We start from the raw sequence: 57671 nt of genomic DNA on the forward strand, positions 1-57671 counted from the left end.
GTAACGATTACGGCATGCCGCCAAAAAGGATATCTGAATCAGCATTAGAAGCTTTAAAAGCATTACCGTGGACAGGTAACATCCGTGAGTTAAGGAACATGGTTGAACGTTTGATTATTCTGAGTGATAAAACCATCACGGATAATGATGTAAGAGCTTTTGCCAACCCATCTGCTCCGGTGCATGAAACAGGAGATTCGGCAAGTTCGTCGCAAACCGATTTTAACCAGTTCAAGAATTTCCAGGAGTATAAGGATTATGCAGAACGCGAGTATATCAAATTTAAGCTGGAAAAGAACAATTGGAATGTGTCAAAAACTGCCGATGACATTGATATCCAACGTAGTCACTTGTACAGTAAGATTGAAAAATACGGATTGAAACGAGGAGAGTAAACCTCCATACATAAAAAAGGCTCCCGATAATATCGTGAGCCTTTTTTATGATCTACATTTTTTGGTATTCCGGCTTTAACTGGCTTTTCTCCATAGCTCTCATCTTCTCAACCTTGGGCTTTGAAACCGCCTCAATGTAAGATTGATCAGGATGAAGTTTATAATAGTTCTGATGATACTCTTCAGCAGGATAAAAGACGGTAAAAGGAACTACCTGGGTTACTATAGGAGCATTATAATGCCTGGATGCATTTATAGTTTTGATCTCATTCATTATAATCGCTTTTTCTTCGGGTGTGCGGTAAAAAGCTATTGAACGGTAACTTGTGCCCTGATCAGGTCCCTGGTAATTTAACTCGGTTGGATTATGCGCATAAAAGAATGCCTCAACCAATTTTGCATAGCTAATCACCTTCGGATCATAATAAACCTGCGCTGTTTCTGCATGGCCGGTATTGTCGCTGCAAACTTCCTCGTATGTTGGATGGGCCGTTGTACCACCGGCATAACCGGCAATAACTTTATCAACACCCCTAAGCTCAGAAAAAGCTTCTGTTGATGCCCAAAAACATCCGCTGGCAAAATCTGCTACCTGTTCTCCCGGCTTTGGTTGGGGTAATTTCGCAAAACTGCTTGATTGCCCGTTAGCGCAACCAGCAAATAATAATATACATGCTGTATATAAGATGACTTTTTTCATTTTGTTTTTAATTATATTAACCATATTAAAATACGTTTTAGTACAAATTGTGGTTTGTCATTTCAGCGTATAATCAATAAACAGCTTAGTCGCGGAATGTTTCAATTCCTTACAAATCATATTATTTTATTTTACCTTCTTTAAGCGCATTTTTAACCATCGTGATAATGCTTTGCAATCCATTTGTTTTTATCTCGTAAACGCTTGATAACAACATCCCCATTTTGCCTGGCGGAAAGCCTTTACTGCTCATCCACTCTAAGTAATAAGACGGCAGGTCGCAAATTGGTGTGCCTTTATATTTGCCATAAGGCATTTTTGTTTGAATGATCTCTATCAGGATTTTTGAATCGGGACGAACAGGTTCCATGCAGTAAAGATAACTTATCACGGCTTATTTACATTCCTTTGGCAAACACTAAAATTTTAATGCTGTTATAAATACGTATTCATATAACATAATATCATGGAAAAAAGAGAATTGGGGAAATCAGGTATAAAAGTTAATCCGTTTGCTTTAGGCGGAAATGTGTTTGGCTGGACAATAGACGAGAAAACATCATTTGAAGTATTAGACGCTTACGTTGCCAGCGGTTTAGATTTTATTGATACAGCTGATGTGTATTCGGCCTGGGCACCGGGAAACAAAGGCGGCGAATCAGAAACAATCATAGGTAACTGGCTTCAAAAAAGCGGTAAACGTGATCAGGTAATTATAGCAACTAAAGTTGGGATGGAAATGGGCCCTGATAAAAAAGGCTTATCAAAAACTTATATTATTAAAGCTGTTGAAGATTCATTAAAACGATTAAAAACTGATTATATCGACCTCTACCAATCACACCGCGACGATAAAGATACGCCATTGGAGGAAACGCTTTCAACTTATACTGATTTAATTAAACAAGGTAAGGTTAGAGCAATCGGTGCGTCTAATTACGAAGCGTCACGACTTAAAAAAGCCTTTGAAGTAAGTGAAAAGAACGGTTTCGCAAAGTATCAGACGCTTCAACCAGAATATAATTTATATGACCGTGAAGGTTATGAAAAAGAACTTGAACCATTATGTGTTGAAAATAACATCGGCGTAATTACTTATTATTCTTTGGCAAGTGGATTTTTAACCGGTAAATACCGATCAGAAGATGACCTTGATAAGAGCAAACGTGGACAAGGTGTAAAGAAATATTTAAACGACCGTGGCTTTAGTATATTAAAAGCTTTAGATGAAGTAGCAGCAAGCTACAATAGCACGCCAGCCAGTGTTGCGATAGCCTGGGCAACTGCCCGCCCCGGAATAACTGCACCTATTGCCAGCGCTACCAGTACAAGGCAATTAAAAGATATCGTTGCGGCTACTCAACTTAACCTCGATCAAAGTGCAATTGAACTTTTAAATAATGCGAGTAAATATTGAAATTTAATTGCCAATAAAAGGAAAAGCCGCTTATAAGCGGCTTTTCCTTTATAACAAGATGTTATTTTTAACTTAAAACCTTTTCCAGGAACCGCCACCGTGACCTCCACGTTGCTGATTGTTTTGGGCAACACGTTGTTCGCCTCCATGGCTACCTTGGTTTTGGGCGAATTGTTGTTGATTTCCTCCATGGCTTTGATTGCCTTGGTTTTGTTGTTGTTGATTGCCATTATTATGATTATTTTTACCATTATTTAACATTCCCCTGCCTTGATCCTGGTTGCCTTGTTGCTGTTGATTACCGCGGTTATTATTCCAATTATTATTATTACCCCTATTACGGCCTTGATCCTGATAATTTTGATTTTGAACAGGTTGACGATTAGGATCCCAACCATTTTGAAAATGCGGGTTATTGTTTTGACCGTTATTCCTGTTATCATTAAAGTGCTGTCCATAACCATCATTGTCAAAGTGCTGAGGTTCACGGTAACCGTAATGATCAGCATGGTTATCAAAATTTCCATGGTAACTATCCTTCTTAAAGGCGTATTCGTTACCCTTGTAACGATTTACATAAAAATCGTTACGCAAATATGGATGAGGTTCGCGAACCTCATACCTTCGGGCGTTTCTCCAATCAAAATCGTGGTATTCCCCGGGTAAAAACGCTGCAGAGGTCCAATTATCGCCATCAAAATAATAATAACATTGCTGACTGATATTATAATAAGCATCTACATCAGGTAAATAATAATAGTCATCATTGTTATAAACTGCATCAGCGTAAACTGGCGCTTCAGCCCCCGGCGCTACAACAACCCTGTTTGGAACTAAATTTACACCTAAATGAACCCTAAATTGTGCATCAGCAGTATTGTAAAACAAACCGCTCATTGCAATTGCTGATAATAAAACTAACTTTTTCATTTTTTTAAATTTTATACAATTAGGACGGTATTAAATTCCAAAAGTTTAACCCTATTATCATTTTTATATAGACATATCACCATTTTAAAAAATAATATTTTACATAATAACTTATATACGGAATTTAATTTTTTTATATGATGTCCTAATCCCATTATCAATTTAATATCTATTGTAAAATTCCTGTCGCTTATTAAACATATATAGTCATTAAATTGTATTTAGTTAACTTTACTATACATCAACTCTCAAGTATGAAAAAGAATAGAATATTTATGGCCTTATTACCATTAATTGCTATACCTGCACTGGTAATATCACTGGCATCAAAAAATGCAACACCAGAAAGCGCCGGATTAACGTTGCCTGCAGGTTTTGAATCGAGCATAGTAGCTGATAATTTAGGTAGTGCAAGGCATATTGCAATTACTCATGAGGGAGATATTTATGTGAAGCTTAACCGTGCTAAGAATGGCAGAGGCATATTATACCTTCACCAGGCCGATGGCAAAGCGACAGTGGTTAGCGGCTTTGGCGATTATGCCGGTACAGGAATGTATATTAAAGATGGTTACCTGTACGCTTCATCAAACGAAGATGTTTACCGTTATAAATTAAACGTTAAAGGAGAAGTTATTAATCCTAATGCACCTGAACATATTGTTACGGGTTTGTTAAACCGTCGTGAACATGAATCAAAATCTATTGTATTAGATAATAACGGTAATCTTTACGTTAATATTGGCGCATACTCGAACTCATGCCAGGAGAAAGATCGTCAAAAAGGATCACCGGGCAGGCCGGGTTGCCCTATTTTGGACTCCGCAGGAGGAATATGGGAATTTAAGGCTGATAAATTAGACCAACATTATGGTGATGGAATTCATTATGCTAAAGGATTGAGAAATGTAGTTGGTTTAGATTGGAACCAACAGGACAATCAACTTTTTGTAATGCAACATGGCCGTGATCAGTTACATGATCTTTTCCCGGACCTGTATACTACCCAGCAATCTGCAATTGAACCTGCCGAATGTCTATATGCCTTAAAACAAGGCGATAACGCAGGCTGGCCTTATATTTATTACGACCAGGAAAAACACGAGAAAATATTAGCTCCGGAATATGGCGGTGACGGCAAAAAAACAGCCGGCGAAGGAACTATTGATCCCGCAGTTGCGTTTCCAGGCCATTTGGCACCGGATGGGTTATTATTTTATACAGGTAACCAATTCCCTGAAAGATATAAGAATGGCGCTTTCATTGCGTTCCATGGTTCATGGAACCGCGCACCGGAGCCGCAAGCAGGATATTTTGTAGTTTTCCAACCATTTAAAGATGGCAAGCCTGACGGGAAATGGGAAGTTTTCGCTGATGGCTTTGCAGGTACGCAGGCTCAAAAAGAAAGCGGTAATGCTGTTCACCGTCCATGCGGATTAGCGCAAGGACCTGATGGTTCGCTATACGTAACCGATGACAATAAAGGAACCATCTTTAAAATTACTTATAAAAAATAGTATGAGGTTTATAAAATCCGCAGTAGTTTTATTGGTTATCCTATTATCTTGCAATTATTTAAATGCGCAGGTAAAGCATTCTTCTAAATCCGCCAAAGCCAGATTGGCTATGTCGATCGCAAATGGCAAGGTTGTTTATACACAAAATTGTGCAACCTGCCACCAGGTTGATGGCCATGGCGTGCAAAACATGAACCCGCCATTAATACAAACCAGTTATGTTTTGGGTGATAAAACCAAACTGATAAAAATAATATTGAATGGGTTTAATGAGGATGTTGAAATAAACGGCAACACTTACTCAAACACCATGGCATCGCATGATTTTTTGAAAGACCAGGAAATTGCTGACGTGCTTACGTATATACGTAATAGCTTCACAAACAAAGCAAGTGCGGTTTCAGTAGCTATGGTTAAAAGCGTAAGAGCCGCTAACAAAAAGTAGAATCACAATGCGAGAGTCAAGAGTTAAGATGAAAAAGTATTTTGTCTTAATCCTTGACTCTTATTTCTTGACTCTTTACCTATACAGGCAATTCACAATTAAGCCAGTCCAGCCGGTTTGGTGCGATGCCCCTACTCCGCGACCATTGTCGCCATCAAAATATTCATAGAATAAAAGATGATCTTTGAACTCAGGATCAGATTGTATTTTATCATAGTTGCCAAATACCGCCCGTTTACCGGTATCATCACGTAAGAAGATAATTGATACACGACGATATAGCTCATTTGCAACTTCGCTCAACGTCATAAATACACCGGAATTGGTTGGGCATTCTATTTTGAAATCATCGCCATAATATTCATAAAAACGTTGCAAACTTTCAATTAACAAATAATTAATGGGCATCCAGATTGGCCCGCGCCAGTTGCTGTTACCTCCAAACAACCCGCTATCACTTTCGGCGGGAGTATATTTTACAGTAAACCCCATTCCGTTAACATTTACACTATAAGGATGATTTAAATGATATTTTGACACTGAGCGAATGCCGTATTCACTTAAAAATTCGTTTTCATCCAACATATACTTTAATAATGATTTCATGCGGTAACCACGCAGTAAGCTGATCATGTGCTTTCCATTATTCCGGCTTTCGTTCCATCTCGACACTAAAGAAGCGAGATCCGGGCGGTTATCAGCAAACCATTTCATCCTGTTGCTGAATATTGGGTTATTAACGATATCGTTATTGTCAAGCACTTCAGCTGCGAATAATGGTATTAAGCCCACTATGCTACGTACGCGCATCCTTTCCGTGGTATTATCAGGTAAACGCAATTGGTCATAAAAGAAACCGTCCTGATCATCCCACAAACCGGCATTATTTTCTCCCAGGTTAGCCATGGCGCCGGCTATGTAAATAAAGTGTTCAAAAAACTTCGAGGCAATATCTGAATAAGCCTTATTATAACTCGCCAGCTCAGTGGCAATTCTCAAAAGGTTTAACGAATACATGGCCATCCAGCTTGTACCATCAGCCTGCTCAAGATGTTCACCCATAGGTAAACGGGCATTCCTGTCAAATACACCGATATTATCCAATCCCAGGAATCCACCTTCAAATATGTTATTACCTACAGCGTCCTTTCGGTTTACCCACCACGTAAAATCAAGCATTAGCTTATGAAAAATGCGCTCTAAAAACATGGTATCACCTTTGCCATTATTGGCGGCCTTATCCTTTTGGTATATCTCCCAGGTTACGCGTGCATGTACGGGAGGGTTGGCATCGCCAAAATCCCATTCATATGCAGGTAATTCACCATTAGGATGCTGGTACCAAACCCTAACTAAAAGTGATAATTGATTCTTTGCCAGATCCATATCGATATTAGCCAAGGCCAGGCAATGAAAAGCCAGATCCCAGGATGCAAACCAGGGATATTCCCATTTATCAGGCATTGATATAATATCCCGTGCATTGAAGCTTGTCCATTTACTATTTCGCCCATTGATTCTTTCTGCAGGAGGCTTTGGTTCAGCGGGGTCGCCGCTTAGCCAGTGATTGATATCAAAATAATAGAATTGCTTCGTCCACAGCATACCTGCAAAAGCCTGGCGCTGCACCATTATACTATCCGGGTTAGGATTATTTTGCTGTATATCTTTATAAAATTCATCGGCTTCAGCGATACGGGCGTTGAAAATATTATCAAAATCATCAAACCCGTTTTTTGCATCACCAGATAAGCGCATGCGAATTGTTACACTATCCTTTGCCTTAACCGTAACATCGTAATTAATAGCTGCCTTGGTACCTGTTTTTTTAGGGTTGACGGTATCTTCACCGTTTACAATGTTATTATTAATTCCGTCTTTATAATAAGATTTACCATCCGCATAATTGTAAAGTTTAGGATTGTTAGTTTCGTTATCACAAAATAAGGTATCCGGTGAGCCTTCGCCATTTAACCAAAGCTGGCCAAATTTGGTATGATAAACCTCAATAACTCCATGTGAATCCGCTGTAAGTTCAGGTAAGTAATTATCATATCCCCAAGCCCAGGTATTCCGAAACCAAATAGTTGGCAGTACATTTAACTCACAATCATTCATACTACGATTGTGAACAGTGATCTTTATCAGGATATCGTCTTGTGAGTTTTTTGCATACTCAGTATACACATCAAAATAATCGTTGTTATTTAAAAGGCCGGTATCTATTAGTTCAAACTCAGGATCAAGACGGGTACGGCGTTTATTTTCATCAACTAGCCATTGATATGGATAAGCTTGCTGCGGATATTTATAAAGCGTTTTCATATAGGAGTGGGTTGGTGTATTATCCAGGTAATAATACAGTTCCTTCACATCCTCGCCGTGGTTACCTTCGGGGTTGCTTAACCCGAAATATCGTTCCTTTAAAATAGGATCTTTCTTATTCCACAATGCAACAGAAAAACAAAGCAACTGATCATCATCACAGATGCCTGCAATACCTTCCTCACCCCAGCGGTAAGCCTTGCTACGTGCCATGTCATGAGTGATATAGTTCCAGGCATCGCCATTGGCACTGTAATCCTCGCGAACTGTACCCCATTGGCGGTCGCTTACGTATGGCCCCCATTTTTTCCATTTAGGGTCTTTTAACCGTTGTTGCTCTGCTTTCATAATATCGTTGATAAGTTTGATTTAAGCCCAAGCTTTCCTTAAAAAGCGTAGCCAGTTACCGTGCATTATATTTTTGATATCGCCGTCAGTATATCCACGTCTTTTTAATAGACCGGGGATTTTTTTTTCATCTGCAATAGTGACCAAATCATAAGGACATTGTTCTGTACCAAATGCGCCATCCATATCTGAACCAATACCGATATGTAAAGAGTTTCCAGCTATTTGGCAGATATGATCCAAGTGATCTATCAGCACTTCCAAATTACAATTCATTTCTTTAGGGTTAGATTTGCCTCTTACCCACCCTGGCACCATCATCCAGGCATCCATCGCACAACCCATCACTGCGCCACGATTGATAAGCTCCTTAATTTGCTCATCACTAAATTGACGGTTATGGTTTACCAGTGCCCGGCAGTTATTGTGGCTTGCCCAAACATGGCCGTTAAAATTATCCAGTGCTTCCCAAAAACTGTCATCACATAAATGGGTAGCATCCAGTATAATATTAAGACGCTCCATTTCTTTTAACAACTCGTGCCCTTTTGACCCCATATAACCCGTCGCGTCAGTGCCCTGAGCATATCTACCAGGACCGTAATGCGCAGGGCCAACAGCACGCAAACCATAATTATAAGCACGTTGCAGATGATCAATAGTTACAATCGAATCTGCACCCTCTAAACTTAAAATATAACCGATGGGGTTATTAGCTGATGGCGTATTGTTTTCCCATAAAGCAATATGTTTTTCCAGGCTTGGCAAATCATTAACCTGCACCATTTGCCCATCCTCTTCCATGGTTTTGTACCAGCTAATTTGTGCCTGTGTTTGCGCCCATGCCTGTTCGGGTGAGTGCCAGCCGGGTAAAAGATTGTCGGGCGCAACATAACGTGCTATTTGTGTGGCAACGACTAAGCCAATATTTCCTTTTCTTAATTCCGGCAATGAAACGGTTGCGTTGCCCCGATCAGGTTTATCAGTTAGACCTTGCTCACGAGCGTTTATCGTTGCAACAGAATCCCGCAGATCGCGGTTCCATTCCATCGCATTCATACTCAGGTCTAAATGGGCATCAATAGTGAACATATTTAGATGGTTATTATACGGTCGCGAGCTATATTCAGCCATTCGCCGGTTATGATATTATTTTCAATAGTGATGGCGCGCTCATACAAAGCAACCGTAGGGCACACGTGCCAAGGCAAACCATATAACACATCGCCGATGTTGTATTGATGATCTTCACCAGCATCTGCCACCAAATGTTCTTCGCTATGGCCTTTCATTTTTAATTCTGGCGCGTTTAAAAAGAAAATGCGTTTGCTTAATTCACTTTCTGATGCGATGGATTTATGCCCGCAATCAATACAAATAGTAGTATCTGTTGGCAGCGAGATCACTCTCGCAACAATTAATGCCGCTGTAAGAAATGGCTCTTCAATAAAAGCAGATTGATAGCCTCTATCCCAATAAACAAACGTACCAGGACTGCATTCAATATCTGGCCTTGCAGCATTTATACTGTATGTTGGCGTACTACCTGAAACAACGATAGGTGTAAAAGCTTTTTGTTTTAGTTCAGCTTGCAGTTTAAGAACCGGTGCAAAGCTGCTATTACTTTTTTGTGTACGCTCGATCAGATCGGCATCATGGATGTGTCCATCGTATGCATGTAAACCAATTGGTGTAATTCCGGGTAATTCCGCACAATACTTATAGAGTTTTACGGCCTCATCATCAGGAATAATCCCGGTACGATGCATACCAACATCCAGATCAATAAAAACATTTAGGTTAATGTCGTTTTCAATAGCGGCATCCGAGATTGCTTTGGCTGATTGCTGATTATCAATCAAACAAGAATATTTTGTTGCAGGATAGGTTAATATTAACAGTATTAACCGTTTAATTTTAGGTCCGCCAGGTTGATAAGCCAACAGCACATCCGGCGCGTTGGCCATACCCAGCATTTCAGCCTCGGCAATGGTAGCGCATTTAAATTTAGTGATACCAGCATCGAGCATCAGTTGCGTTACATGGCTGTTTTTATGTGTTTTTACATGTGGACGTAACCGGTAAACATCATCGATCAGATTTTTAACTATATCGATATTTTGCTTTACGCGATGCGGGTAGATAACCAAGGCCGGTGTATCCAGTTGATCAACATCCTTAATGGTATACCAGCGCTGCTCGGTCATGCTAATTTATTATATAAGTTCAAACAACGCTTCTATTTCAACGGGGATATTATCCGGTAATGATCCCATACCTACCGCGCTTCGTACGCCAATTCCATTTTCTTCGCCCCAAACTTTAGCGAAAAGTTCGCTGCAGCCGTTGATGATGAAAGGATGCTTCTCAAAATTAGAAGTACAGTTAACCATACCAAGCACTTTTATTACACGCTTAACCTTATCCAAACTACCGATATTCGCTTTTATGGTTGCCAGCATTGCCAAGCCAACCTGGCGTGCTGCTAATTTTCCGTTTTCCTGCGAAATGGTATCACCTACACGCCCGATTATCAAACTACCATCATCCTGTACTGTACCATGCCCAGACAGGTATAAATATTTACCATCAATTAAACAGGGTTTGTAAACGCCCAGTGGCTTTGGTGCAGGTGGCAAATTGAGACCTAAAGCGGCGAAGTTTTGTTCGGGAGTATTCATTTCATAAGGTGTTGTGTAAGCAAACATAAAAATAAATCATAGTCTATCCTATGGGGATCAACAACACTTTTTAAATTTACTTTATTGAGACGAGATCTAAGTCACTTCAATATCGAAAACAATTGTAAATACAAGAAAATCTGCATTTTAGAATTATTCTATTTAATTCAATTGGGTTGATTATTCCAAATCTTACTAAACCTATAGGGTATATTTGTTGCAGTACTTATCATACATAACATATGAATGATTTTATAGCCGCACGTTCGCAAATGGCCCTTTCGCTGGGCTTTCACATCATCTACTCCTGCATCGGTATGGTTATGCCGGTTTTTATGGCAATATCAAACTATAAATATATTAAGACTAATAACCCGCTTTATATGCACATTACCAAGGCATGGAGCAAAGGTGTAGCTATATTTTTCGCAACAGGTGCGGTTTCCGGCACTATGCTTTCATTCGAATTAGGCTTATTGTGGCCTAAATTTATGGAACATGCAGGCCCTATCTTCGGCATGCCGTTTTCTTTAGAGGGTATCGCATTTTTTATTGAAGCGATCGCACTTGGCTTTTTTCTGTATGGCTGGGACAAGTTTAATAAATGGTTTCATTGGTTTACCGGAATTATTGTTGGTGTGAGCGGAGTTATATCGGGCGTACTAGTAGTATCGGCAAACTCATGGATGAATAGCCCTGCCGGGTTTGATTATGTTAATGGTCAATACACTAATATCGACCCGATAAAAGCCATGTTTAATGCTGCCTGGTTTTCCGAAGCATTGCACATGACCATAGCTGCATTTGCGGCCACGGGCTTTGCGGTTGCAGGTATACATGCGTTAATGATCTTCAGGAAAAAGAACATAATTTTTCATACTAAGTCATTTAAAATTGCAGTTGCATTTGGTGCGGTGGCGGCAATATTACAACCGTTAAGTGGCGATCTATCGGCCAAAGGAGCTGCACAACGCCAGCCAGCAAAACTTGCTGCTATGGAAGCACATTTTCATACAGAACCGTACTCTGATTTGTTAATCGGCGGTTTCCCGGACACTGTCAGCAAAAAAGTTAATGACGGAATAGAAATACCCGGATTATTAAGTTTCCTGGTTTATGACAATTTAAAAACGCCCGTAAAAGGTTTAGACCAGATACCTAAAAAAGACCAACCTAATGTGCCTGTTACTCATTATGCTTTTCAGCTTATGGTAGCTATCGGCATGTTTTTGCTGTTGATAGGCCTGCTGTACTTTTTTGCTTTATGGAAGAAAAGAAGTTGGCTTATTAAAGGCTGGTTCCTTAAATTATTTATTGCAGCAACGCCACTCGGTTTTATAGCAGTTGAGGCTGGCTGGACTGTTACAGAGGTTGGGCGGCAGCCATGGATAATACAAGGTGTTATGCGTACAAGCGAGGCTGTAACTCCTATGCCTGGAATACATTATTCTTTTTACCTTTTTACAATTGTTTATTTTACGCTAAGCCTTGCTGTGGTATTTTTGCTTATCAGGCAGATAAAAATGGTTCCTAAGTTGTATGATGTTAATTGATATGATATGCTTACTGTAGTTATTCTTTACTTATTTTTTGCTATACTACTATATTTTTTGTTGGGTGGAGCTGATTTTGGCGCGGGTATAATTGAGCTTTTTACATCAAATAATAACAAAACACGAACACGCAGAACAATGTATGAAGCCATCGGCCCAATATGGGAGGCAAACCATATGTGGTTGATTATTGCCGTGGTGATATTATTTGTAGGGTTTCCTACAATTTACAGCAATATGTGCACCTATTTGCATATCCCTTTATTAATTATGCTACTTGGTATTATAGCTCGCGGCACAGCGTTTTCCTTTAGAAATTATGACGCTATAAAGGATGATAAATGGCAGGATTTATACAACCACATTTTCGTTTACTCTAGTTTTATTACACCACTTTTCCTTGGAATTATTGCCGGCAGCGTTATTTCAAGGCAAATAGACCCCAACGCGACCGATTATTTAAACACCTATATTTTTAGCTGGTTAAATTGGTTTTCCATTGCTGTAGGCTTTTTTACGGTAGCGCTATGTGGCTTTTTAGCAGCAATCTATCTTATCGGCGAAGCTAAAGAACAATTTGACGTTACACGCTTTATCAAAAAGGCGGTAATTATGAATGCAGCAGCAGTTGCCTTTGGTGGCCTTGTATTTTTAGCTGCTGAAGTTGAGAACGTGCACTTGGCTCATTGGATATTCGGTAACCCGGTGAGCTTGATAGCTGTTATAGCCGCATCGGTTTCATTGGTGTTATTATGGTATTTATTGAATAAGGGCAAAACAAAGGTCATCCGGATACTGGCCGCGTTCCAGGTGAGTATGATATTATTATCTGTTGGATACAGGCATTATCCGAACATAATCATGGTAAAAGGTGGAAATAATTTATCTGTACTTAAAGATCATGCACCAATGACAACCATAACAGATCTTGGTTGGGGATTGTTATTAGGCAGCTTAATGATATTGCCAGCATTAGGTTACCTATTTTATAGCTTTCAGCGAAAAAATAACATTGTGTAAATATTTGGATTGATATATTTACCGCACAACATTTATAACATGAAAAAAACTATTGCTATTGATATGGACGGCGTAATTGCTGATATAGATACCCATTTTATTAACTGGTACGAACGTGACTACGGTATTAAAGTGTTACCTGAAAATATACTTGGCCTTACTGCTGCCGAAGCATTCCCGGATGGTGCTGTAAGAAAATTTGTTTATACCCCTGGTTTCTTTTTAACAGCCCCGGTTATGCCCGGTGCCGTTGAAGCACTAAAAACATTATCCGAAAGCTTTGAAATATACATTGTATCAGCGGCAGTTGAGTTTCCGCAAAGCTTATCGGAAAAGTTAGAATGGTTAAATATCAACTTCCCATTCATTAGCTGGAGAAATATTGTTTTTTGCGGGAATAAAAGCATCATCAATACTGATTTTATGATTGATGATATGATCATGAATCTGGATACCTTTAAAGGAGAAACATTAATGTTTAACTCTATTTTTAATTACAATCACAATCATCACAGAAGAGTTCATACGTGGCGAGAGGTAGTTGAGCTAATGAAAGATAAAGCTTAAAAACAAAGGATGCAGACTGATCAGTCTGCATCCTTTGTTTATTACATTTTACGCTAATTATTCTTCAACCCAATTTGATGACCAGTGTAATTAGTTAAATACTCATTATTAATAAAAAACTCAAGACTGAATATTGTACGGATATCACCGGTAATACTTGGATTTTCTACTTCAGTAATATCGGTTGTTGAAGTTGTCGTGTAGCTATAAGTAAACCCTTCTGTGGTTTTTAATGTTATTGTAGTACTAGCAGGCAATATTCCGGTGCTTGCCGCTTTATTTTCAATAATTGATATTTCAGGAGTACCGGTATCAAATAAAAAATTAGCTGAGATCGTATTACCGTTGTAAGTTATTGTCCCCGGTACATCTGGTGAATATCCGTCTACGGAAGTATAAGTTTCATTATGCATAACAAAACCAGATGTTGATGCCAAGTCGGCCTTTGTTAAACCCAATGTAAGTATATTTTGCTCATAGACACCATTACTCGTAAAATCTGTACTTACCATCTTTGCTAATTTAAATCCATTGGTTAATCCGGTGCCTGGTTTATAATAACTTAATGGACTAAGTATTAAATTGCTTGCGTAGCTATATTCAGGGCTTACGCCAAATATATCCGCCGAGTGCGAAGGTAATTGTGTTTCATTAGCAGTATTACCATTTTTAACATCAAATATGGCATAGTATAAAAATATTGGCACCCGTTTAATAAGGAGGCCATTTGAATTATTACCGATAGTTATATTGGCATAAGCCACATTACCCTTAACTTGAGTTTCGTCGGTATTATCACCATAATCCATTTCGCTTTTGGTTGAAGTAATGGTTATTCCATCAACAACCAGTGAATCTCCGCTAAAAACAAATCCGTTTTTTGTAATTAATGAATCAGGGAGAATTCCTTGCGCATCAATTGCCAAACCTGCTGAACCTGTATCAAAAACCTCATCGTAATTAACAGTCTGGGTTCCGATTTGAGTTAACGGAATAAATATGCGATAATTTGTTCCGTCGCTATATTCAAATAATCCCAAGCTTACTGGTGCGGCGTCAACAACAGGCTTTGTCGTCGATGTTTTATCCTTTTTACACGAGTATATCACACTAATAAATAAAACTAAAGCTAAAACCTGAAGGTATTTTTGCATGTATTTGTTTTTCATATTATAATTGACATGATGATTGGCTTTGTTTAATTGGTATTGTTAGCAAATATCAACTACCAATTAAGTAATTATATTACATTATCGATTAACATTACTTTTCTCTCGATAAAATTAAGTTTCTTTTTATTCTTTTGACTGATTTTACGTTGAATATTTTAAGATGTTACTGTTAAAACAGCATCCACTAATAAATCTGTCTATAATTTACGGTCTATCAAAAAATTAACGATATTAGTCTTAGATATTTTAATGCTGTAATTTAATTATGACAATTAAATGTACATCCTTTATAATTTATCACTGTACATTTGCTTAACACTGTTAAATGATTTAATGGAGTAAACAAATGGGAAGCAAGGATAGAATATTACGATTAAAAGAAGAAACCAGGTGTAATATACTGGATGCTTCTTTACAAATTGTAAAAGAAGATGGATGGCAAGCTTTAAGTATGCGCAAAATTGCAGACAAAATTGAATATACTGCTCCCATTATCTATGAATATTTCTCAAATAAAGAAGCTATTCTACTTGAACTAACACGCAAGGGTTATTTGATTTTAGCAAAAGATTTGCAGGAAGCAAAGGATAAACACCGGTTGCCGGCCAAACAGCTGGAAGCTATGTGGGTTGCTTACTGGAATTTTGCTTTTGAAAATAAAGAACTTTATCAAAGTATGTTCGGCATAACTACAAATTGCTGCGAAATGGTAAATAATTTACCTGAAGCAGATATGCCATGGGATATCTTTACCGAAGTTATAGGTGAACTTATCGGGGAAACAGATATGGAATCTGAGATCATCTGTAAAAAATATTACACCTTTTGGTCTGTTGTACATGGCCTTATATCAATCAATCTGTTAAGCAGAGGATTCTCTGACGAAATGAACCGAGATGTTTTAAGAGATGCGATAACCGGTATTATCACAAGAATAAAAGAATAATTTTCTCAATGGCAGATATCGCCATCTGTTAAGAATATCAAAATTAAAAACACAATTACTATATATTAATTAATAAAATGAAAAATATAATACACAGTTTTTGCCATTTGGTTAACACTGTTAAAAAATCTAATGGCATTAAATCGTATTTATGGTATATCACTATGAGTGCCAGCTATTTTATAGGGAAATTAATGAGAATACTAAACTACTAACATCAATCCAATCTATCATATATTAACAGATCTACTAACTTAAAATTTAAACAACACATCATGAAACGAATTATTTTAGGGCTTATAGCTATCACAGCATTATATAGTTGCTCGCCGAAGCAGCAACAGGCAGGTGCCCCACCTGCTCCAACACTTCCTGTAGCTACTGTTGCAACCGGAACTGACACTACTTACCAGCAATATCCCGCATCAATAGAAGGAACGGTAAACATAGAAATCCGCCCGCAGGTAAGCGGCTCGTTAGATAAAGTATTTGTTGATGAAGGTGCTTATGTAAGTGCAGGTCAGCCAATATTTAAAATAAACGATTTACCTTATCGCGCCGCTTTAAACAATGCGCTTGCAAGCATGCACGCTGCCGAAGCATCGGTTGCCAATGCGCAATTAGAAATTGATAAATTAACGCCTTTAGTACAAAACAAAGTTGTATCTGATTATCAGCTTAAAACTGCTAAAGCAACTTACGATGTTGCAAAAGCTAACGTTGAACAGGCAAAAGCAAATGTAAACACAGCTCAAATTAACCTGGGTTATACCACTATAAAAGCGCCGGTAAGCGGTTATATCGGTCGCCTTGTAAAAAAACAAGGGAGCCTTGTTGCGCCAAGTGATGTTGACGCTTTAACATTGTTATCTGATGTGCATAACGTACACGTGTATTTTTCTTTGGGAGAAAAGGATTTCATTGATTTTAAAGAGCAATATCCGGGTGAAACCCTTAAAGAAAAATTAAAAAACCTGCCGCCGGTAACGCTCCTATTGGCTGATGCAAGTTCATACGGCCAACAAGGCAAGATCGACATGATTGACGGACAATTTGATAAAACTACCGGAGCAATCACACTGCGCGCAAACTTCCCGAATGCACAGGGTTTATTACGCTCCGGCAATACCGGTAAAGTTCAACTGAGCCTGGTGCATAAGGATGCTTTATTAGTGCCGGAATCGGCAACGGTTGATATGCAAGATAAAGTATTTGTATTTACCGTAGGTGATAGCAGCAAAGTAAAAAAACAAGCTATTACTATTGTTGGCAAGAGCGGCGATAATTACCTGGTTAAAGACGGTATAAAAGTTGGCGACCAGATTGTATTGAGCGGTGTTGACAAGTTACAAGAAGGAATGGTTATCCAACCCCAAAAAGTTACAGACAAAACTGTAGCGACTGTAACTAAATAATTATTCATACACATAATTTAAGAAATCATGTTTAACAGATTTATAGAAAGGCCTGTACTCGCAACTGTTATCTCCATTTTGTTGGTGATAGTTGGTGTGATCAGCTTAACGAAGCTACCCCTTGAGCGCTTCCCGAATATCGCTCCCCCGTCGGTATTGGTTTCCGCGGTATATCCGGGCGCTAATGCCGAAACCATCCTGCGTTCCGTTACCCCTTCATTAGAAGAAGCGATTAACGGTGTGGAAGATATGACCTATATGACCTCTACTGCCAGTAATGACGGTACACTTAGTATTACGGTTTACTTTAAACAGGGCACCAATCCCGATCAGGCAGCGGTTAATGTTCAAAACCGTGTTTCACAGGCAACAAGCCAGTTACCGGCTGAAGTTATACAATATGGTATAACCACTACCAAACAACAAAATAGCTTTATTGGCGCTATGGGTATTTACTCCGAAGACTCTAAAAAATACGATGCGACCTTTGTAAATAACTATGCACAAATCAATATTATCCCTGAACTTAAACGTATCCAGGGTGTAGGGTCTGCACAGGTATTTGGTGGCATAAAGGATTATTCCATGCGTGTTTGGTTAAATCCTGCTGAATTGGCAGCTTACAAAGTTACACCCGCCGAAGTTACGGCAGCTATACAGGACAAAAACCTTGAAGCAGCTCCCGGCAGATTTGGCGAGCAAAGTAATGAAGCATTTGAATATGTAATTAAATATAAAGGTAAGCTTACCACACCTGAGGAGTATCAGAATATTGTTATCCGTGCAAATGCTGATGGTTCAATATTACGTTTAAAAGATGTTGCGCGTGTTGAACTTGGGGCTTACAGTTATAGCAGTATAAACCGCTTAAACGGGCACGAAGGAATTACAATCGGTATTATACAATTATCCGGCTCAAATGCTAACCAAATACAAATTGATATTGATAAGCTGATGGCGAAATTATCAAAGGATTTCCCGGCAGGCATCAAATATAATCAGTTCTACCGTACCAAAACCGATCTTGACGAATCTATCGACCAGGTTGAACATACTTTAGTAGAAGCGTTTGTACTGGTATTTATTGTGGTATTTTTATTCCTACAGGATTTCAGATCTACATTGATACCGGCGATAGCTGTTCCCGTGGCTATTATTGGTACCTTCTTCTTCATGAACCTCCTTGGGTTCTCTGTTAACCTACTAACCTTGTTCGCGCTTGTGTTGGCCATCGGTATTGTGGTGGATGACGCGATTGTTGTAGTTGAGGCTGTGCATGCCAAAATGGAGCATGATCCAAAACTAACGCCTAAAGCGGCAACTACCAGCGCCATGAGCGAAATAAGTGGTGCCATTATATCCATTACACTGGTTATGGCGGCGGTATTTTTACCCGTTAGTTTTATGACAGGCTCAACAGGTATATTTTACAGGCAATTTGCATTAACAATGGCGATAGCTATTGTTATCTCAGCTGTTAACGCTTTAACTTTAAGTCCGGCACTTGCGGCATTATTTTTAAAGAATAAGCATGCTGTTGATGGTCATGATGCACCTAAAACAGGCTTTGTTGATAAATTTTATGCAGGCTTTAATGGTAGCTTTAATTATATAACCAACAGGTATATTAGTGGTATAAAAATCTTGATCGGTAATAAATGGATCAGTATGGCCGGGCTTGCCTTGGTGATTGCAATAACGGTTTTCCTGGTAGGCAGAACAAAAACAGGTTTTATTCCTACAGAAGACCAGGGTTTTGTGGCTATCGCAGTTTCAACTCCATCCGGAACTTCATTAGCCAATACCAATAAAATAATGAAACAAGCCGAGGCTCAATTAAACACCTTACCATCTGCAAGGTTTGTGATGTCATTGGCGGGCTTTAACTTTTTAACACTTTCAAACAGTCCGTCTGCAGGTCAGATCTTCCTGTTGTTAAAACCTAATAAAGATAGAGGTGCAGTTAAGAATATAGATGACATTCAAAATATTGTAAGGGGTAAAATGGCCGGAATACCTGGTGGTACATTTTTCGTATTTAGCTTTCCAACCGTCCCCGGCTTTAGTAACGTGGAAGCTCTTGATGTAATGTTGCAGGATAAAACAAATGGCAGGCTGGATAAATTTAGCGGAGTAGCTAATAACTTCATCGGGAAATTAATGGCGAAACCGGCAATCGCTTATGCTTTTACATCCTATAAAGCCGATTATCCGCAGTTAGAATTAGAAGTTGATGACCAGAAGGCTGCTCAACTTGGTGTAAGTGTTAAGGACATCCTGGCGACCATGGAATCTTACTTTGGTACATCCCAAGCATCAGATTTCAACCGCTTTGGTAAATACTACCGTGTAATAGTTCAGGCTGATGTTGCTGACAGGACCGATCCAACAGCTATTGACAAAGTTTTTGTTAAAAACGCTACGGGCGAAAGCGTACCTATCAATACTTTGGTTAAGTTAACCCGTGTTTATGGCTCAGAAACCGCGTCGCGTTATAACCTGTTTAACTCTATTGAGGTAAACGCTATTCCTAAACCAGGATATAGCTCTGGTGATGCAATTAAAGCCATACAGGAAACAGCGCAAGAACAACTGCCAAACGGTTATGCTTATGAATTCTCAGGCCAAACACGTGAAGAGATCTCATCAGGTGGTCAGTCAACTATAATATTTGTGCTTTGTTTAATATTTGTATATTTCTTATTAGCAGCACAATACGAAAGTTATATCCTGCCATTAGCTGTAATACTTTCAATACCTACTGGTATTCTTGGGGTGTTTGTGGTATTGGGCTTAACCGGAATCGAAAACAATATCTATGTACAGGTAGCACTTATCATGCTGATTGGATTACTAGCCAAAAACGCCATCCTGATTGTTGAGTTTGCTGTTCAACGCCGTAAAGCGGGGCACTCTTTAGTAACAGCTGCTGTTGAAGCAGCAAGATTACGCCTTCGCCCAATTATCATGACATCATTAGCCTTCGTATTCGGCCTATTCCCGATGAGTATTGCTACCGGTCCATCTGCACAAGGTAATCACTCTATCAGTATTGGCGCTGCGGGCGGTATGGTATCAGGAGTATTGCTTGGTCTATTCATTATACCTGTGCTGTTTGTCATCTTCCAGGGATTACAGGAAAAAGTAACTGGCGTACCACAAGCTATATTGCCACATGATATTAATGGACATTCGGTAGCCGAATTGCAAAATGAGTTTACTGCATAATTTAATCACGACAAGAAAATGAAAAAATATATAAACGGGTTGCTACTGCTGCTTTCCTTAAGCGCCTGTAAGGTGTCAAAAGATATTGCAACGCCCAAACCGGCATTGCCTGATAATTTCAGGAATGCTGCATTAACAGCTGATACCTTAAGTATCGGCGATATGCAATGGAAAAACTTTTTTAGTGATGCCACATTGCAAAATTTGATTGACAGCGCAATTAACCGTAATTACGATATGCAGCTGGCTGTTAAGAATATCGAAGCTTCCCGCTTGTTGTTCCGTCAAACCAAGTGGAACAACGTTCCACAGGTTGATGCTACTGTACAGGCAACTATTAACCGTCCATCAAACAACAGTTTAAATGGTCTTAGCTTAAGTTCATTTGGCGTAGGAAGTAGTGCTGCTGATGATTATACCTCTTACATATCACTCTCGTGGGAGGCAGACATTTGGGGTAAGATACGCAGCAAAAGCAAAGCTGCCTTAGCCGAATACTTATCAACCATCGAGGCTAAAAAAGCGGTACAAACTACTTTGGTAAATAATGTGGCGCAAGGTTATTACAACCTGCTGATGCTCGACGAGCAATTAAAGATTGCTCAAAGCAACGAAAGATTGAACGATAGTACACTGCGCATTATTAAACTGCAATACGATGCCGGTCAGGTTACTTTACTAGCTGTTCAGCAAGCCGAAGCGCAACTGCTAACTGCACAAAGCTTAGTGCCGCAATTCGAGCAAAATATCAAAATTCAGGAAGATGCGTTAAGTATACTGGCAGGCCGTTTACCGGGAGATATTAGCCGCAGCGCCACGCTGGATCAGTTCGAAGTGCCAGCAACCATTTCATCAGGGATACCATCATCTCTATTGGCTAATCGCCCTGATGTAAAAAGTGCTGAATATGCTATTCAGGAAGCCAACGCGAATGTTAACGTAAATAAAGCAGCAATGTACCCTGCCCTGCGCATCACAGCCAGCGGCGGTACAGATGCCTTCCGCGCGAGTGATTGGTTCAATATCCCATCGTCATTATTTGGGATAGTTGCCGGTAGCGTGATACAACCTTTGTTAGAGCATAAAGAACTACAAACCCAATACCGTGTAGCCGAGGTGAATCGTGATAAAAGCGTTATCCAATTTAAACAATCAGTTTTAAATGCCATAGGCGAGGTTAGCGATGCTTTAGTGAAAATAGATAAGCTAAAACAACAGCAAGTTATTGTGCAAAACCAGGTTAATACTTTAAACCGGGCTACTCAAAATGCAAATTTACTATTCCAAAACGGCTTGGCGACTTATTTAGAAGTAATAACTGCACAAAGCAATGTATTGCAAAGTCAATTACAATTAGCCAGTATTAAAAGAGATGAGTTAAGCGCTGTATCTGAACTTTACCAATCTTTAGGTGGTGGCTGGAGATAATTAGAAAGTTCATTTAAAACACAAAGGTCCTGCAGTAATTACTGCAGGACTTTTGTGTTTTAATCAGGATTTAAGATCATACAGCCTGAGTGATAAAATCTTTAAGTAAATACGAAGCCACTTTTTTTGCCTGGGTTCTCAGTTCAGGAACGGCGGTGCTTTCCCAAAGTATACCTTTTAACTGATTACCTATTACTGTTATATTAACTTTAATATCCCCGTTAATGGTTATTATATTTCCATTATCCGGGCAGGCATTAATTCCTAAATTGCAAGGACCCGGGCATATCCAGCCTTTTTTACTCAAGTTATTCAAAAGCAAATCATCAATTTTTCTAATGTCGGTTTCCGGGCCGGTGCAATTAACTACCCTGCTAAAAATAAATTCCTTTAGTTCCCCATCTATATTTAATGTTGTTAGCGCTTTATTACCTGACTCATTAATGGAAACGATTCTTCCTTTATGAGTAACCAATTTTCCGCTTTTAAGCAGATCTTCCATCCTGTTATATTGTTCAGTTGGGAGCCTGTGTCGCACTTTTTCCCAAAATGGCTTTATATGCCTGATAAATTGTTGCTTCTCAGTTAAATTAAATCCATGCCATAGCTTCTGTACACAGGGCCTCAAAGAATCAATAAGCGGATAAAAAGATTGATCAAGTTTTACAGCAATTTTTCGATGTTTATTAAACATTATCAACAATTGTAATAATGAATATTTATCATTATAGATATTATCTATAAATGGGTGTGAATATGCAATTTTGTTTTCTTTCCATGGTTTTAACCTATAACCATTAGGTGATATCGTATGAATTTTACCATTAAAACCATTATCTTCCAACCCGATTATTGTATCCACCGTTGTAAGCCCTGCGCCAATTATCAGTATATCTATTAAGTGATCCACGTTTGCCAAACATTTCTTGCTCCAGGGGTTGGCGTGGTATAAATTACTCTTTTCAAATAATTTACTTACTCCTTTGGGTAAACGCGGTTTGCCGTTTCCTGTTGCTAGAACAATTTTGTTAGCTATTACCTGAGTTCCGCCTTCCAATATTATTTTTAACAAGCCATTTACATCACAAATATCTTCAGCATAGTTATCGTGAAAACTGATGGATTTATTTATGTGCTTATTTTGAATAGCACTATCTAAAAGCGATGCCAAATATTCACCATACAATTTACGTGGTGAAAATTCATTGTGGATATTTTCGCTGAAGTTGAAATCAGGGTATTGCTTTTGCAACCATAATACATAATGATCCGGCATATCAGGAAATGCACTCATCCTGCCATTAGGAACGTTTAAAAGTAAGCTATCGGTATGTGGCTCATAAGCAACACCTTTCGCCAGTATATACCCCTTGTTTATAACATGAATATGTAAATTAGCAGATTTGCATTGTAATAAATGTATGGCAGTTAATACCCCGCAAAAACCACCGCCAATTACGGCAATAGATAAAGGCTGTTCATTTTTTTTAAAAGCCAATGATAGTTTTATTAGTTAAATATTATTTATAAAAGTATAATATAATAAGTTAGCCGCTCTAAGTTGAATATTATTGTTACAGTATATTAGTCAAAGGTCACAGCAGAAATAAATTCGAGTAGATTATTTTAATTATTAATAAAACTACCGTCCCCTCTGCGTTGCATTAGCTGTCCATGATGTTTGGGGGCTCCGCTCCATTTTTGCAGGTTGATACGGAAGCTGACCATGATGTACCTGCTCAATGCATTCGATTTGGTATCAGTATAACCGGTTGGAGTTGTTACCCGGGTAACAAAGTTGTTTTGATCAAGCAAATCGAATAATTGTACGCTTAAAATCCCATTTCTTTTTTTGAAAAGCTCCTTTTCAAAATAGGCATTAACTACAAAAGGATTTTTAGTTAAGTTAGAGCTAATACCGGTTACATAATTCTTACTTGCACTATAACCCACCAGCCAGGTTTCAAATAAATAAACCTTTCCATCAACGCTTAGTGCAGTAGTTTTTACATTATTATCTGGCGCATCAGGCAAGGTATTGGTCGATTTGGTTACATTATAAGATACATAAGGATTTATCTCGAACCAATCGTTAGGATTTATACGCGGGCCTAAACGTTCATTAAAAGTCCATGACGTAGAAAAATTCTCAACATTATTGGTCATGGCAACATTATATCCATAATTAACCGTCCCATTTAATTCCAGGTTATATTTACGGTCGTCGTATTGCTTGGCAATGTTATAATTACCGCTACAGCATATGCCCCGCTGAGGTTTAGGTAATGGGTATCAGTTATAAAACCCTGACTTGTTTTACCATTGTTAGTAATTTCAATAGGCACAAGTATATTATTAGTTACAACCTGATTATTTATAGTAGATGCGTTCACATTAGCCGACAAATTAAGCTGCGAATTAGCTATGTAATTATTGTATTGTGCTGTTAAAGCGTTTGTAAATGATGGCTTAAGATTAGGATTACCTATTACCGGATTTTGCGGGTTGGTTAAGTCAGTATAAGGTTGCAACTCATTAAAAGTAGGTTCGATTGGAGTACCTGTGTAGTAAATGGAAAACTTCTCCTGTCGAGACCAGGAATATTGGTAACGGAAAATAGGGATCAGGCTAAAATCAGAATGATCGACCTTACCAGCGTATCCATCACGCGCACCCTGTAATAGTGTAGGTATAGCGGCAATACCTAATGATAAATTATAATTTGGCTTATTCAACCGGTAATTCAGTGATACCTTTTCCTCGGTAAATGAATAATGATAGATGTTTGTTAAACTGTCAATAGGTGAGCTACGCCCTAAACTATCTACATTGTTGGTAAAAGCATTATTATCATATCCCCGGTAGATCAATTGCGAATTAATTTCAAATTGTGAAACCAAGCTAAGCGGTTCAACATAAGTTAAACTTGCACGAAAGCTATTTGATATATTTCCGCGTTGAACAACTCGATGCACTAATGAATCTAAAAATGGTGTATTAAGGCTGGTGCTGTCTGCATAATAAAGGATATGATTGTTCTGCTGATTGACCTGCTCCTGATTGGTGTGGGTATAACTTAATTGTAGTGAAATATTTCGTCGTTTTTTTTTAAACAAATGCTGATAAAACAGTACCGCGCCATAACTAGGCGCTGAGCTTTCCGCATCGGTATTGCCTAAGGAAGTTTGATTAATAACCCCGGTTTGATAGTATTGAGAAATGTTATCGCTATTAGAACCCGCGAAACTGTAGGTAGGCGTAAACCGCATATAGTTGGAACTATCAATGTTATACTCCATATCAAAATCAGCGGTATGCGACTTAGTAATGTTATTGGCTACGCTATTATTAATAAAATTGGTTTTTGCACTGGCTGAATAAGGCAATGCTGTTTGCTGATTAATAGTGCCGGGAGCATAAAGTTGTACCCCATCGCTTTGATTAATGGAGTTAACATTGGTATAGGTGTAACCATAATTCATGTTCACCTCTATCTTTTTACTCCAATCATCCCGATAGCTAAAAGTGGGCGTAATAGTCTTAGTAGTTCCTCCAGTACCTCCACTGCTGCTGGAACTACCATAATTGCCGCCTGCACCGCTGTTGATTCCTGTACTGGCGACGCCGTTTATAGTATTTTTAAAAACTCCAATAATACTAATTTGTTGATTAGCATTTATACGTTGTAAAAACAAGCGTTCGTCAAAACGGTCATCGCTTCCTGCGCCTGCGGTGGCACGGGCAATATTACCTACGGAGCGATCTGCACGGGTGGTTATGTTAAGTACTTTTTGTGGTGTACCATCTTTAACGCCCGTGCGGGCGGCTTCATCACCATAATCATCTACTATTTGTATTTTATCAACTATATCTGCAGGTAAATTTTGGATCGCTTGGGCTACATTGCCACCTGTATAATCTTTACCGTTTAATCTGGCCTTGGTTACTTGCTGCCCCTGGTGTGTTAAGGTACCATCTGATCCTACTTCCATCCCTTCCATTTTACGTAGCAAGTCATCAACTGTAGCATTTTCGCGAACTTTGTAATCGCTTGCCTTATATTCAACTGTATCTGTTTTATAAGTAATGCTTGGAGTTCCATTCACCTTTACTTCTTTAAGCATATAAGAAGATGATTTCAATATGATTGGATCCAACACAATTTTTTTAGATGCATCATTATTAAGGTATTTTCGGGTAGACGGGTCGTAGCCAATCTCGGTTATGGAAAGAAAAAAGGTTGCTGCTTTTACATTTTTAAACACAAATATACCATCAACATTTGTTGCCGTTCTTAGCGTGTCTGTTTTAGAAGTTAAGGTGATTACCGAACCAACTATTGGGCTATCTGTCGAGTCTTTTACAATACCGCTCACCTCCCTGAATGGTATAGGTGGCGGAAGCGGAGCGGAACTCATCCGTCTTGAACCACCGCCACGGCCCCCCTGCGCAAATAGCTGCAAAGTAATTAAGATCACTAATAATAAAAGGTATAGTTTTTTCATGTATACCGGTTATTGACTTGCAGCTTTAGAAGCTAAAATATACATACCCCAAAAATCTGTTGGGCTCATCAAATCAGATATTGATGAACTTCTGCCAAAGCCACCACTAAAACCGCCTCCGTTACCAAAACTACCACCATTATTGCCGCTAATTTTAACACCGCTACCAATATTAACGCTGGGTAATTGTAAGCCATTCAATTTTATATTATAAGCCAACTCATTTTTATTATCGGCTGCAATCTTCAATAATTCTATAGGAATAGCTATTTCTAAAGTAAATACATCTTTTGCATCAATACTTGCCGCTGCCTTAATTCCGTACTCGTTGTAAATAGAAACAAGGGTATCTGTGATCTCAGTAAAACCTATCGCACTTATCATTTTACTCGTAGCTAATAATTGCTTTTGCTGGGCCACAATAGCTGTTGTGTCGGGTGTATCATCCTGCCCAAACCCTCCTCTTTTACCACTGCGGCCGGATTTTATGCCGGTGCGACTGATGACAGGAAAGGTTATTGTGTAGGCATTTTTAGTTTTCTTTTTCCCTTCAGTATTTATAGTAAAGCTTACTCCACCTGCCAAAATTTTATTGTTGTTGTCCAGATCGGTAGATTTTATTGCCAAATAGATATTTTTATCATCATTAGCTATGTTATACCAAAGCAGTACATTTTTATTATATGCTTTTAAGCTTTCGCCCCATTCGTTTATTTTCCCATCAATTTTCACACCTTGCGGAGCCCATAAATTTCCATTTTGGACACCGGGGAGTTTTTGCGCCATAAGTGTACAACATACACTTATTAACATTAACGTAATCGTATTAATTTTAAACCAGTAAAATGCACTTTTCATACCTGCAAAATTGAAAATTCAATAAACGATAATTGGTACCGAGGTAATAGTATCCTTTTTCAGAATTGATATGAAATTACCACCAAAGTTTAAAGGAAAATAATTTGTCATGAAATTGTTGCATATCAAATTCATGACAATAAATAAAGTATTTCAAAATTAAACTATTGGAAAGACTTGAATCGCAGTCTATAAATAAAAGCTATTGGCCGGCCCGTGATTCTTATATTAAAAATTCAAGCTTGATATATTAACCTGTACTGCAATTGCAGCAAGCTTATCCCTGTAGATAGGTTTAGAAATAAACTCCCTCACGAAGTGATATTCCATTGATCTATTTCTATCGATTGGGTTTACTGATGTTGAAATTATGTATACAGAAATTGGCTTTATCAACCTGTAATATACATTATCTAAATAATCTAAAACATGCCAGCCGTCCATCACAGGCATTTCTAAATCAAGGAATATAACATCCGGCAAGTTTACCAGATCTGTTATGTTAGATTTAATAAAGTTAACCAATCGTTCGCCGTCTTTAAAAAACAGCACGTGCCCAAATCCATTTATTCTTGATAAATTTAATTTTATAATACGTTGATCAAGTTCATCATCTTCAACAACACAAAGAGTTTTCATAGGTTGAAACTTTTTTAACTACACTTTTACTCTTTAGACGTAAATATTTAAACAGGGTTGTATAAAGTTATTAAGATGTTAACATTTCGCTTGGCAACTATATTTTTTTGATTAAAAGAAGTATCATTCTAATTGATCCCCCAATAATTAATTCTTTTTATTCATTGTTTTGTTAAGCCGGTGTAAATCCTGAATAAAATTTATTTTTTGTGCATATGACCAAATAAATAACCGGCAATTAGTGCAATTAATATTAACGCCCACCAAACGTATTGTAGTGTCTTTAGTGTATTGATTGTTTTTTCAAGATTAAAAACCTGGGATTCGGTGGCCAGCTTCTCATTTTGCAACTTCATATTTTGTTGTTGTAATTTGGCAAGCGTCCCTCCCACTTCTACCGGCTTTTCCTGCTCTAACTGATAGCGGCGCATAAAGCCGCCTTCTTTAAGAAACTTATCGCCTTTAGGCTTTAAAATAAGTTTTTCAGGCAACTCATAATCACCATGTTTTCCCGATTCTGCAATAAAACCTTCCCTGGTTAATATTTGCACCATAGCAAAGGCAGTGGATTCATCCTGGCCAAAAAGTTCGAGTAGTTGGAGGCGTGTAAGACTATCAGGTATACCAAACGCTTCCAACATAGCATCAAGCATTTCGCATTCGTATTCGTTCAATTCTATCATCAAGCACAAAATTAGTAATTATTGCGCTGGCTGATCAATTTTCTTTTGATGAAAATCCCAACTTAAAGTAGTTAAAATGCGTCATCATGTAACTACACCAAATATTAAATCATACTATCTATAAATAATAAAAATTATAAAACAATAAAATTACTTACAAGTTAAATATTTAAACTAACTAAAATATATGGGAACTTCAACTATAGATATAACAGAAAAAATAGCAACAAAGGCCTATGGTGCCTCCGGCGCGCTGATAGGTGGCGAAACCTTAAAGCCAATGGACCTTGAGCGTGATGCCCCACAGGCAGACGAAGTATTAATAGAAACCCTTTATTGTGGTGTTTGCCATTCCGATGTACACCAGGTGGAGAACGACTGGCAAAATACGTTATATCCCTGCGTTCCAGGCCATGAAGTAATTGGACGTATAGCCTATGCGGGGCCGAATGTAACCAAATTTAAAGTCGGTGATATTGTAGGCGTTGGTTGTATGATCGATAGCTGCCAGCACTGTTCTGCTTGCAAAGAGGGTGAAGAACAATTTTGCGAACATCCACACGGACCAACAATGACATATAATGGTTATTTTGTTGCAGATGAAACGAAGTACAATACTTTTGGTGGTTACTCAAACAACCTGGTAGTTAAAGAAAAATTCGTGTTACGAATTCCTGATACATTAGATATCAGCAAAGTTGCCCCTATTCTATGTGCAGGTGTAACTACCTATTCACCCTTAAAACACTGGAATATAAAAGCAGGTGATAAAGTAGCTATTGTTGGTATAGGCGGATTAGGCCACATAGCGATTAAAATTGCCAAAGCATTAGGAGCCGAGGTTACTGCTATTACCACAAAAGAAGAAAAAAGGCAAGCAGCACTTGAATTGGGCGCCCATAATGTGATCGTTTCTGAAAATGAAGAAGAAATGACAAAGTATCAAAAATACTTCAATTTCATTTTGATTACTATTCCTGACCCTTTTGAAATAAACCCATATATCCTTTTGTTACGCCGCCGAAGTTCATTGGTAACAGTTGGTTTATTAGCTCCTTATAAAGCTCCTGTTAATAATATGATGGTAGCCAGCCAGGCTCGCAGTGTTGGTGGCTCCATGATCGGCGGTATTGCAGAAACACAGGAGGTCTTGGATTTCTGCGCCGAGCATAATATTCTGCCGGATGTTGAGATGATCAACATAGAAGACATCAATCATGCTTACCAAAAAATGAAAGATGAAGAGGTACGGTTCCGTTATGTAATCAATCTTGCAACCTTAAATAACAACGAACTAACCAATAAATAAAATCAATAAAATACTTATTATGAAAGCAGCAGTTTTTCACAAACCCGGAGAGATCACCTATGATACCATGCCTGATCCGCGCATCGAACTGGCAACCGACGTTATTTTAAAAGTTACCTCAACCGCGATTTGCGGATCAGATTTACATATTCTGAGCGGTGCAGTTCCTCAAAAAGAGCCAATGATCATGGGTCACGAGTTTATGGGAGTTGTTGAGGAAGTAGGCGCAGAGGTTAAAAATTTGAAGAAAGGCGACCGTGTTGTTGTACCATTTCCCATTGCCTGCGGACATTGTTTCTTTTGCCAGCACAATGCCTCACCAGCCTGTGAAAACTCAAACTATAAACATTACGGGCCTGATGGTGACCTGGCTGATCAAAAAGGCGCTGCTTTATTTGGGTATACCGATTTGTACGGTGGCTACTCCGGCGGCCAGGCGGAATATGTAAGAGTTCCTTATGCTGATATCAGCCCGCGCATAGTACCTGATAACATGACCGATGAGCAGGTATTATTTCTTACCGACATCTTTCCTACCGGCTGGTCTGCAATTGATTGGGCGCAATTAAAAGGCGGTGAAGTAGTTGCGATATTCGGCTCTGGTCCGGTTGGTTTAATGGCGCAAAAAGCAGCCTGGATAAATGGTGCAAGCCGTGTGATTGCTATAGATCCGTTGAACTACCGCCTGGAAAAAGCAAAAGCAGTTAATAAGGTTGATACATTAAATCCGCATGAAGTTGATGTGGTTGAAGCCATTCGCGAAATGACCGGTGGACGTGGTGCCGACGTTTGTGTTGATGCAGTAGGCTTCGAGCCTGAACGTAGTTGGTTAGATAAAGTAAAGGCTACAGTTAATTTTGAAGTTGGCAGCATGAAAGTGATCGATATGGCTTTGAAAGCCGTGAGGCGTATGGGTACGGTAAGTATCATGGGTGTTTATGGCTCGCCTTATGACAACTTCCCATTACATAGGGTATTTGACAAGGGGATTACATTAAAAATGGGCCAGGCGCCGGTATTAAATTATATTGATCATTTGATCAATCTGGTTAAGGAAGAAAAAGTGGTGTTAGACGATATTATAACACATACTCTGCCATTGAGCGAGGTTTCTCATGGATATGAAATTTTTAATAATAAAGAAGAAGATTGTGTAAAAGTGGTTTTAAAACCCGGTGAATAAATATCAGCGACAAAGTATAGTTTAAAAATAAAAATATAATCATGGCAAAATATTCCGAAAAAGCAGAGGACAAGGTTCACAAAGCTTTACACGAGGAAAAAGAAGGCACATTAAAAAGCGGTAACGGTACAAAAGTTACCTCAAGGAAACAGGCAATAGCTATTGGTTTATCCGAGGCGCGCAAGCAAGGTGCTAAAGTACCAAAGAAAAAATCATAACAAATCATCAACATCATACTACCTATGAACGAAGAAAACAAAATAAGCCGCCGGAAGGTTATCGCCGGCTTAGGCGCAACAATAGCTGCGGCAGCGGTATCGCCTGCGTTAGCTGCCACTAAAGGTTTTAAAGGTAAAGTGCCAGACGGCCCGGTGAAGATCATGGACCCGACAACCATGTATCCTAAACCTCCTTTTAAATTTCAACCACAACCGTGGCCGGGTCTACAAAGCAAAATGGACCCAATTCCTGACTGCGGAGAAACCAGTTATAAAGGTTCAGGCAGACTAACAGGCAGAAAAGCTCTGATCACGGGTGGTGATTCGGGTATGGGACGCGCGGCAGCCATAGCATATGCTCGTGAGGGTGCCGACGTAGTTATTAATTATTACCCTACTGAAGAACAGGATGCACAGGAGGTTATTGCCTTGATAAAAAAAGAAGGAAGAAAAGGAATAGCCATCCCCGGTGACCTTCGCGATGAAGCATTTTGCGTGAGCCTGGTTCAAAAAGCCATAGATGCTTTGGGTGGCTTAGACATTGTAGTAAGCAATGCAGGCAGGCAACAAGCTGCAGCATCTATATTAGATGTAAGCACCGAAGAATTCGATTCGATTATGAAAACGAATATTTATGCTCCGTTTTATATTATCAAAACTGCATTGCCGCATTTGCCACCGGGATCGGCAATTATCGGAACAACGTCAGAGCAAGCTTATAATCCAGATCCATGGTTGTATGCTTATGGACAAACCAAAGCTGCTACAATGAACTATGTAAAATCTTTAGCTAAACAATTAGGACCTAAAGGGATCCGTGTTAACGGAGTTGCACCCGGCCCGGTTTGGACTGCGTTGCAAGTAAGCGGCGGTACCACCGCAGATAAACAACAAACTTTTGGTGGTTGGACAATGCTTGGCCGACCAGGGATGCCTGCAGAATTAGCATCGATTTATGTACAGCTTGCAGCGGCTGATGCCAGTTTCGCTACCGGACAAATTTATGGTTCATCAGGCGGCGTTGGTCAGCCATAATATTTTATATACTATGAGAAAAATATTTTTAATAATAATTGCCTGCGTACTGGCAATTAATACAAGCAAAGCCCAAGCACCTGATCCCGACACGACCGCCAAACATTTCCTAACCATGGCGAGTATTGGTAATTTACAGGAAATGAGTGCCGGAGAGTTAGCATCGCAAAAAGCTACAATTCAGGGTGTTAAATCTTTCGGACAGGAAATGGTCCAGGATCACGGTGACTCAGAAAAAAGGCTTTTACATTTGGCGAAACTAAAAGGATATAATCTTCCAGCGACGGCAACTGAAAATCCACCAATGGATTTAAATTTGCTTAAAGCTAATGGAAAAGACTTTGACCGTTTATATATCCATAATACTGTCCCGGGACATATCAACACAATATACATGTTTCAAAATTATGCAGTAACGGGTAAAGATCCTGATGTGCGTGCGTTTGCGCAACAATTGTTACCTATATTAAAGCATCATTTAGAAATGATTAAGATGCTTGATAATGAAAATAAATATTTGATTGCCAAATGAATTAAGAGCCCCGAAAGGGGCTTTTTTATTTATAGGCAGATTGTTGAACATGGCACAAATGATAACCTGCTAAAAAACTTAACTATATTTATCCAATCGGTTTTAAAACAACATTTCAATTTTTTCACTAATAAACATCCTATTTATAATATTTCTAAATTAATACTATTTTGATTCATAATATATTTTATAGTACATAATTGTACTAATTTTACAAAACTGCTATCGAATAATATATTTCGAAACTAAAATGAAAATACCTCTGTTAAATTATGTGAATGTTGACCATACCGAAAAAAAATCCGCATCTGTAATAGTTGCAGGTTTTGCCGGTTTAAGTGTAACCACTTATTTTTCGAAAGCCGGATATAGAGCTGATGTTTATGAAAAAAATATTGCAATAGCCGGGTGTACACAACAGTTAATTACCGAAGATTATACCATCAAATCCGGAAAAATTTCTGGCGAAATTGCTTAATAAATATTTCACAATATATGAAAGAAAGATTTGACACGCTATCAGCCACGTGCAGCAGGGAAACTACCCGACTTTACAGCACCAGCTTTTCGCTGGGTATACTCTTTTTTAGTCAGGAAGTCCGCCAGCCTATTTACGCCATCTATGGTTTTGTAAGGCTGGCAGACGAAATAGTTGATAGTTTTCATGATTATCCAAAATCGCAAATGCTTGCAGAATTAAAGAACGATTGCTTTACCGCCATAGAACGCGGTATTAGCATTAACCCGGTACTCAACTCATTTCAGCAAGTGGTAAACCGTTATGGCATTAATCACGATCTTATCAGCCAGTTTTTGAATAGTATGGAGATGGATCTTGGCGAACAGGTTTACACGCCTGAAAAATATGAACAATACGTTTTAGGCTCGGCGCAGGTGGTTGGGTTAATGTGCCTGCATGTGTTTACCAATGGAAATGACGAAGATTTTGAGCGTTTGAAACAACCTGCAATGAAGCTGGGTTCTGCTTTTCAGAAAGTAAATTTTCTACGCGATGTGAATGCCGATTACCAGCTTTTAAACAGGACCTATTTTCCTGATGTTAACCTGTCTTCATTTTCTGATGAAAATAAACGGGCTATTGAGGCCGATATTTTAAAGGAGCTAAACGAAGCGCTGCACGGCATAAAAGAGCTTCCACGTTCATGCAGGAAAGGTGTTTACCTTGCTTATGTTTATTACAAGCAGCTATTTCATAAAATTTCAAGAGTACCCGCTGAAAAGGTAATGTCTGAGCGGATACGGGTATCTAACGGGCACAAGTTTTGGTTGATGTTTGATTCACTTATCCGGTACAAATTAAACGTTTTATGAAGGTCTTATTGTGGCTTTGCCTGCTGCATGCAGATGTACAAAAATCTGCGGTGTTAAATTTGAGCGAGATAAGGAAATTATATGAAAGCGCTCCGCTAGTTAAACAAGATGCTAAAAAATTAGATCAGTTAATGCTGAATGTAAATGTGAATAACGCCAATCCGGTATTGATTTGCTACAAAGGCGCAAGCGAGCTGATTGATGCAAAATACACCATTAACCCGATAACAAAGTTTGATGATTTTAATAAAGGAAAAGCGTTAATAAACAAGGCAATTAGCCGCGATACGCTTAATCTTGAAATGCGTTTTATACGTTATTCTATACAAAGTAATTTACCCGGCTTTTTGGGTTATAGTGATAACCTGGAGAATGATAAAAACTTTCTGCTTATTAATATTTTGAATATTAAAGATCAGCAACTCAAAGAAATGATCTTAAATTATTTATCCGGTAAGGTTGCAACTAAAATTTAAATAAAAAGAATTGAAAGAAAGTGTAATGATCGTTAATGCCGGAGGCCAAACAATTGGTACAATGGATAAGATGGAGGCTCATGAATCTGGAACCCTGCATCGTGCCTTCTCTGTATTTATATTCAACAGTAAAGGGCAATTGTTGCTACAACAAAGAGCTATTGATAAATACCATTCGGGAGGATTGTGGACAAATACGTGCTGCAGCCATCCACGCGCGGACGAAACGACTGTTGGTGCCGCGCATCGTCGCTTACATGAAGAAATGGGCATAGATTGTGAACTAACGGAGTTATTCCAGTTCACTTATCGTCACGAATTTGAAAATGGGTTGATTGAACATGAATATGACCATGTATTCATGGGAACAAGTGATGAATTACCGATGGCTAATCCTGAAGAGGTAGCTAATTTTAAATATATTGATATTGATTTGCTGATTTATGAATTAGTAAACCAACCCGATCAATATACCGCATGGTTTAAAAAATGCTTTGAACAAGTACTGGAAAGATATTATCAAAATATTTAACAATGAATTTACTAATTAACATAGCTATTGTTTTAGCCGCTTTTACCGGTATGGAAGGTGTAGCCTGGTTAACACATAAATACATTATGCATGGTATTTTTTGGCCGCTCCATAAGGATCATCACCTTAAAGAGCATTATGGCTTTCTGGAGCGTAACGATCTTTTCTTCCTGATATTCGCCCTACCTGGCATTGCCTGCCTGGCAGCAGGTACGCTTTACCACTTATCAGTATGGAGTTGCATCGGTACAGGTATCACTCTTTATGGCGCATGCTATTTCTTTGTACATGACCTGTTTATTCATCAACGCATCAAAGTACTTCGCAATTCTGATAACCGATATTTAAAAGCCATCAGGCGGGCTCATAAAATGCATCATAAACATACTGGCAAGCATGACGGTGAAAGCTTCGGCATGCTATGGGTATCCTGGAAATATTTCCGCAATACACAAAGAAATAGCCCGTCATGAAATTTACCTATCTCCTGATCGATCTATTTTCGGTGCTTGTGCCATTTATCTTTTCGTTTCATCCGCGACTGAAATTTTATAAGCATTGGCCAGCACTTTTTCCGGCTATGATTATTTCTGCGATATTTTTTATAGTCTGGGATATATATTTTACCTACTTGAAAATATGGGGATTCAATCCCGATTATTTAACCGGTATTCATATTGGAAACTTGCCGATCGAGGAGATATTGTTTTTCTTGTGCATCCCCTACTCATGTGTATTCACTTACGCTTGCCTGGATGTGATCATAAAAACCAAAACATCAAAACAAAGTCAACTGATCATCAGCTCATTGCTGTTAGCAGTGTCGGTTTTTATGGTGATTAAATTTCATACCAATCATTATACTGCCTCCACATTTGCCTTGCTGATTGTGTTGTTAATTATAATCCAGTATATACTAAAGGCCGATTGGCTCTACAGGTTTTATATTACCTACCTTTTTTTATTGTTACCTTTTTTGATCGTTAATGGCTTACTAACAGGCACCGGCTTAAAAACGCCTGTAGTTTGGTATAATCATGCAGATATCATCAACCTGCGTATCCTAACGATACCGTTTGAGGACATTTTTTATGGTATGGATTTGATTCTGCTAAACGTTACGATCTACTCATTATTAAGTGCAAAATATAACAAAGAAACAGAAACCTCAGGCGGCCATATGTTTTTTCAAAACAATAACTTATTCTAAATCCAACATAATTTCATGATAAACAATAAATTAAATGAACTAACGAATTTACATGCTGTGATGGACACGGAGCAGGACCATTATAACTCCGCGTTTGACACGCCTCTTCGAGCTGATGCCTTTGAAATGGATGACGAGACAAAAATGGAACTGATATCCAAACATTTTACCAGTATAATGCAGGTGCTGGGCATGGATTTAAATGATGATAGTTTAAAGGATACGCCAAAAAGAGTAGCCAAAATGTATGTTAAGGAAATATTTAGCGGCCTTAATCCAGCAAATAAACCAATACCTACACTTTTTAAAAACCAATTCCATTACAAACAAATGCTGGTTGAAAGAAACATTGCGGTATTCAGCAACTGTGAGCATCATTTTGTACCCATTGTTGGGAAGGCACATGTAGCGTACATTAGCAATGGACAGGTTATTGGCCTGTCAAAACTCAATAGAATTGTACAATACTGCTCTCAAAGGCCTCAGGTACAGGAAAGGCTTACTGTACAAATAGCAACTATGCTGAAAGAAGCGTTGGGTACAGAGGATGTAGCCGTTATCATTGATGCGCACCACCACTGTGTATCAAGCCGAGGCATCAGGGATGCGGGTAGCACTACCCTTACAGCTGAATACAGCGGGCAGTTTTTGATTGCAGAAACAAAAAATGAATTTCTTAAACATATCGGGTTATGAGTTTTGAGGGGAAAAATATCCTGGTAGTTGGCGGCAGTTCAGGTATAGGCCTTTCGCTGGTTAAATTATTAAAAGACAAACAGGCTAATGTGTATGTTGTCTCCAGAAACCTCTCTAATGAGTTACCCGGGGATGTTTTACACCTGAATGCTGATATCACCGTAACTCTGGACGGGATAGACAGTTTTTTGCCACAGCAATTGCACGGCTTGGTTTATTCAGTAGGCAGCATCAATTTAAAACCTTTTACCAGATTAACCGAAAATGATTTTTTAAATGATTACCGCTTCAATGTTTTGGGTGCTGTTAATACTATTCAGCATTCACTTAAAAATTTAAAAAACGCCGGTGGTGCATCAGTCGTATTGATCAGCTCTGTTGCCGCAAGAACAGGAATGCCTTATCATGCCAGCATAGGGGCGGCAAAAGGTGCCGTTGAAAGTTTAGGATTATCGTTAGCTGCTGAACTGGCGGCTCAGCAAATACGGGTGAACATTGTTGCACCTTCACTTACAGATACGCCGCTGGCACAAAACCTGTTGAACTCTCCTGAAAAACGCGAAGCATCAGCCAAAAGGCATCCTTTAAACAAATATGGGCAGCCGGAAGATATAAGTCGATTGATCAGTTTTTTATTATCTGATGATAGTGGCTGGATAACCGGGCAGATTATTGGTGTAGATGGTGGCTTAGGCAGTTTAAAAACAAGCTAAAATGGAAAATATTACAAGCGATCAAATCGCTGATATGGAAAAGCATTACCGGATAAGCCTGATCAATAGTTTGGTTGGCTTCAGGTCCGTAAACCTTTTGGGTACCACCAGTAATGATGGGATCACTAACTTATGTATCATTAGTTCGGCTTTTCACTTAGGGGCCAACCCGCCACTAATCGGCCTCGTTATAAGACCCGAACGGGAGCATAATGATACCCTAAAAAATATCCGGTCAACCGGGCAATACACGTTAAATAATGTGGTGCCTGAATGGTACAAGCAAGCCCACCAAACAAGCGCCAGCTATCCTTCAGGCGTTTCCGAATTTCAGGCTTGTGGTTTCAAAAAGCAATATGTAAATGGCTTTAAAGCGCCTTTTGTTGCAGAATCAACTATTCGTATTGGCTTGGAGCTTCGCGAAACTGTAGATATTGAACTTAATGGTACAACTATAGTAATTGGAGAAATCATTCAAATATTGGCTGACGCTAACTTAATTGCCAATGATGGTACCGTTGATCATATACAAGCAGAAACCATGACTGTAGCTGGATTGGATGCGTATTTTCTTCCGCAGCCCGTTGGCCGCCTGGCTTATGCCAAACCTGGCGTTGAACCCCGTGAAATAATAAGCATCAACGAATAAGCCATGAAAAAAGATGCTGACGTAATTATTATTGGCGCAGGTTTGGCTGGCTTAACAGCTGCCAAAGTGTTAAAAGCAGCCGGAAAATCTGTTCTGATAGTTGAGGCGTCAGATGCCGTAGGTGGAAGGGTACGCACAGATGAGGTAGATGGTTATTTACTTGATCGGGGATTCCAGGTACTGCTTACTGATTACCCGGAAACGAAACGTTTTTTAGATTATGACCGCCTGCAACTTTGCCATTTTGATCCGGGCGCGCTCATTTTAAACGAAAAAGGCATTACTAAAATCGGCGACCCCATCAGGCAACCCTCCTCGCTCATAAGTACTTTGTTATCGCCTGCAGGCACGTTGACTGATAAATTACGGATGCTGCGGTTAAAAATTAAACTGGGGCGCAAAACTATTGATAATATTTTTTCGGAAAAGGAAATTACAACTATTGATTATCTGAAAAAAGAAGGATTCAGCGAAAAGATGATCAGTCAATTCTTTCGGCCTTTTATGACGGGCATTTACCTCGAAGATAAGTTGAGCACCTCGAGCCGGATGTTTGAATTTGTATTTAAAATGTTTAGTGAAGGCTATGCGGCAATCCCGGCGAAAGGAATGGGAATGATACCAAAACAGTTAGCCGAATGCCTTTCTTCCGAAGAGATCATCTTCAATCAAAAAGTAGAAGCGGTTGAGGGTAATAAAATCAAAACAAGCAGCAAAAAAACATATCAGGCTGATTTTATTTTGATAGCCACGGATCAATTGCAATCGTTTACCAGTGTTGAAAAATCAGTTAAAGGTTATCATTCAGTTACCAACATGTATTTTACCGCAAAAAAACAGCCTTTTGGAATACCCTTGATAGCCTTGAATACTTTACCGGGGAAACTGGTAAACAATATTGCTGTTATGAATCAAATTTCGCCGGTGTATCCTAAAAATAGTGATGCTTTAATTTCGCTTTCGTTGATCGGAGATCATTCCAAAGCTGACCAGGCAGAGTTACAGCAAAAAGTAACCGCCGAACTAAAATTTTGGTATCCCGATGCTGTTAACTGGGAACATTTGAAAACTTATCACATCAACTTCGCCCTCCCTAATGATGACCAGGTTACTAATGAGCCTGATTATAAAGCGATAAGATTAAACAGCCAGTGTTTTATTTGCGGGGATTATTTAATGAATGGCTCAATTAATTCAGCCATGAAAAGCGGAAGACTGGCTGCAGAGGCCATCATAAATAACATGAGTTAAATGATAGCCTATAACAAACAGTACAGCAGCGATTTCTTAGATGCCCAAAGGCTGTCGGGTGATACGCAGGCTGACGAATTTATACAGCAGGTTTTTACAAACCAGGCTCAAAAAATTCAACTTCAGCAATGGATGAGCGGCAAATCAGGTACAGCGCACTTGGCATTTTTAAAAGAGACGTATCCGGATGTCGCTTTTATTAACGCCTCCGATATCTTACCACGGTGGGTTCAACCCAAATTGATTAAGGCTGGATCATCTTTTTTTGCAAAGCACTCCACAATGATAATGAGCTTGTTAGGGCTTCTATCATTACCATATTGCTATACTGCCGCAAACGGAGCTATGGTTTTACATTTGTCGGAATTGATAAAAAAACAAACAACCAAACGCCTTTATGATACCGCTGCGTTTGTATGGGAAGTAATGGGGCCTGATGCTTTTGCCCAAGATGGAAACGCTTATGAAGAGATCCTGAAAATCCGGATCATGCATGCAGCTGTTAGATATTACATCAATCAAAGCGGCAAATGGGACAACTCATGGGGTGTGCCAATCAACCAGGAAGATATGGCAGGAACCAATCTTTCTTTTTCATTAATTGTAATAAGGGGACTTAGGATGCTTGGCTTCAATATAAGCCAGGCCGACCAAGAGGCTTTTATGCATATTTGGGCTGTAGTGGGTTATTTTACAGGCTTAGATGAACAACTTATCCCTGAAAATCCTAAAAGGGCGCAGCTGCTTGATGCAAGTATCAAACGGCGTCAATTCCAAACTTCTGCCCATGGACAGGAGCTTGCGCAATCCCTAACAGATCATATATTAAAGATTAATAAAAGTAAGGCAACTGCCAATGATATATTAGGCTTAATGCGTTACCTGTTAGGGAGCGAGATAGCCGACATGCTTTTAATAAATGCCCCCGAACTTCCAGCTTATAAACTCTTTGTGATCAGGACAATGAATCTATTAAAAAGTCTTAAGCCTCCCGGTGATACCATACAGAATTATCGAATGGCTTACAATGCATTCAAGATGCAGAACCCGGAACTGAGCTCAAGAAACTAAATTTGAACAATTTGCCGATACTTTTAATTTTACAAAAACATGAAATCATACCAACTCATTCATCAACTGATAAATCTTGTGGAACAACTTGAAGAAGAAAACCATGGGCAGGAAATTTCTATTCAGGACTTTACAGGTTTTCTTTTAAATAAGGTTGGCGATAACAACAAAAATCTGATTGGTAATGAGGCACAGCTTAGAAATGACAATTCGGAATTGAAAATCGCTCATCAACTCGAAAATAACATAGGGCGGTTATTTGTATTTATGAGCCGGTATGCAAAAATCTATATTAAAAAAGCTTTGGAAGGAACCCCTTTACAGTCTGGTGAAGAATTTACGGCTTTGGCTATCCTGAGAACCCATGATCATTTATCTAAAAGTGAACTCATCAACTATAATTTACAGGAAAAAACTTCAGGTACCGAAGTAATCAGGCGATTAATTGCTGCCGGGCTTGTAAACGAATGGGACGATATAAAAGATAAAAGGAGTAAGCATATTGCTATAACTGAAGCAGGTAAGAAACTACTTTACCAGGTATTTTTGGATATGACCCATGTAAGTAAAATGATCACCGGCGAACTCACAACCGCTGAAAAATTCAGCTTGCAATACCTTTTACAAAAGCTGGAGAATTTTCACCTGGAGCACTATGAAAAGAAAACCATTACAAGCAAGGCGGATCTTAAAAGTTTTGCAGAACAGATTGAAATTTCAAGATGAATAACCCGCCGGTTTTAAATAAAATTGATAAAGATCGCATCATTGAAATGGCCTGGGAAGATCGTACGCCGTTTGATGCAATTCAAATACAGTTCGGGTTTACTGAACAGCAAGTTATAGCACTTATGCGCAGGGAGATGAAATTATCCAGTTTTAAATTGTGGCGCAAGCGTGTTCAGGGAAGAATTACGAAACATGCAAAACTTGCTGAATTATCTTCCTTTAGATTTAAATGCAGCAGGCAAAGGCAAATAAACGGGAATAAGATTAGTAAAAGGGGCTAACCAGATGGGCATTGCACCACCAATAAAAACCGAATTTGGCTTTTAGTTATAAAATATCAATACGTTTTTGGCAGGAACCAAACAAAAAACCCGCAAATCATATTGATTTACGGGTTTTTGACTTCGATTGGTATCGCTAAAAGTCGGGATGGCAGGATTCGAACCTGCGGCCTCCACATCCCAAATGTGGCGCGATACCGGGCTACGCTACATCCCGAAAGGGAATGCAAAGGTAGAATTTTAAATTAGTGATGCAAATCTTTTTTTCAAGAAGTTTTCAATTAGTATGACTTGAAAAAACCGAATACAAAAACCAAATAACTAAATACCTCTGCAACAATAAAATGAGAAATTATCGTCATCATAACATGTCCAAAATTATTTTTCTATCGGAATAAAAATATTTGACAATTGATAATTTACTATCTAAATACAACACAAATACTCTAATCACTATTAACTATCTTTGTGTTCAAAGTTTAACTGAATGTCTAAAAAGAAAAGTAATTCTTCTGTAAAGCTGGTATTAACCCAAATGGTGCTTGATGTGTTTGAACAAAATGGCAATACACCACTCAATTATAAGCAGGTATCTGCAAAACTAAATGTACGAGACCCTGAATCGCGCGAGATAATTTTTGAAATATTAAAAGACGAAGCCTTTAATGGTATATTAAAAGAGCTCTCTCCCGGAAAATTTCAGCTACTGGAACTTAAAACCTTTATTGAAGGTAAAGTTGATCTTACAAACGATGGCTCTGCATTTATTGTAACTGACGATGAGTTTGAGAGTGATATTTTTGTTGCCCCCCGCAAATTGCGCAATGCTTTAAATGGCGACCGGGTTAAAGTATATGTTTATGCCAAAAGCAAAGGAAAGCATAAGGAAGGTGAAGTTATTGAGATCATCCAGCGTAATAAAACTGAATTTACGGGCATAGTTAAGCTTAGCGAGCGTTTTGCATTTTTCGTGCCGGACGACCGCAAAATGATGCATGATATTTTTATCCCGATGAATCAGTTGAACGGGGCTAAAAATGGCATTAAAGCGGTTGCTGAAATTACCGATTGGCCAAGCGATGCAAAAAACCCAATAGGCCGCATTAAGCATGTTTTAGGCAACCAGGGTGAGAACGATACTGAAATGAATGCGATACTGGCAGAATACGGGTTCCCCCTATCCTTCCCTGCCGAAGTTGAACATGAAGCCGAAGAGATATCTGAGTTCATCACCGAACAGGAAATAGCCAGAAGGCGCGATTTTAGAAACATATTAACATTTACCATTGACCCCTTTGATGCGAAGGATTTTGATGATGCCATCTCATTTAAACGCCTTGAAAATGGCAATTACGAAGTTGGTGTTCACATAGCTGATGTATCACATTATATCACTCCTGATTCCGCATTAGATAAAGAAGCGCTGGACAGGGCAACATCAGTTTATTTGGTCGACAGGGTTATTCCTATGCTTCCTGAGCGGCTTTCAAATGGATTGTGTTCTTTGAGGCCTAAAGAGGATAAATTGTGCTTCTCGGCTGTTTTTGAGATGGACGAGGAAGCGCATATCATTACGGAATGGTACGGTAAAACCATTATACACTCCGACAGGCGATTTACTTATGAAGAAGTTCAGGAGATAATTGAAGCTAAAGCTGGGGACCATGTTGATGAAATATTAAAACTGAATGAGCTGGCCTACATTTTACGGGGACGTAAATTTAAAGACGGCGCTATCAGCTTTGAAACTACCGAGGTTAAATTCATATTGGATGCATCCGGAAAACCGACTGGTGTTTACGTAAAAGAGCGCAAGGATGCCCATAAATTGATTGAAGACTTTATGCTGTTAGCTAACCGCAAGGTTGCCGAGTATGTAAGCAAATTAGGTAAAGGTAAGCATAAATACACCTTTGTTTACCGCGCTCATGATTCCCCAAAACCGGAGTCGTTAGCGAATTTTGCCAAGTTTGCTGAACGGTTCGGTTACAAGATCAATATGAAATCGGACAAGGAAACTGCTAAATCCCTTAACTTTTTGATGGAAGATGTGGAAGGTAAAAAAGAACAGAACGTACTCACCCATTTAGCTATCCGCTCAATGGCTAAGGCTATTTACACAACTAAAACATCCAGCCATTATGGCTTGGCATTTGATCATTATACGCACTTTACATCACCAATCCGCCGTTATCCTGATGTAATGGTACATCGATTACTGTTTCATTATTTAAATGGCGGGCAATCGGCTAACGCTGAGCATTATGAGGAATTATGCAAGCACAGCTCACAAATGGAAAAGAAAGCCGCGGATGCTGAACGCGCCTCGGTTAAATACAAACAGGCTGAATACCTGCGCGATCAGGTTGGCAATATTTTCAGCGGCGTTATCTCTGGTGTTACTGAATGGGGTATGTATGTAGAGATTATTGAAAACAAATGCGAAGGTATGATTCGCCTACGTGATATTTCGGATGACTTTTATACCTTAGACGAGAAAAATTACGCCATCATTGGTCAACGCAAAAAGAAAGTTTACCAGCTTGGCGATGAAGTAAGGATACGCGTTAAAAACGTCGACCTGACTAAAAAACAGATAGATTTTTCATTGGTTCAAGACTAAATTACAGCAAATATATACATGACCGAATTAAGTGATCTGCAGGTAATAATCAGTAATGCTGTCGACCAATTATCATATCCCGAATACCCGGGTGATCTTTATGAGCCCATTAGCTATATTCTTTCCATAGGGGGCAAGCGCATGCGCCCTGCCCTCCTGCTGATGGCATGTGAGCTTTTTGGCGGTGATATTAATAAAGCTATCTCTCCCGCCCTGGCTATAGAAGTGTTTCACAATTTCACTTTGATGCATGATGACATTATGGATAATGCCCCGCTTCGCCGTGGCAAAACTACCGTGCATGAGCGCTGGAATAAAAATGTAGCTATCCTGTCAGGCGATGTGATGCTGATAGAAGGATATAAGTTGATGATGAAGGTTGAAAATCATTTACTTCGCCAGATACTGGATATTTTTAATGATACTGCGGTGGGTGTTTGCGAAGGACAGCAGATCGACATGGAATTTGAAACCCGGAGCGTTGTAGATATCGAGGAATACATTAACATGATCCGCCTAAAAACCGCAGTAGTATTAGGTGGGGCTTTAAAAATAGGCGCACTGATCGGCGGAGCTTCACAAACCGATGCGGATTTGCTTAATGATTTTGGCGTACAGTTAGGTATCGCTTTTCAGCTTCAGGATGATATTTTAGATGTGTATGGTGATCCCGAAAAATTTGGCAAGCAAGTGGGCGGGGATATCATTTCCAACAAAAAAACCTACCTGCTTATTAAAGCATTGGAACTGGCCGAAGGCGAGCAGGCAATTGAATTGAATGCCTATTTAAGCGCCACTAACTTAGATAATACTACAAAGGTTGCCGGCATAACTAATATTTACAATTCGCTTGACATCCGCCATCAATCAGAAACTGCAATGCAGGAGTATGCTGATAAAGCCTTTGAGGCATTAGAGAAGATAAATCTTCCCGAAGCGCATAAACAATATTTGCAAAATTTTGCAGACGGCTTATTAGTAAGGGAAAATTAAATCACCATTTATGAAAAAAGGGTTACTGGTATTATTGTTTATCATTAGTATTATGGCTGGCAAGGCTCAGCAATCGTTAACCAATGGCGGTAAGTTACCTGCGGAACAAGCCATAATGGACATCAGGCATTATACGATTGCCCTGAATGTTGATTTCAGTCAAAGATCAATCGGTGGTTACACCACCATTGATGTGATCATGGCGCAACCTACTAAAGTACTCTTGTTTAATTTACTTGATTCATTAGGTGTGACTAAAGTGCTGGTAAACAACAAATCGGAATCTTTTGAATACAAAAACAACCTGATCTCCATCAATCTGAAAAAAACACTACCTGCGGGCAAAGCAAGCATACTGGTATTTTATAGCGGAAAACCGCATGTTGCTCGCCGCCCGCCATGGGATGACGGCTTTATCTGGTCACGAGATTCAACCGGACACCAATGGATGGCGATAACTGCTGAAGGTGCGGGTGGTAAACTTTATTTTCCTTGTAAGGATCACCCATCTGATGAACCAAACGAAGGGGTGGATATGATTATAACTGTTCCAAAAGGCCTCATTGTAGCCGGACCGGGTTTATTACAAAGTGTTAAAACCGACGGCGATAAGTCTACTTTCTATTGGAAAACCAATTATACCATTAACAATTACAGTATTATTTTCAATGTGGGTGATTTTGCAGTAGTAACACGCAATTACACTACCGTAGCCGGGCATACTGTGCCTATACAGTTTTATGTTTTAAAAGAGCATTTAAATAAGGCACAGCACCACCTGGATGTTTTTGTAAAGACCATACATGAGCAGGAAAAGTATTTTGGTGAATACCCTTGGGTAAAAGAAAAGATAGGCATTGTTGAAACACCGCATCTCGGTATGGAGCATCAAACCATGAATGCGTATGGCAACAAATTCCGTTACATTAAAGTTGGCGGCGAGGATTATGACGAATTAATGCACCACGAATTTGGGCACGAATGGTGGGGAAACAAAGTGACAGCCAAAGACTGGGCGGATTATTGGATCCATGAAGGGATATGTTCTTATGGCGATGCTTTATACATCAGGGAGTTTGATGGCGAGGAAGCTTACAATAAGCTGTTCCAAAACAGTGTTTTTCACATTGAGAATACGACAGCCATCGTTCAACATCCTGACCTGGATGAAGAATCAGCCTACATTGGCGACATCTATACAAAAGGCGCATTCTTTATGCACACGCTGCGTTATGTGATGGGCGATAGTTTGTTCTTCCCGGCGTTAAAAAAATTTGTTACCAGCCCAAAATACACCTATGATAACCTGGTAAGTACCGATGATGTAGAGCAGTTCTTCACCCAGCAAGAAGGCCGGGATTTAAAGCCATTGTTCGAAATGTACCTGCGGACGACCAATAAGCTTGAAGTGCACGTAAAACAAACAAGGCTTAATCAATACGCAATCAGTTTGCAAAATATCAGTATCTCATTGCCCGTTGATATAACTACTTCAGAAGGCACAAAGCGCGTTATACTTGATCAAAAAGAAACTTCCGTTGTAAGTAATACTCTTCCGGTTATTGATGCGAAGACATTTTATTTGAAGAAGGTTATTATTGAGTAGATAACGATTTAAGTTAGCAAAATTCGGGATCAGTCCGATGGAGTGTAAGTTTAAAACCTAAAAAAACAAATACATGATAGTGTGGTTTTACTAAGCTTTTATATTGATTGATTAAATCATTTACCATCACAAATGAAAAGAAACTTACTCATAGTTGTTATTTTAATAGTCTCTTTTTGTTCAAAAGCCCCAAAAATAGACTTAACAAATTTTCCCAACAAAAAAGCCCCGATCTTTTCAGATGAGGGCTTTAATATTTTTATACTAACTGCTAATTACTCAGCAGCTGGTGCTTCAGTTTCTTCGGCGGCATCAGCTTTTTTAGCTTTTGGTGCTGCTTTCTTTTTTGGAGCTGCTTCTTCTGCTGCAGGAGCTTCTTCAGCAACTGGTGCTGCTACTGCTTTAGGCTCAGCTTTTACTTTTGGTGCAGGCGCTGCTACTTCAGCAACAGGTGCAACTTCAAAAGGCAATACTGATACATATGAACGGTTATCAGCTTTCTTTTTGAAAGTTACAACACCTTCGGTTAAAGCGAATAAAGTATGGTCACGACCGATACCTACGTTTAATCCCGGGTTGTGTTTGGTACCACGCTGACGAACGATGATGTTACCCGCGATTGCTGGCTGACCACCGAAAATTTTGATACCTAAGCGTTTGCTATGCGACTCGCGGCCGTTTCTTGAACTACCGGCCCCTTTTTTGTGTGCCATTTCTTAATATCTTTATGGAATTGCCAGGCAACTCCTGTTAATTATAATGTTATACCTGTGATCTCTATCTTGGTGAATTGTTGGCGGTGACCGTTTTTCTTTTTATAACCTTTTCTTCTTTTCTTTTTGAAGATAATTACTTTATCACCTTTTAAATGAGACACGATCTTAGCTGATACTTTAGCGCTTTTCAAATCAGAACCTAATTTGAAGCTACCTTCGTTTTCTGCTAACAACACATTGTCAAATTCAATACTAGCGCCTTCATCACCCTGTAACCTGTGTACAAAGATCTGCTGGTCTTTTGCAACCTTAAATTGCTGTCCGGCTATACTTACTATTGCGTACATTGTTTGTTATTAATTTGTTTTAAAATTCGAGGTGCAAATATAGGAGATTATATTTTAAAATAAAAGCTATTTTAAACTTATTTCCCTATTCTCTTCATCAGCCAAAACCTTTTGTATTTCCCTGATCATTTGTTCGTTGGCATCTTTAAGTTTTGGGTCGCCGTCAAAGCCTTCATCAAACATTACCGTTTTGCTTTTACGCTTATAATTAAACTGGATCAGGTAATGAGTGGATTTAACTCCTTTCAGTTTCAAAGAATCGTTTATCTCCCTGTTCGGGAAGTTCCAAAAACCTAACTCAGCTGCTTTACGGTGCAGATACAAAAGATCATCATTACGAACGTGAATATGCTTTTTAATCAATGAATCATGCTCAGTTAAATAATCAAATTCTCCTGTTCTTGAATCCCAAACATTAACCAGGCTATCATCGGTACCGTATTCAAATTTAATGGATTGAAACTCGCTGAATTTGTAAGGCGCATTCCTGATCATCATGGAATAGTAATACACACAGTATATTAAAAATGGCAATGCTATACTTACGCCCAGGAACACCTTTTTAAAAGTCTTATTCATTATATATAGTACTATTTATAATTTAATTTTATGCCGCATTATTATTATTGATTAACAGATCATCTTCGCTCAGCTCATCCTCCCATTTGCTAACAACAGCGGTTGCTATGCCATTGCCCAAAACGTTGGTAGCAGAGCGGCCCATATCAAGTATAGGGTCAATACCCAATAATAACGCGATACCAGCTTCAGGGATATTAAAAACAGGTATGGTCACTGCCAATACCACTAACGATGCTCTTGGAACTCCCGCCACACCCTTGCTTGTCAGCATCAAAATAAGCAACATGCTAATCTGCTGTCCAAAACTTAAGTGTATGTTATAGGCTTGCGCCAAAAACATAGATGCAAAGGTCATATACATCATTGAGCCATCCAAATTAAAGGAGTAACCTAAGGGTAGCACAAAACTTACGATCTTATTATTGCAGCCAAATCGCTCAAGCTCTAAGAATAATTTCGGGTATGCTGCCTCGCTGCTAGATGTTGCAAGTGCTACCAGCATAGCATCTTTAACATAATTAACTAACGCAAGGATCCGCTTTTTCAATACAATAAAACCGGCAAATATGATAACCAGCCATAAAAGTACCAGTGAGAAATAAAACTCACCAATAAAAGCAGCATAAGTTGATACAATACCCAAGCCTTGTTTTGCCACTACAGCGGTTATAGAACCAAAAACCGCTAAAGGAGCAAGCACCATTATATAACTTGTTACTTTTAAAATCACGTGGGAAAAAGCATCCATTGCCTTAATAATAATTTCGCCTTTTTGGCCTATCGCGGCGGTTGCCACACCGAAGAATAAGGAGAATACTATAATTTGCAGCATTTCATTATTGGTCATGGCTTCAAAAAAACTTCGAGGGAAAACGTGTCCAACAAAATCTTTTAATGATAAGCCCGTGGGTTTAATATCAGTGCTTAAATGGCTGTCTGGTAAAGGCAAATGCATAATTTCGCCTGGCTTAAATAGGTTTACAAATAGCATTCCTATTAATAATGAGATTAACGATGCACTGATAAACCACAGCAATGTTTTACCACCAATGCGTCCCACAGATTTGATATCGCCTAGTTTAGCAACGCCAACTACCAGTGTTGAAAACACTAAAGGACCGATGATCATTTTTATCAGTCGTAAAAAAATATCGCTTAAAATAGTAAACCATTCAAGCTTGCTATCACGAGTTGCGTTATTGGTGTTGCTGATTGCAACCTGGGGTAATTTTTGATTCTTTAAAGTTTTGTATTCTGCAGTTGTGGTATCTTTTAAAACAATAATTTTTGCAGTAAGGCTTTTAACATTTGCATCTGCGGTACTAATTTTGCTATTGATGTCGCCTATTACATGTACATTATATATATAACCTATCGTCACCCCTAAAACAAGGGCGATGAAAATATATAACGTGATCTTGCTTTTTTGCATTTACCTTAATGAAGGGGCAAAACTACAAAATTTAGTTACTTTGCTAAAATATATAACATGAGCATAACCGCCTACGGATTACAGGACATCAAAAAAGAAATTCAACATTTGCGTACCGAGCAAATTGCTGAACTATGCCTGCGCCTGGCCCGTTATAAAAAAGAAAATAAAGAACTGATCGCTTATTTATTATTTGAGGCTGATAATGAAACCGCATTTTTAGATAAAGTAAAAGCTGAAGCAGGTTTCATGTTCAGTCAGCTACCAGTGCATAGTTATAATGCGGCTAAAAGCATGCGAAAAATATTACGATTACTAAGTAAGTACATCAAATTTATGGGTTCAAAAGAAGCAGAGATCGACCTGCTGATGAACTTTTGTAATAACTACATTAATTATACTGACAGAAAGGTTTCTTACAAGCCGCTTCGCTTGATATTGGTTAGGCAAGTGGTAAAAGTTAAAGCGATTATCGGCAAACTTCACGAAGATTTGCAATATGACCATACCCAGGAATTCAACGCAATGCTGGAAGAAGCCGAAAAAAAATTCTCGTGGTTTTATAAACATGACTACGTTTTGTAACATATATTGCGTTATAACATCTAAACATAAACAATAACTATTAAGTGGACGATAAAGAACTGGCATTTAAAAAGATATTTGAAGCTAATTCAAAAAAGATATTCCACTTATGCTATGGTTATACCGGGGATGATGATGCTGCGAATGACCTTTTACAAGAAACCTTTTTAAAAGTTTGGCAAAATTTAGACAAGTTCCGCAACCAAGCGTTGATCTCTACCTGGATCTACCGTATTGCGGTAAATACCTGTTTAACCTACCTTCGAACGGAAAAACGCCAGGGCAAAGAAGAGCTTACCCCGCAATTAGCAGAAACAAGGCCCGAACAATTTTCTGAAAAGAACGAACAAGTGGCATTGCTTTATAAATGTATTTCCAAACTGGAAGAATCGGAAAGAATTATAATAACACTGGTACTTGATGAAGTGCCATACCCTGAAATTGCAGAAGTATCGGGGATATCGGAAGGGAATTTGAGGGTGAAAATTCATCGTATTAAACAAAGGTTGACAGAATTATATAATCAATATGAAAGACTTTGATCATTTAATGTCGGTTTGGCAGGCGCAGCCAAAACAAGATCAGCTTTCGGTTGACGATGTGCTGAGACAAGTTAAAAAAGGGATACGCAATATCACCAGTCAGTTATACTGGGGAATAGTGTTTATGAGTGGAATACTGGCACTAACATTTTTAATATTATTCTTTTTTGTATTTCAATCGTGGTTGACATATGTAGGCATATCTATCATGTTGTTAACCATGCTGTTCTACGCTGTTATGATCATCCGTAATTACAGGATCTTGAATAAACGCGATGCAACCTTAAACCCTACGGAGTATTTACAGGACTTAAAGGAGTATCAAAAAAATCGTGCAAAAACTACCGGTTGGTTTTACTACCTGTTTGTATTGCTTATCAGTGTAGGTTTATCCCTCTATTTTGTTGAGGTTTTGCGCAACTCTTCCATCTTATATAAAACCTTAGTTTACGGTTTAACCTTTGTATGGATCATGTTCTTAACCTTTTATTATAAACAACGTATCTTTAAAAACGAAGAGGAAAAGCTAAACCTGATTATTGAAAAGCTGGAACGCTTGCAGGGACAGTTTGAATAGTTAATTTAGCGGCATGCTTTCTATTTCAAAAGTTGAAATTGCAGATCTTGATAAATTGATATCATTTAGCAGGAAAACATTCTTAGATTCTTTTTCTCATTTAAATAGTCCCGAAGATATAGCATTATATAGCAAAAAAGCTTTTGACAATAGTAAAATGCTGGCTGAACTGAATAATCCCAATTCAGCTTTTTATTGTGCTTTATGGGATGATGAACTAGCAGGCTATATTAAAATAAATTTTGCCGGGGCGCAAACAGATTTAAATGATGCGACCACTTTAGAGTTAGAACGCATTTATGTTTCGGTTGATCATCAAGGCAAACGAATAGGTAAAGAATTGTTAAATTTCGCCATCTCAATAGCTAGAAAGGATAATCTAAAACAGCTATGGCTTGGCGTTTGGGAACATAATCACAAAGCCATAACGTTTTATGAAAAAAACGGCTTAGAACCTTTTGGCAGCCATGATTTTATGTTAGGCAACGATAAACAAACCGACATTTTAATGCGAAAATCAATCCTTTAAAAATGGGTTAAAATTCCGTGTACCAATTTCCATCCCGGCTGCACGGCATACGGTTTTATCACCAAATTTAAAGTTGATCTTATCCATGGCCTGGTAAAGGCGGATGCGCTCTTCGTTATCCTCAAACAGGTTGATCTGGTAGCTGCCGGTACACAGCTGGCTTAACCTTACTCCGATTAGCCTTATTTCTCGCTGTTTATTCCAGGCATTTTTCAGCAGGTTTTTTATACCGGGTATCAGGATATGTTCTGCCGCGGTTAGTGGTATCTTTTGCTGCTGCGTATGTGTCTCAAAATTACCGTAACGGATCTTGATAGCCAGGCAGGATGCCAGTTTATTTTCCCGCCGAAGTTTACCTGCCAGTTCTTCTGTCATGGATGTAATAATTGTATTCAATGTACGCTCATCAGACACATTCGTATCAAAAGTATGCTCGGTTGATATGGATTTCCTGTCTGAATGCGGTACGATCTCGCTATAATCAATCCCCCTCGCCTTTTCCCAAATCCACCTGCCCGATTTACCGAACACGGTTTCTAAAAAACGAATTTCAACCCGTTGCAAATCACCGATTTTTTCAATCCCATATTGATACAATTTAGCCGCTGTACTTTCACCTAGTCCCGGGATCTTTGAAATGTTTAACGGCGCTAAAAATTCCATTTCAGATCCATGTGGCACAAATAGCTGCCCGTTTGGCTTGGCTTTATTGGTAGCCATTTTGGCAATGGTTTTACCGGATGCCATTCCGAATGAAATTGGCAGTTTAGTTTCCTTAATGATACGCTGGCGCAGATCTGTTGCCAATTGGTATGGATCAAAAAAACGGTCGGTGCCGGTTAAGTCGATATAAAACTCATCTACTGATGATTTCTGATAAAGCGGAACCATATCATCAATAATTTTGGTTACCTGCGCCGATGCCTCCGAATACCGGCCATGATTACCATGAATTACAATCGCATCCGGGCATAACTTCAACGCCTGCCGCGTAGGCATTGCCGAATGCACGCCGAACTTCCGGGTTTCGTAACTGCAGGACGCCACCACTCCGCGATCTGCAGAACCACCGATAATTACCGGCTTGCCAATCAGCGACGGGTCGAACAACCGCTCAACCGAAACAAAAAAGGAATCGAGATCGATATGGACGATATATCGCTTGGATGACATTATACAAATATAGGATTTTATTTCTTAAATTACTAATTATTTTAGCAATTTCGATTTGATAATTAAGAAAAAAATGACAGGCTATAAAGATTATTTGATCATCCTATCGCCACCCAAAAACATTGGCGATCAGGTAAAAAAGTTTAAACAGGCAAGCGCAAGGCTCATTGGCGATTTTGAAGGGATGCACGGTAAAGCGCATATCACCCTGAAAGCATTACGCCGCCAAAAACCATTTTGGACGGAGCCGCTGTTCGCGCAATTGGAAAAGGAATTATCGTTGATAGAGCCAATGATTTTACAGATCAATAACTTCGCTATTTTTCTACCAACTAACTTTACAACAATATACGCCGCCATCAAATCCACAACAGAAATGGAGGACTGGTTTAAGCGGATAAGAAAAAGCCTTAACGAGAAGAAAGCCGTGCCGCATATTACCATCGCCCGGCAGGTACCCAATGCACTTGCCAAAAAGCTTTGGCCCAAGTTTAAGGACAGGCATTGGGATGATGAATTTGAAATCGACCGTCTCACTATACTGCAACGTGAAACGTTTGCCGGCAGCAAACATTGGGAGCCTTTTAAAGAAATTAGATTTAGAGGCAATGCCGACTATAATTACATGATGCAGGTAAAAAAAACGAAGGAAAGCAAGGTAATTAAGGATGTTGATGACCAGCAGACCAGTCTATTTTGATGTATTAACCGTTAATATTTGATTTTACTTAAATGTAAATCAATAGCTTATCCCAATTTTAACAATTTATTAACTCCTAACAAACCCTTTTTCTATATTTGCGGCGGGATAAGTCTTTTACGGCCAGCTCCTCTTGAACTCCCCCAGGGTGGGAACGCAGCAAGGGTAGAGAGTTGAGCGGCGCGATAAAAGTAGCTTATCCCTTTTTTGTTTCCTCTTATTCTCGCCGTAATTTTACAGTATAAACATTAAGCAGTATCGGCTTTAGTGTCAAATAGGTTAATTTCGCCATTTAATATTTATTAATTTTGTTTTAGAAGATACAATGCTCGATATACTCATAATAGGCGGTGGCCCCATTGGATTAGCTTGCGGACTGGAAGCGCAAAGGGCAGGACTTAGTTTCTTTATCGTGGAAAAAGGGTGCCTAGTTAACTCATTGTATAACTACCCATCAACCATGACCTTTTTCTCAACTTCAGAGAAACTGGAGATTGGCGGGATACCCTTTGTCACCATCAACAATAAACCGGTACGTGCTGAAGCCCTGGAATATTATCGCAGGGTTGCTGTATCAAGGAATTTGCCTATCAATTTATTTGAGGAGATTACCGGGATTGTGAAGACTGAAGACGGTTATCACATCACTTCAACCAAAGCTACTTACGAGGCGAAAAATGTGATAATCTCAACTGGTTTTTATGATATATCAGTTAACCTGAACATCCCCGGCGAACATCTGCCAAAAGTAAAGCACTATTATCAGGATCCTCATTATTATGCCATGCAAAAAGTGGTAGTAGTTGGCTCGAGCAACTCCGCAATTGATGTCGCCCTGGAAACATACCGCAAAGGCGCGGATGTAACTTTGGTTGTACGCGGTGACGAGATCAGCAGCAGGGTTAAATATTGGGTAAGGCCGGATATCATTAATCGGATAAAAGAAGGCAGTATAAAGGCTTATTTCAACGCTAACTTAAAAGAAGTTCGGGAGTATGAGGTCGACATTGAAACGCCTGAAGGTACCGTCACCATCCCCAATGATTTTGTAATGGCAATGACCGGCTACAAGCCCAATTTTATTTTCCTTGAAAAGATGGGTATTGAATTATCCGAAGATAAATTTATCCCTAAATATAATCCCGATACCATGGAAAGCAATATGCCCGGCATGTATTTAGCCGGCGTAGTTGTAGGTGGGCTTGATACACACTTGTGGTTTATTGAAAACTCGCGTGTACATGCAGATATGATCATTGGTGATATTGTAAAAAAAAGGCTTAATGCTGAAAATAAAACTCATCTATAAATTCCCAGGGGCCGCCTTTATATTCCCAAAGCTTTAATCCAAGGGCTTCAATGATAAATGGCTGAAAATTTGTAGTTAGCGCTTTAATTAACTGATTCGCGGTATCCGCATTTGTTTTATTCTGGATAGTAATGTGAGGCCACAATTTTTGCTTATCCTGCGGTATTAGCCACTGAGCAAACTGTTGCTGCAAATGCTTGTGAATTAACTGTAATTCAGGACTGATAATTTTATAAGCAACGCCATTACCTATAGACACTATTTCGGTTGTATTTGTGACAAACTTGTTGGTATTGGCGCAGGTAAATTTAACATGGTTAATTATTTCAGGCTCATCTGGCAAATTATGGAATAGCGTTAAGTGCGCATCCAAATAATTACGCCCAGCAGGGAAATGTTGTTTCCTTAGTTTATTAAAGAATTCCTGTGAAGCTTTATCCATAATTAAGGTCAATATAGTTATGCGTTTATACATTTTATAAAGATAAATCAGGTTGATGTAATTAAAATGTGGCTAAATGATTTAAAAGCATTTTTTACTTGCATAAATAAAAATTAATGTAAACTTTTGCAGTAAATTAAAAAAGTATAAAAAATGATCCACCAAAGCATAAATAAGTTAGTAGCCCAGGCAAAATTTGCGCCGGTTACCGCTGCTTTGAGTACCACTTTCGTTTCTCCATCACGACGAAGGCTTTTTATGCCACGGGTTTAATTTATTCATCCAACCCCAAAAATGAAGTTTAAACTAAACTTCTTCCCCCAAAAACCATTTAATAATTACGGCCCTGCGGCCATTAATTTTAAGGTAATCTTTTTACTATAATGACTATACAAGATTTTGACATACTGGTTGCTACTGCACTTCACGTTGATTATGCCCAGCAGATCTGCGATGAAATGGCGGAATCGGCCAAAGCACGCGGTACCGGTATAGCACAACGCTCACCGGAGTATGTTGCTGATAAAATGCTGGAAGGCAAAGCCGTTATCGCCCTGCATAAAGACGGCACCTGGGCAGGTTTCTGTTATATTGAAACCTGGAGCCACGGCGATTTCGTAGCTAATTCGGGATTGATCGTTAATCCGCAATTCAGAAAAGTGGGCTTGGCAAAAGCCATCAAGCATAAAATATTCGAGTTATCGCGCACAAAATATCCTGAAGCTAAGCTGTTTGGTTTGACAACCGGGCTTGCGGTTATGAAGATAAACTCTGAATTAGGCTACGAACCTGTTACTTATTCAGAACTTACCCAGGACGAAGATTTTTGGAAAGGCTGCCGCAGCTGCGTTAACTACGATATTTTAACCAGCAAGGAGCGTAAAAATTGCATGTGTACGGCCATGCTTTTTGATCCTGCTGAAAAAATTAAGGAATACGAGGACAAGATGAAGAAGATCACGCATAAAGCTACCCTGCTTGAGCGTATAGAAAATGCAATCAAAAAAACCATCCATCACGAATAATAAGTTTCACAACATATACACTCATGAAGAAAAAAGTAGTATTAGCATATAGCGGCGGTTTAGATACCTCATTTTGCTGCATATATTTAACCCAGGACCTTGGTTACGAAGTACATTCGGTTATTGTAAACACCGGTGGTTTTAGTGATGAGGAATTGAAAGCCGTTGAAGAACGCGCCTACAAAATGGGTGTCACATCGCACCATGTGGTTGATGAAACTAAGAATTTTTACAATACCTGTGTTAAGTACCTGATATATGGTAATGTGTTAAAAAACAACACCTATCCGCTTTCGGTAAGCGCTGAGCGAGTTAGCCAGGCTACAGCTATCGCAAACTACGCTAAGGAAATAGGTGCTGAGGCAGTTGCACACGGTAGCACCGGTGCCGGTAACGACCAGGTGCGTTTTGATATGATATTTAACATCCTGGTACCGGATGTACAGATCATCACTCCCATCCGTGATTTGAAATTAAGCCGCGAAGCAGAGATCCAATACC

The 57671-nt window shown here is 39.0% G+C and carries 60 protein-coding genes, 1 tRNA gene and 1 other RNA gene (2 of these 62 running past the window's edge); 41 read left to right on the forward strand and 21 right to left on the reverse strand.

Annotated features, from left to right (window positions below):
* Positions 1 to 395, forward strand: partial view of a sigma-54-dependent transcriptional regulator gene (locus ACYZ0U_RS12200; RefSeq protein WP_461452597.1) — the end only. The gene continues 985 nt to the left of window position 1, outside the view; 395 of the gene's 1380 nt are visible here — the last part of the coding sequence; the start codon falls outside the window, past its left edge; it ends in the stop codon at positions 393 to 395.
* Positions 396 to 447: 52 nt separating this feature from the next.
* On the opposite strand, the gene msrA is transcribed toward ACYZ0U_RS12200, so the two are convergent.
* Together msrA and ACYZ0U_RS12210 are read right to left on the reverse strand one after the other, a co-directional pair.
* Complete coding sequence (gene msrA / locus ACYZ0U_RS12205) at positions 448 to 1095, reverse strand: peptide-methionine (S)-S-oxide reductase MsrA (RefSeq protein WP_461452599.1); 648 nt, start codon at positions 1093 to 1095, stop codon at positions 448 to 450.
* 121 nt (positions 1096 to 1216) lie between these two features.
* Positions 1217 to 1465, reverse strand: a complete 249-nt coding sequence (locus tag ACYZ0U_RS12210; RefSeq protein ID WP_461452601.1) for a DUF3820 family protein — start codon at positions 1463 to 1465, stop codon at positions 1217 to 1219.
* Positions 1466 to 1561: 96 nt separating this feature from the next.
* On the opposite strand from ACYZ0U_RS12210, the gene ACYZ0U_RS12215 reads away from it, so the two are divergent.
* On the forward strand, positions 1562 to 2512 hold the full coding sequence (locus ACYZ0U_RS12215; RefSeq protein ID WP_461452603.1) for an aldo/keto reductase: 951 nt from the start codon (positions 1562 to 1564) through the stop codon (positions 2510 to 2512).
* A 72-nt stretch (positions 2513 to 2584) separates the two neighbouring features.
* Here the strand turns inward: ACYZ0U_RS12215 and ACYZ0U_RS12220 are convergent, their stop codons facing one another.
* Positions 2585 to 3442, reverse strand: coding sequence for a hypothetical protein (locus ACYZ0U_RS12220; protein ID WP_461452605.1), 858 nt, complete (start codon positions 3440 to 3442; stop codon positions 2585 to 2587).
* Between the two features lie 254 nt (positions 3443 to 3696).
* Between ACYZ0U_RS12220 and ACYZ0U_RS12225 the strand changes: the two genes are divergently transcribed.
* Positions 3697 to 4959, forward strand: coding sequence for a PQQ-dependent sugar dehydrogenase (locus ACYZ0U_RS12225; protein WP_461452607.1), 1263 nt, complete (start codon positions 3697 to 3699; stop codon positions 4957 to 4959).
* A gap of 1 nt (position 4960) precedes the next feature.
* The gene (locus tag ACYZ0U_RS12230; protein WP_461452608.1) at positions 4961 to 5404 is read left to right on the forward strand and encodes a c-type cytochrome; all 444 of its coding nucleotides are present in this window, start codon (positions 4961 to 4963) and stop codon (positions 5402 to 5404) included.
* A 75-nt stretch (positions 5405 to 5479) separates the two neighbouring features.
* Here the strand turns inward: ACYZ0U_RS12230 and ACYZ0U_RS12235 are convergent, their stop codons facing one another.
* From ACYZ0U_RS12235 to ACYZ0U_RS12250, 4 genes are read right to left on the reverse strand one after another with little or no spacing between them, the layout of a single operon-like run.
* On the reverse strand, positions 5480 to 8077 hold the full coding sequence (locus tag ACYZ0U_RS12235; RefSeq protein ID WP_461452610.1) for an MGH1-like glycoside hydrolase domain-containing protein: 2598 nt from the start codon (positions 8075 to 8077) through the stop codon (positions 5480 to 5482).
* Positions 8078 to 8098: 21 nt separating this feature from the next.
* Positions 8099 to 9169, reverse strand: coding sequence for a dipeptidase (locus ACYZ0U_RS12240; protein ID WP_461452612.1), 1071 nt, complete (start codon positions 9167 to 9169; stop codon positions 8099 to 8101).
* Between the two features lie 2 nt (positions 9170 to 9171).
* Positions 9172 to 10284, reverse strand: coding sequence for a D-TA family PLP-dependent enzyme (locus ACYZ0U_RS12245; protein ID WP_461452614.1), 1113 nt, complete (start codon positions 10282 to 10284; stop codon positions 9172 to 9174).
* Between the two features lie 9 nt (positions 10285 to 10293).
* Entirely contained in the window at positions 10294 to 10758 is a 465-nt protein-coding gene (locus ACYZ0U_RS12250) for a RidA family protein (RefSeq protein WP_461452616.1), read from the reverse strand.
* 242 nt (positions 10759 to 11000) lie between these two features.
* On the opposite strand from ACYZ0U_RS12250, the gene ACYZ0U_RS12255 reads away from it, so the two are divergent.
* Genes ACYZ0U_RS12255 through ACYZ0U_RS12265 form a run of 3 tightly spaced genes read left to right on the forward strand, consistent with a single transcriptional unit; the run spans position 11001 to position 13898 of the window.
* A complete protein-coding gene (locus ACYZ0U_RS12255) occupies positions 11001 to 12311 on the forward strand; it encodes a cytochrome ubiquinol oxidase subunit I (protein WP_461452618.1) in 1311 nt (436 codons plus the stop codon).
* Positions 12312 to 12317: 6 nt separating this feature from the next.
* Positions 12318 to 13331: a cytochrome d ubiquinol oxidase subunit II gene (locus ACYZ0U_RS12260; protein ID WP_461452620.1), complete on the forward strand. Its 1014-nt coding sequence runs from the start codon at positions 12318 to 12320 to the stop codon at positions 13329 to 13331.
* Between the two features lie 39 nt (positions 13332 to 13370).
* Positions 13371 to 13898 carry a 5' nucleotidase, NT5C type gene (locus tag ACYZ0U_RS12265; RefSeq protein WP_461452622.1) on the forward strand — a complete coding sequence of 176 codons (528 nt, stop codon included), beginning with the start codon at positions 13371 to 13373 and terminating at the stop codon, positions 13896 to 13898.
* A 53-nt stretch (positions 13899 to 13951) separates the two neighbouring features.
* Here ACYZ0U_RS12265 and ACYZ0U_RS12270 read toward each other — a convergent pair whose 3' ends face one another.
* Positions 13952 to 15052 (reverse strand): hypothetical protein, encoded by a 1101-nt coding sequence (locus ACYZ0U_RS12270; RefSeq protein WP_461452624.1) that lies wholly within the window; start codon positions 15050 to 15052, stop codon positions 13952 to 13954.
* Positions 15053 to 15416: 364 nt separating this feature from the next.
* Here ACYZ0U_RS12270 and ACYZ0U_RS12275 point away from each other — a divergent pair, with 364 nt between their 5' ends.
* From ACYZ0U_RS12275 to ACYZ0U_RS12290, 4 genes are all read left to right on the forward strand, one after another.
* The gene (locus ACYZ0U_RS12275; RefSeq protein WP_461452625.1) at positions 15417 to 16016 is read left to right on the forward strand and encodes a TetR/AcrR family transcriptional regulator; all 600 of its coding nucleotides are present in this window, start codon (positions 15417 to 15419) and stop codon (positions 16014 to 16016) included.
* Between the two features lie 275 nt (positions 16017 to 16291).
* Entirely contained in the window at positions 16292 to 17431 is a 1140-nt protein-coding gene (locus ACYZ0U_RS12280) for an efflux RND transporter periplasmic adaptor subunit (RefSeq protein WP_461452627.1), read from the forward strand.
* Between the two features lie 27 nt (positions 17432 to 17458).
* Positions 17459 to 20659, forward strand: coding sequence for an efflux RND transporter permease subunit (locus tag ACYZ0U_RS12285; RefSeq protein WP_461452629.1), 3201 nt, complete (start codon positions 17459 to 17461; stop codon positions 20657 to 20659).
* Between the two features lie 18 nt (positions 20660 to 20677).
* Complete coding sequence (locus tag ACYZ0U_RS12290; protein WP_461452630.1) at positions 20678 to 22087, forward strand: efflux transporter outer membrane subunit; 1410 nt, start codon at positions 20678 to 20680, stop codon at positions 22085 to 22087.
* Between the two features lie 76 nt (positions 22088 to 22163).
* Here ACYZ0U_RS12290 and ACYZ0U_RS12295 read toward each other — a convergent pair whose 3' ends face one another.
* The 6 genes from ACYZ0U_RS12295 to ACYZ0U_RS12320 form a co-directional block, all read right to left on the reverse strand.
* Positions 22164 to 23585 carry an FAD/NAD(P)-binding protein gene (locus tag ACYZ0U_RS12295; RefSeq protein ID WP_461452632.1) on the reverse strand — a complete coding sequence of 474 codons (1422 nt, stop codon included), beginning with the start codon at positions 23583 to 23585 and terminating at the stop codon, positions 22164 to 22166.
* A 128-nt stretch (positions 23586 to 23713) separates the two neighbouring features.
* A complete protein-coding gene (locus ACYZ0U_RS12300; RefSeq protein WP_461452634.1) occupies positions 23714 to 24253 on the reverse strand; it encodes a porin family protein in 540 nt (179 codons plus the stop codon).
* Positions 24254 to 24285: 32 nt separating this feature from the next.
* On the reverse strand, positions 24286 to 26592 hold the full coding sequence (locus tag ACYZ0U_RS12305) for a TonB-dependent receptor (protein ID WP_461452636.1): 2307 nt from the start codon (positions 26590 to 26592) through the stop codon (positions 24286 to 24288).
* A gap of 9 nt (positions 26593 to 26601) precedes the next feature.
* Entirely contained in the window at positions 26602 to 27378 is a 777-nt protein-coding gene (locus ACYZ0U_RS12310; RefSeq protein WP_461452637.1) for a hypothetical protein, read from the reverse strand.
* A gap of 300 nt (positions 27379 to 27678) precedes the next feature.
* Entirely contained in the window at positions 27679 to 28089 is a 411-nt protein-coding gene (locus tag ACYZ0U_RS12315; RefSeq protein ID WP_461452639.1) for a response regulator, read from the reverse strand.
* Between the two features lie 200 nt (positions 28090 to 28289).
* Entirely contained in the window at positions 28290 to 28772 is a 483-nt protein-coding gene (locus tag ACYZ0U_RS12320) for a hypothetical protein (RefSeq protein WP_461452641.1), read from the reverse strand.
* Positions 28773 to 28959: 187 nt separating this feature from the next.
* On the opposite strand from ACYZ0U_RS12320, the gene ACYZ0U_RS12325 reads away from it, so the two are divergent.
* The 18 genes from ACYZ0U_RS12325 (at position 28960) to ACYZ0U_RS12410 (ending at position 41989) form a co-directional block, all read left to right on the forward strand.
* A complete protein-coding gene (locus tag ACYZ0U_RS12325) occupies positions 28960 to 30081 on the forward strand; it encodes an NAD(P)-dependent alcohol dehydrogenase (RefSeq protein ID WP_461452643.1) in 1122 nt (373 codons plus the stop codon).
* A 19-nt stretch (positions 30082 to 30100) separates the two neighbouring features.
* A complete protein-coding gene (locus ACYZ0U_RS12330) occupies positions 30101 to 31264 on the forward strand; it encodes a zinc-dependent alcohol dehydrogenase (protein WP_461452645.1) in 1164 nt (387 codons plus the stop codon).
* 41 nt (positions 31265 to 31305) lie between these two features.
* Positions 31306 to 31482, forward strand: coding sequence for a DUF6496 domain-containing protein (locus ACYZ0U_RS12335; RefSeq protein WP_461452647.1), 177 nt, complete (start codon positions 31306 to 31308; stop codon positions 31480 to 31482).
* Positions 31483 to 31506: 24 nt separating this feature from the next.
* Positions 31507 to 32517, forward strand: coding sequence for an SDR family oxidoreductase (locus ACYZ0U_RS12340; protein WP_461452649.1), 1011 nt, complete (start codon positions 31507 to 31509; stop codon positions 32515 to 32517).
* A gap of 13 nt (positions 32518 to 32530) precedes the next feature.
* On the forward strand, positions 32531 to 33049 hold the full coding sequence (locus ACYZ0U_RS12345; RefSeq protein ID WP_461452651.1) for a DUF4142 domain-containing protein: 519 nt from the start codon (positions 32531 to 32533) through the stop codon (positions 33047 to 33049).
* 250 nt (positions 33050 to 33299) lie between these two features.
* Positions 33300 to 33527 (forward strand): hypothetical protein, encoded by a 228-nt coding sequence (locus tag ACYZ0U_RS12350; protein WP_461452653.1) that lies wholly within the window; start codon positions 33300 to 33302, stop codon positions 33525 to 33527.
* A 17-nt stretch (positions 33528 to 33544) separates the two neighbouring features.
* Positions 33545 to 34381 (forward strand): phytoene/squalene synthase family protein, encoded by an 837-nt coding sequence (locus ACYZ0U_RS12355; RefSeq protein WP_461452655.1) that lies wholly within the window; start codon positions 33545 to 33547, stop codon positions 34379 to 34381.
* On the forward strand, positions 34378 to 34857 hold the full coding sequence (locus ACYZ0U_RS12360) for a hypothetical protein (protein ID WP_461452657.1): 480 nt from the start codon (positions 34378 to 34380) through the stop codon (positions 34855 to 34857). Before ACYZ0U_RS12355 ends, ACYZ0U_RS12360 begins: the two co-directional genes overlap by 4 nt.
* A 10-nt stretch (positions 34858 to 34867) precedes the next feature.
* Positions 34868 to 35389, forward strand: coding sequence for an isopentenyl-diphosphate Delta-isomerase (idi, locus tag ACYZ0U_RS12365; RefSeq protein ID WP_461452659.1), 522 nt, complete (start codon positions 34868 to 34870; stop codon positions 35387 to 35389).
* A gap of 2 nt (positions 35390 to 35391) precedes the next feature.
* The gene (locus tag ACYZ0U_RS12370; RefSeq protein ID WP_461452661.1) at positions 35392 to 35862 is read left to right on the forward strand and encodes a sterol desaturase family protein; all 471 of its coding nucleotides are present in this window, start codon (positions 35392 to 35394) and stop codon (positions 35860 to 35862) included.
* A complete protein-coding gene (locus ACYZ0U_RS12375) occupies positions 35859 to 36599 on the forward strand; it encodes a lycopene cyclase domain-containing protein (protein WP_461452663.1) in 741 nt (246 codons plus the stop codon). Before ACYZ0U_RS12370 ends, ACYZ0U_RS12375 begins: the two co-directional genes overlap by 4 nt.
* Before the next feature lie 15 nt (positions 36600 to 36614).
* Positions 36615 to 37295: a GTP cyclohydrolase I FolE gene (gene folE / locus ACYZ0U_RS12380; RefSeq protein ID WP_461452665.1), complete on the forward strand. Its 681-nt coding sequence runs from the start codon at positions 36615 to 36617 to the stop codon at positions 37293 to 37295.
* On the forward strand, positions 37292 to 38008 hold the full coding sequence (locus tag ACYZ0U_RS12385) for an SDR family NAD(P)-dependent oxidoreductase (RefSeq protein ID WP_461452667.1): 717 nt from the start codon (positions 37292 to 37294) through the stop codon (positions 38006 to 38008). Before folE ends, ACYZ0U_RS12385 begins: the two co-directional genes overlap by 4 nt.
* Before the next feature lies 1 nt (position 38009).
* The gene (locus tag ACYZ0U_RS12390) at positions 38010 to 38657 is read left to right on the forward strand and encodes a flavin reductase family protein (RefSeq protein ID WP_461452669.1); all 648 of its coding nucleotides are present in this window, start codon (positions 38010 to 38012) and stop codon (positions 38655 to 38657) included.
* Between the two features lie 3 nt (positions 38658 to 38660).
* Complete coding sequence (locus tag ACYZ0U_RS12395) at positions 38661 to 39908, forward strand: NAD(P)/FAD-dependent oxidoreductase (RefSeq protein WP_461452671.1); 1248 nt, start codon at positions 38661 to 38663, stop codon at positions 39906 to 39908.
* Complete coding sequence (locus ACYZ0U_RS12400; RefSeq protein ID WP_461452673.1) at positions 39909 to 40979, forward strand: oxygenase MpaB family protein; 1071 nt, start codon at positions 39909 to 39911, stop codon at positions 40977 to 40979.
* Between the two features lie 39 nt (positions 40980 to 41018).
* The gene (locus ACYZ0U_RS12405) at positions 41019 to 41705 is read left to right on the forward strand and encodes a MarR family winged helix-turn-helix transcriptional regulator (RefSeq protein WP_461452675.1); all 687 of its coding nucleotides are present in this window, start codon (positions 41019 to 41021) and stop codon (positions 41703 to 41705) included.
* Complete coding sequence (locus tag ACYZ0U_RS12410) at positions 41702 to 41989, forward strand: TIGR03643 family protein (RefSeq protein ID WP_461452677.1); 288 nt, start codon at positions 41702 to 41704, stop codon at positions 41987 to 41989. Before ACYZ0U_RS12405 ends, ACYZ0U_RS12410 begins: the two co-directional genes overlap by 4 nt.
* A 143-nt stretch (positions 41990 to 42132) precedes the next feature.
* Here ACYZ0U_RS12410 and ACYZ0U_RS12415 read toward each other — a convergent pair.
* Positions 42133 to 42206 (reverse strand) — tRNA-Pro (locus ACYZ0U_RS12415).
* Positions 42207 to 42476: 270 nt separating this feature from the next.
* On the opposite strand from ACYZ0U_RS12415, the gene rnr reads away from it, so the two are divergent.
* Genes rnr through ACYZ0U_RS12430 form a run of 3 tightly spaced genes read left to right on the forward strand, consistent with a single transcriptional unit; the run spans position 42477 to position 47211 of the window.
* Positions 42477 to 44612 (forward strand): ribonuclease R, encoded by a 2136-nt coding sequence (gene rnr / locus ACYZ0U_RS12420; RefSeq protein ID WP_461452679.1) that lies wholly within the window; start codon positions 42477 to 42479, stop codon positions 44610 to 44612.
* Positions 44613 to 44630: 18 nt separating this feature from the next.
* Complete coding sequence (locus ACYZ0U_RS12425) at positions 44631 to 45605, forward strand: polyprenyl synthetase family protein (protein ID WP_461452681.1); 975 nt, start codon at positions 44631 to 44633, stop codon at positions 45603 to 45605.
* A 10-nt stretch (positions 45606 to 45615) separates the two neighbouring features.
* Positions 45616 to 47211 (forward strand): M1 family metallopeptidase, encoded by a 1596-nt coding sequence (locus ACYZ0U_RS12430; protein WP_461452682.1) that lies wholly within the window; start codon positions 45616 to 45618, stop codon positions 47209 to 47211.
* A 275-nt stretch (positions 47212 to 47486) separates the two neighbouring features.
* Here the strand turns inward: ACYZ0U_RS12430 and rpmA are convergent, their stop codons facing one another.
* The 4 genes from rpmA to ACYZ0U_RS12450 all read right to left on the reverse strand — a co-directional run bounded on the left by rpmA (position 47487) and on the right by ACYZ0U_RS12450 (position 50288).
* Positions 47487 to 47924, reverse strand: a complete 438-nt coding sequence (gene rpmA, locus ACYZ0U_RS12435) for a 50S ribosomal protein L27 (protein WP_461452684.1) — start codon at positions 47922 to 47924, stop codon at positions 47487 to 47489.
* Between the two features lie 41 nt (positions 47925 to 47965).
* Positions 47966 to 48274, reverse strand: coding sequence for a 50S ribosomal protein L21 (gene rplU, locus ACYZ0U_RS12440; protein ID WP_461452686.1), 309 nt, complete (start codon positions 48272 to 48274; stop codon positions 47966 to 47968).
* A gap of 66 nt (positions 48275 to 48340) precedes the next feature.
* Entirely contained in the window at positions 48341 to 48853 is a 513-nt protein-coding gene (locus ACYZ0U_RS12445; RefSeq protein ID WP_461452688.1) for a hypothetical protein, read from the reverse strand.
* Between the two features lie 28 nt (positions 48854 to 48881).
* Positions 48882 to 50288 (reverse strand): dicarboxylate/amino acid:cation symporter, encoded by a 1407-nt coding sequence (locus tag ACYZ0U_RS12450; protein ID WP_461452690.1) that lies wholly within the window; start codon positions 50286 to 50288, stop codon positions 48882 to 48884.
* Between the two features lie 57 nt (positions 50289 to 50345).
* Between ACYZ0U_RS12450 and ACYZ0U_RS12455 the strand changes: the two genes are divergently transcribed.
* From ACYZ0U_RS12455 to ACYZ0U_RS12470, 4 genes are read left to right on the forward strand one after another with little or no spacing between them, the layout of a single operon-like run.
* Positions 50346 to 50873: a hypothetical protein gene (locus ACYZ0U_RS12455; RefSeq protein ID WP_461452692.1), complete on the forward strand. Its 528-nt coding sequence runs from the start codon at positions 50346 to 50348 to the stop codon at positions 50871 to 50873.
* Positions 50874 to 50917: 44 nt separating this feature from the next.
* Positions 50918 to 51415: an RNA polymerase sigma factor gene (locus ACYZ0U_RS12460; RefSeq protein WP_461452694.1), complete on the forward strand. Its 498-nt coding sequence runs from the start codon at positions 50918 to 50920 to the stop codon at positions 51413 to 51415.
* On the forward strand, positions 51402 to 51992 hold the full coding sequence (locus ACYZ0U_RS12465; protein ID WP_461452696.1) for a hypothetical protein: 591 nt from the start codon (positions 51402 to 51404) through the stop codon (positions 51990 to 51992). Before ACYZ0U_RS12460 ends, ACYZ0U_RS12465 begins: the two co-directional genes overlap by 14 nt.
* A gap of 13 nt (positions 51993 to 52005) precedes the next feature.
* Entirely contained in the window at positions 52006 to 52521 is a 516-nt protein-coding gene (locus ACYZ0U_RS12470; RefSeq protein WP_461452698.1) for a GNAT family N-acetyltransferase, read from the forward strand.
* On the opposite strand, the gene dinB is transcribed toward ACYZ0U_RS12470, so the two are convergent.
* The gene (gene dinB, locus ACYZ0U_RS12475) at positions 52510 to 53694 is read right to left on the reverse strand and encodes a DNA polymerase IV (RefSeq protein ID WP_461452700.1); all 1185 of its coding nucleotides are present in this window, start codon (positions 53692 to 53694) and stop codon (positions 52510 to 52512) included. The genes ACYZ0U_RS12470 and dinB overlap by 12 nt on opposite strands.
* Positions 53695 to 53767: 73 nt before the next feature.
* Here dinB and ACYZ0U_RS12480 point away from each other — a divergent pair, with 73 nt between their 5' ends.
* From ACYZ0U_RS12480 to ACYZ0U_RS12490, 3 genes are all read left to right on the forward strand, one after another.
* Positions 53768 to 54394, forward strand: coding sequence for a 2'-5' RNA ligase family protein (locus tag ACYZ0U_RS12480; protein ID WP_461452702.1), 627 nt, complete (start codon positions 53768 to 53770; stop codon positions 54392 to 54394).
* Between the two features lie 106 nt (positions 54395 to 54500).
* An RNA gene (ffs, locus tag ACYZ0U_RS12485) (signal recognition particle sRNA small type) lies at positions 54501 to 54599 on the forward strand.
* A gap of 120 nt (positions 54600 to 54719) precedes the next feature.
* Positions 54720 to 55703, forward strand: a complete 984-nt coding sequence (locus ACYZ0U_RS12490; protein ID WP_461452704.1) for a YpdA family putative bacillithiol disulfide reductase — start codon at positions 54720 to 54722, stop codon at positions 55701 to 55703.
* Here ACYZ0U_RS12490 and ACYZ0U_RS12495 read toward each other — a convergent pair.
* On the reverse strand, positions 55675 to 56178 hold the full coding sequence (locus ACYZ0U_RS12495; protein ID WP_461452706.1) for a 2'-5' RNA ligase family protein: 504 nt from the start codon (positions 56176 to 56178) through the stop codon (positions 55675 to 55677). The two genes, ACYZ0U_RS12490 and ACYZ0U_RS12495, sit on opposite strands and share 29 nt — an antisense overlap.
* 350 nt (positions 56179 to 56528) lie before the next feature.
* On the opposite strand from ACYZ0U_RS12495, the gene ACYZ0U_RS12500 reads away from it, so the two are divergent.
* Positions 56529 to 57170 carry a GNAT family N-acetyltransferase gene (locus ACYZ0U_RS12500; RefSeq protein WP_461452708.1) on the forward strand — a complete coding sequence of 214 codons (642 nt, stop codon included), beginning with the start codon at positions 56529 to 56531 and terminating at the stop codon, positions 57168 to 57170.
* 23 nt (positions 57171 to 57193) lie between these two features.
* Positions 57194 to 57671, forward strand: partial view of an argininosuccinate synthase gene (argG, locus tag ACYZ0U_RS12505; protein WP_461452710.1) — the beginning only. The gene runs 716 nt beyond the window's last position; 478 of the gene's 1194 nt are visible here — the first part of the coding sequence; it begins with the start codon at positions 57194 to 57196; the stop codon falls past the right edge of the window.

It is taken from the genome of Mucilaginibacter sp. (assembly GCF_965225845.1).
Lineage (GTDB): Bacteria > Bacteroidota > Bacteroidia > Sphingobacteriales > Sphingobacteriaceae > Mucilaginibacter.

Bases quoted from the DNA above. Each gene is read 5' to 3' on its own strand.
- ACYZ0U_RS12445 (WP_461452688.1), bottom strand. From the start codon at position 48,853: ATGAATAAGACTTTTAAAAAGGTGTTCCTGGGCGTAAGTATAGCATTG.
- dinB (WP_461452700.1), bottom strand. From the start codon at position 53,694: ATGTCATCCAAGCGATATATCGTCCATATCGATCTCGATTCCTTTTTT.
- ACYZ0U_RS12290 (WP_461452630.1), top strand. From the start codon at position 20,678: ATGAAAAAATATATAAACGGGTTGCTACTGCTGCTTTCCTTAAGCGCC.
- ACYZ0U_RS12285 (WP_461452629.1), top strand. From the start codon at position 17,459: ATGTTTAACAGATTTATAGAAAGGCCTGTACTCGCAACTGTTATCTCC.
- ACYZ0U_RS12395 (WP_461452671.1), top strand. From the start codon at position 38,661: ATGAAAAAAGATGCTGACGTAATTATTATTGGCGCAGGTTTGGCTGGC.
- ACYZ0U_RS12275 (WP_461452625.1), top strand. From the start codon at position 15,417: ATGGGAAGCAAGGATAGAATATTACGATTAAAAGAAGAAACCAGGTGT.
- ACYZ0U_RS12465 (WP_461452696.1), top strand. From the start codon at position 51,402: ATGAAAGACTTTGATCATTTAATGTCGGTTTGGCAGGCGCAGCCAAAA.
- ACYZ0U_RS12250 (WP_461452616.1), bottom strand. From the start codon at position 10,758: ATGAATACTCCCGAACAAAACTTCGCCGCTTTAGGTCTCAATTTGCCA.
- ACYZ0U_RS12490 (WP_461452704.1), top strand. From the start codon at position 54,720: ATGCTCGATATACTCATAATAGGCGGTGGCCCCATTGGATTAGCTTGC.
- ACYZ0U_RS12340 (WP_461452649.1), top strand. From the start codon at position 31,507: ATGAACGAAGAAAACAAAATAAGCCGCCGGAAGGTTATCGCCGGCTTA.
- folE (WP_461452665.1), top strand. From the start codon at position 36,615: ATGATAAACAATAAATTAAATGAACTAACGAATTTACATGCTGTGATG.
- ACYZ0U_RS12405 (WP_461452675.1), top strand. From the start codon at position 41,019: ATGAAATCATACCAACTCATTCATCAACTGATAAATCTTGTGGAACAA.
- ACYZ0U_RS12450 (WP_461452690.1), bottom strand. From the start codon at position 50,288: ATGCAAAAAAGCAAGATCACGTTATATATTTTCATCGCCCTTGTTTTA.
- ACYZ0U_RS12325 (WP_461452643.1), top strand. From the start codon at position 28,960: ATGGGAACTTCAACTATAGATATAACAGAAAAAATAGCAACAAAGGCC.
- rnr (WP_461452679.1), top strand. From the start codon at position 42,477: ATGTCTAAAAAGAAAAGTAATTCTTCTGTAAAGCTGGTATTAACCCAA.
- ACYZ0U_RS12230 (WP_461452608.1), top strand. From the start codon at position 4,961: ATGAGGTTTATAAAATCCGCAGTAGTTTTATTGGTTATCCTATTATCT.
- msrA (WP_461452599.1), bottom strand. From the start codon at position 1,095: ATGAAAAAAGTCATCTTATATACAGCATGTATATTATTATTTGCTGGT.
- ACYZ0U_RS12260 (WP_461452620.1), top strand. From the start codon at position 12,318: ATGCTTACTGTAGTTATTCTTTACTTATTTTTTGCTATACTACTATAT.
- ACYZ0U_RS12495 (WP_461452706.1), bottom strand. From the start codon at position 56,178: ATGTATAAACGCATAACTATATTGACCTTAATTATGGATAAAGCTTCA.
- ACYZ0U_RS12350 (WP_461452653.1), top strand. From the start codon at position 33,300: ATGAAAATACCTCTGTTAAATTATGTGAATGTTGACCATACCGAAAAA.
- ACYZ0U_RS12210 (WP_461452601.1), bottom strand. From the start codon at position 1,465: ATGGAACCTGTTCGTCCCGATTCAAAAATCCTGATAGAGATCATTCAA.
- ACYZ0U_RS12335 (WP_461452647.1), top strand. From the start codon at position 31,306: ATGGCAAAATATTCCGAAAAAGCAGAGGACAAGGTTCACAAAGCTTTA.
- ACYZ0U_RS12225 (WP_461452607.1), top strand. From the start codon at position 3,697: ATGAAAAAGAATAGAATATTTATGGCCTTATTACCATTAATTGCTATA.
- rplU (WP_461452686.1), bottom strand. From the start codon at position 48,274: ATGTACGCAATAGTAAGTATAGCCGGACAGCAATTTAAGGTTGCAAAA.
- ACYZ0U_RS12500 (WP_461452708.1), top strand. From the start codon at position 56,529: ATGACTATACAAGATTTTGACATACTGGTTGCTACTGCACTTCACGTT.
- ACYZ0U_RS12425 (WP_461452681.1), top strand. From the start codon at position 44,631: ATGACCGAATTAAGTGATCTGCAGGTAATAATCAGTAATGCTGTCGAC.
- ACYZ0U_RS12305 (WP_461452636.1), bottom strand. From the start codon at position 26,592: ATGAAAAAACTATACCTTTTATTATTAGTGATCTTAATTACTTTGCAG.
- ACYZ0U_RS12265 (WP_461452622.1), top strand. From the start codon at position 13,371: ATGAAAAAAACTATTGCTATTGATATGGACGGCGTAATTGCTGATATA.
- ACYZ0U_RS12220 (WP_461452605.1), bottom strand. From the start codon at position 3,442: ATGAAAAAGTTAGTTTTATTATCAGCAATTGCAATGAGCGGTTTGTTT.
- ACYZ0U_RS12360 (WP_461452657.1), top strand. From the start codon at position 34,378: ATGAAGGTCTTATTGTGGCTTTGCCTGCTGCATGCAGATGTACAAAAA.
- ACYZ0U_RS12430 (WP_461452682.1), top strand. From the start codon at position 45,616: ATGAAAAAAGGGTTACTGGTATTATTGTTTATCATTAGTATTATGGCT.
- ACYZ0U_RS12375 (WP_461452663.1), top strand. From the start codon at position 35,859: ATGAAATTTACCTATCTCCTGATCGATCTATTTTCGGTGCTTGTGCCA.
- ACYZ0U_RS12300 (WP_461452634.1), bottom strand. From the start codon at position 24,253: ATGACCAATAATGTTGAGAATTTTTCTACGTCATGGACTTTTAATGAA.
- ACYZ0U_RS12400 (WP_461452673.1), top strand. From the start codon at position 39,909: ATGATAGCCTATAACAAACAGTACAGCAGCGATTTCTTAGATGCCCAA.
- ACYZ0U_RS12245 (WP_461452614.1), bottom strand. From the start codon at position 10,284: ATGACCGAGCAGCGCTGGTATACCATTAAGGATGTTGATCAACTGGAT.
- ACYZ0U_RS12215 (WP_461452603.1), top strand. From the start codon at position 1,562: ATGGAAAAAAGAGAATTGGGGAAATCAGGTATAAAAGTTAATCCGTTT.
- ACYZ0U_RS12330 (WP_461452645.1), top strand. From the start codon at position 30,101: ATGAAAGCAGCAGTTTTTCACAAACCCGGAGAGATCACCTATGATACC.
- rpmA (WP_461452684.1), bottom strand. From the start codon at position 47,924: ATGGCACACAAAAAAGGGGCCGGTAGTTCAAGAAACGGCCGCGAGTCG.
- ACYZ0U_RS12310 (WP_461452637.1), bottom strand. From the start codon at position 27,378: ATGGCGCAAAAACTCCCCGGTGTCCAAAATGGAAATTTATGGGCTCCG.
- ACYZ0U_RS12315 (WP_461452639.1), bottom strand. From the start codon at position 28,089: ATGAAAACTCTTTGTGTTGTTGAAGATGATGAACTTGATCAACGTATT.
- ACYZ0U_RS12345 (WP_461452651.1), top strand. From the start codon at position 32,531: ATGAGAAAAATATTTTTAATAATAATTGCCTGCGTACTGGCAATTAAT.
- ACYZ0U_RS12370 (WP_461452661.1), top strand. From the start codon at position 35,392: ATGAATTTACTAATTAACATAGCTATTGTTTTAGCCGCTTTTACCGGT.
- ACYZ0U_RS12355 (WP_461452655.1), top strand. From the start codon at position 33,545: ATGAAAGAAAGATTTGACACGCTATCAGCCACGTGCAGCAGGGAAACT.
- ACYZ0U_RS12255 (WP_461452618.1), top strand. From the start codon at position 11,001: ATGAATGATTTTATAGCCGCACGTTCGCAAATGGCCCTTTCGCTGGGC.
- ACYZ0U_RS12470 (WP_461452698.1), top strand. From the start codon at position 52,006: ATGCTTTCTATTTCAAAAGTTGAAATTGCAGATCTTGATAAATTGATA.
- ACYZ0U_RS12455 (WP_461452692.1), top strand. From the start codon at position 50,346: ATGAGCATAACCGCCTACGGATTACAGGACATCAAAAAAGAAATTCAA.
- ACYZ0U_RS12240 (WP_461452612.1), bottom strand. From the start codon at position 9,169: ATGTTCACTATTGATGCCCATTTAGACCTGAGTATGAATGCGATGGAA.
- ACYZ0U_RS12270 (WP_461452624.1), bottom strand. From the start codon at position 15,052: ATGCAAAAATACCTTCAGGTTTTAGCTTTAGTTTTATTTATTAGTGTG.
- ACYZ0U_RS12280 (WP_461452627.1), top strand. From the start codon at position 16,292: ATGAAACGAATTATTTTAGGGCTTATAGCTATCACAGCATTATATAGT.
- ACYZ0U_RS12235 (WP_461452610.1), bottom strand. From the start codon at position 8,077: ATGAAAGCAGAGCAACAACGGTTAAAAGACCCTAAATGGAAAAAATGG.
- ACYZ0U_RS12410 (WP_461452677.1), top strand. From the start codon at position 41,702: ATGAATAACCCGCCGGTTTTAAATAAAATTGATAAAGATCGCATCATT.
- ACYZ0U_RS12390 (WP_461452669.1), top strand. From the start codon at position 38,010: ATGGAAAATATTACAAGCGATCAAATCGCTGATATGGAAAAGCATTAC.
- ACYZ0U_RS12385 (WP_461452667.1), top strand. From the start codon at position 37,292: ATGAGTTTTGAGGGGAAAAATATCCTGGTAGTTGGCGGCAGTTCAGGT.
- ACYZ0U_RS12320 (WP_461452641.1), bottom strand. From the start codon at position 28,772: ATGATAGAATTGAACGAATACGAATGCGAAATGCTTGATGCTATGTTG.
- ACYZ0U_RS12480 (WP_461452702.1), top strand. From the start codon at position 53,768: ATGACAGGCTATAAAGATTATTTGATCATCCTATCGCCACCCAAAAAC.